This window comes from Desulfosalsimonas sp. (assembly GCF_055149105.1).
Genome location: NZ_JBSRLA010000014.1, coordinates 1 through 57,671 on the forward strand (window position 1 = coordinate 1; position 57,671 = coordinate 57,671).

Genomic DNA, 57,671 nt, shown 5'->3' on the forward strand with positions numbered 1-57,671 from the left:
GGCTTGCGCAATTTCGAAGAATGCAGCGTACTTATCCGTACGTGAAATTCTGAGAAATTGCGCGTAACGCAGATATTGGACTTTTTACGGCGCCATCAGGGGTTTGATTTTCCTTAAAACCCCTTTCAAATCAGGGAAAAGGAGTGACCATGGCTGTCAAATACTGGCCGGATGAATACATCAAAAAACGCCGAAGCGCAAAACAGGCCATGCAGCTTCTCAAATCCGGCCAGCGCGTGTTTGTGGGCTCCTCATGCGGCGAGCCCCAGCATCTGGTCGACACCCTGGTCCATGAGGCCCCCCACCTGACAGACCTTGAAGTGGTCCGGCTCATGAGCCTTCAAAGCTCGCCCCTGACCCGGCTGGCCAACCAGGGCACCTTTGAGCAGTTCAGCATCCGCAGCATTTACCAGGGCTCTGCCGGGGCCCGTCACATGGCGGCCAACAGACCCTATATCACGCCAATGAACCTTTCGGCCGTGCCCGCTCTGTTTAGAAAACGTCATCTGCCCATCAATGCAGCCATGGTCCAGACATCGCCGCCCGATGACTTCGGGTGGATGAGCCTGGGCATTTCAGTGGACGTGGGCCTTGAGGCGCTGCGCGCCGCAGACCTGGTCATTGTCCAGGTAAACGAAAACATGCCCCGGGTGCTGGGCCACAGCTTTATCCATGCAAATGACGTGGACGTGGTGGTGGAACAAGACGAGAAGCTGCTGACCATCGGCCAGCTTCCGGAGTTTGAATCCGCCCACCGCATAGCCCGGCTGGTGGCCAACCTCATCGAGGACGGCTCCACTTTCCAGCTCGGCCTGGGGGCTACGCCCAAAGCGATTCTGCTGGCGCTTTCAAGCAAAAATGATCTGGGCGTGCACACGCAGTTTGTGATCGACGGGATCATGGATCTGGTTTCCATGGGAGTGATTACCAACAAGTACAAGGGATTAAATGACGGAAAAATCGTGGCCACCAACGCGGTGGGCTCCCAAAACCTCTATGAATTTGTCCATGACAATCCCTCCATTGAGTTTTATCCTTCCGATTACGTCAACAACCCCACCATCATCGGCCAGCACAACAAGATGGTGTCGATCAACATGGTCATGGAAATGGATTTAACCGGCCAGGCTGCAGTGGATGCGCTTCCGCATAACTATTTTGCCGGGGTTTCCAGCATACTGGATTTCACCCGGGGGGCGGCGGCCTGCCCGGAAGGCAAATCCATACTGCTGATTCCCTCCACTTCCATGGACGGCAAGACCAGCCGCATCTTACCGGAAATCAAGGCCGGGGGAGTGGTGGTGCCCCGCACGGATGTCTCCTATGTGGTCAGCGAATATGGTGCGGTGAACCTGTTTGGCAAAAACCTCCAGGAGCGGGCCACGGCCATGATCAGCCTGGCGCACCCGGATTTCAGAAACGAACTTTTTGAAAAAGCCAAGGACCTGGGCCTGATGACCAAATACCGCAAGCTCTCGGAGTCGCTTAGAAGCGTCTATCCGGCTGGGCTCGAGGAAATCCGGAAGATCCAGGGACAAGCCGTGACTTTCCGGCCGGCCAAGCCGGTGGATGACCGCAGGATCCAGGAACATTTCTACAACCTGGACAAAAGCGATGTGATCGCCCGGTTTTTTTATGAAAAGACCCAGTTTCTGCGCGATGATGTCAAATCCATCATTGAAACCGATTATGTGCGCAACCTCACCATCGTGGCGTTGACCGGCGAATTCGGGTTCGGCTCGGTTATCGGCATCGGGGCCTACATGCTTGAGCCCAGCCACAACATGGCCGAAGTGGCTTTTTCCGTGAGCAAGAAATGGCAGGGTGCGGGCATTGCCGGCATTCTGCTGTACAAACTCGCAGAAGCCGCACAGGACAATCATATCGACGGACTGGTGGCCTATACAGAACCATCCAACAGCGCAATGATAAAACTTTTTGGAAAACTGCCATATAAAATCCACAAAAACCGGGAGGAGGATATCCTTGTTCTGAGCTGTCGATTCGACGAACCCGCCGAGCAACAGAAAACAGAAACCAAATAATCATCCAAAACCCCAAGGAGGTTTTATGACGGAAAGCAAGGAAGTTTACGGCGACCATCTGGCGGAATTTCAAAAAACAGCCTATGTCAAGGGCATGGACGAATACCAGAAGCTCTACAAGCAATCCATTGAAGATCCCGAGGGTTTCTGGGCGCAGCAGGCGGAAAAATACCTGTCCTGGGAGAAAAAATGGGATCAGGTACTGGATTATGATTTTACCGAAGCCAGAATCAGCTGGTTTTCCGGCGGTGTGCTCAATGCGTCCTACAACTGCCTGGACCGCCATATGGACACCATTGCCGATAAGATCGCCTATTACTGGGAAGGCGATAATCCCGAGGACACAAAAGCAGTCACCTACAAAGATCTTTACACCCGGGTCAACCGGTTTGCCGCAGTGTTGAAAAACAACGGCGTCAAAAAGGGCGACCGGGTGATCATTTATATGCCCATGATCGTGGAACTGCCGGTTTCCCTGCTGGCATGTGCGCGCATCGGGGCCATTCACAGCGTGGTATTCGGGGGTTTTTCCGCAGACGCCATTGCCAACCGGATAAAGGACTGCGGCGCAAAAGTGGTGATCACCGCGGACGGCGGATACCGGGGCGGAAAGCCCGTTTCCCTGAAAGACAACGTGGACAAGGCCATGGAAAAATGTCCGGACGTGGAAAAGATCATCGTGGTCAACCGCACTGATTCGGGCATTTCCTTAAAACCGGGCAAAGAGGTGTGGTGGCACGAGGAAGAGGAAAAAACCGCGGCCGACACATTTGTGCCCCCGGAGCCCATGGACGCCGAAGACCCTCTGTTTATCCTGTATACCAGCGGCAGCACCGGCAAGCCCAAGGGAGTGGTCCACACCCATGCCGGCTATCTGCTCTACACGGCCATAACCACCCGCCTGGTCTTTGACTTAAAAGACGACGAGGTGTTTTGGTGCACGGCGGATATCGGCTGGATCACGGGCCATAGCTACATTGTCTACGGCCCCCTGTGCTGCGGGCTGACCGGGGTGATGTTTGAAGGTGTGCCCAACTATCCGGACTTTGACCGGTTCTGGGCCATTGTGGAGAAATACCGGGTCAACAAGTTTTACACGGCCCCCACGGCCATCCGCGCGCTGGCCCGGGAAGGCGAGGCGCACGTGGAAAAACATGACCTGTCATCGCTGACCCTTCTGGGCACGGTGGGCGAACCCATAAACCCGGAGGCATGGCGCTGGTATTACAAAAACGTGGGCAAAAGCCGGTGCCCGATCATCGACACCTGGTGGCAGACCGAAACCGGCGGCCACATGCTCACCCCCCTTCCCGGGGTGGCCCCGGTCAAGCCGGGCTCCTGCTCGTTTCCCTTCTTTGGCGTGGACCCGGTGATCCTCGATGACACCGGTGAGCCGGTGAAATTCCCGGATGAAGAAGGCCTGCTTTGTATCCGCAAACCGTGGCCGGCAATGGCCAGAACCGTATACGGGGATCACGAGCGGTTCCGGGAAACCTATTTCAGCCAGGTGCCGGGAATGTATTTCACCGGCGATGCCGCCAAAAAGGATGCAGACGGCTACTACTGGATCATCGGCCGCATTGACGACGTGATCAATGTCTCGGGCCATCGCCTGGGCACCGCAGAGCTCGAATCCGCACTGGTGCTGCATCCCAGCGTGGCAGAAGCTGCTGTGGTGGGCTTTCCTCATCCCATCAAGGGACAGGGAATCTACGCCTTTGTTATCCTCAAGGCCAATGCCACGGCCTCTGACCAGCTCAAAAAGGAGCTTGTGGGCCAGGTGAGAAACGAGATCGGCCCCATTGCCACCCTTGACATTGTCCAGTTTACAGACGGGCTGCCCAAAACCCGTTCAGGCAAGATCATGCGGCGCATCCTCAAAAAGATATCCGCAGGAAAGCTCGACGAACTGGGCGACACTTCCACGATTGCCGATGAAAGCGTCATTGACAAACTCGTGGAAAACCGGGTGGACATTGAAAACCTCAAGTGATCACGTGCTGAAAAAAACCGGAGAAAACCGAAAATGGGGTTAAAAGTCGGGGTGACACGGGATGATCGGTTTGTGGAGCACAAAACCGGTCATTTCCACCCCGAACACCCCAGACGGATCCAGGAACTCTACCGGATGCTGGACCGGGATTTTTCAGACCGGGTCATGGAATTCCAGCCGCAGCCCGCAGCCCTGGAGGACGTGGAGCGGGTGCACACCCCGGCCCATGTCCGCCGGATTCTGAAAACCGCTGAACTGCCAATGACCAACCTGGCCCCGGACACTCCGGTGAGCGCCATGTCCCACATGGCCGCATGGCTGGCGGCAGGCGCCTGCATGCAGGGCGTGGATGTACTCCTGGAAAAGCAGTGTCAGGCCTTTTTCGCCCTTATCCGGCCCCCGGGCCACCACGCCCTGCCGGACCGGTCCGGCGGCTTCTGTGTTTTCAACAACATTGCAGTGGCTGCCGAATATGCCCGGGCCCGCCACAATGTCGGCCGGATTCTGGTGGTGGACTGGGACGTGCACCACGGAAACGGCATCAACGATATTTTCTACGAAAACAACCGGATTTATTATTTCTCCACCCATGACCGGATGCTTTATCCCTACACCGGGGCCATGCAGGAGACCGGGGCCGGGCCGGGCCGGGGATACACCATGAACATTGAATTGTCCCGGGATTTTACGGATCAGGACATGGTGTATCTCTATTCCCGCACCCTGGTGCCGGTGATCCGGGGTTTTGCACCGGAGCTGATCATGGTGGCAGCCGGGTTTGACGCCCACAGCGACGATCCTGTGGGAAGATGCTTTTTTTCTGAAAACATCTATGCCCGCATGACCCGGCTGATCCTGGATGCCGCAGACACCGCCAGGGGCAAAACCCCGCTGCTTTTTGCCCTGGAAGGCGGATATGAGCCCGCAGCCCTTGTCAGGTGCGTGGGCAGTGTGCTATCGGAATTAACGGCAGATACGGATCAAAGCCCCCAGATCCCGGATTCGGCCTCGCCGGAAGTCCTTGACCGGGTCGGGCGGATTCTGGAAATCCATCAACCCTTTGGAGTCATGGCATGATCAAAGCCCGCATTCCTGCGGTGGCCCCGGAACTTGCAAACCTTCGGGACTACAGCCGGGCCCGGCAGACGTTTTCCTGGAAAGAGGCGGAAAAACAACTGTGCCGGCAAAACACCGGCCAGGTCAACATTATTGCCGAATCCCTGGACTTTTGGGCCGATGATCCCCAAAAGGCCGATCATCCGGCCCTGATATTTGAGGCCAACGGCTCCCGCACAATCTTTTCCTACCGCCGGATGCGCGATATGTCGGCCAAATGGGCCAACCTGCTGACCCGGTTCGGCTTTGCCGAAGGCGACCGGCTGCTTTTGTTTCTGCCGCCCTGCCCGGAAACCTATTTTGCCATGGCCGGAGCCGCCCGCATGGGCGTGCTGTTCTGCCCGGTGTTTTCCACTTCCGGATTCTATGAACTGGAAGTACGCCTGGACAATATTTCACCCCGGGCCGTGCTGACCCACCCGGATCTGGTGGAACAAATTCCGGTGGACCTGAGTGCCCGGCTCGCCCATATTCTGCTGGTATGCGGCCCGGCGCCGGACCTGTTTGAACAGGAAACTATTATTGAAAACATGGCAGAGACCATGTCCGCTGAATTTTCCACAGCCATGGTGCCGCCTGACACGCCTTTGTACCTGATCTACACCTCGGGTTCCACCCGGCCGCCGAAAGGCATTGTGCACACGCACTCGGATATGACCGGGATGAAGACCACGGCCAGGTGGGTTCTGAATCTCAAGGACGACACGGTGTTGTGGACCGACGCAGATCCGGCCTGGGTCACGGGCACGGTTTACGGCGCCTTTGCCTCCTGGCTCTGCGGGATCACAAGCGTAATCATCCGCCAGCCGTTTACCGCGGCCAACTGGTACAGGGCCCTGGAGGATTTGAAAATCACCACCTGGTACACCACCCCGCGGGTGCTGCGCGATCTCATGGAAGCCGGCGATGATCTGCCCACCCGATACAACCTTTCTGCCTTAACCCACGTCTGCACCGTGGGCGCCCCCCTGACGCCGGAAATGCTCTACTGGACCCGGCAGCATATCGGAGCCACGCCCCATGACACCTGGTGGATGACGGAAACCGGCATGATCTGCATTGCCAACCTGCCTGGCGCAGATATCAAGCCCGGATCCATGGGCCGGCCCCTGCCGGGCATTGAGGCGGCTATCCTGGATGACAACGGCGAACCCCTGCCGGCGCTCTCCCTGGGGGAACTGGCCCTGCGGCCCGGGTGGCCGGGCCAGATGTCGCAGATCTGGAAAGAGCCGGACCGGTTTGCCGGATATTTTAAAAACAGCTGGTTTGTCACCGGAGACATTGCAGTGGAAGACGAAGAGGGTTATTTTTATCATCAGGGCAGAAATGATGATCTGATCAAGGCCGGAGACGACAAGGTCATCGGCCCGTTTGAAATCGAACAGGTGCTGTGCATGCATCCGGCCGTGGCCGAAGCCGCAGTCATCTCCAAGGGCCGGGAGCCGGGCCGGGGCATCTCGCATCTCAAGGCTTACGTCACCCTAAAACAGGGTTATACGCCGTCCAACCGGCTCAACTATGAAATCCGGGCATTTTTAAAAGGCAACCTCTCATCTGAACTGCTGGTGCGCGAGTTGGTCTTTCTTGACAAACTGCCCAAAACCATCAGCGGCAAACTTTTGCGAAGGGTGCTGCGGGCCAGGGAACTGGGCCTTCCCGGGGGCGAGCCGTCGCGGATGCAGGATTAGCGGAAAAACAGCCATGTCATTTAAACAAAACCTAAAGCAGAAAATTGAAATCGACCGGCTGACCCGGCAGGTGCTGACCTCGCTGACACCCACGGAAAGCGGCACGCACATTGACAAGACCGCAATGCGCCAACTGCTTGACAAAGCCGGGTATCAGAAACGGATTGAGCGGGACACGGAAATGCTGAGCCGGGATTTTAATGCGGATTTGCCGGAAATTATTGTGCTCGACGCCGAACTGCCGGTCTACCGCACAAATCCGGCCGACGTGGTGATGCGCAAAAACCCTGTCTTAAAAGAAATGCTTTCCATACGAAACGCCATGCGCATATTAAATGACAAGGATGTGGTGGTATCCAGAAAAACCGATACCCTCATGATGGTCCACGGCCAGTGTGTCCATAAGCTTGACCTGAACTACAGCCGCAACGACATTTCCGCCCTTGGCCGCCAGGGGGCAGCCGGCCGCCTGGAGGCAGCAGCACCCGGCGACGTTGTGGAATCCCTGGAACTTTTTGCGGAACTGCTGGATCTGCACCCGGCCCCTGCATCTGCAAAACTGCCGGAAACCTGGATCTGGGGACAACGGGGCGTGGACAGAAATGACGCCCCGGTTTTCGGCAACCCCCTGATTCTGTTTTTTTCTCCGGAAAACCGGTTGAATCTGTTTCACACAGCTGTGGCCGGCACCGGCCGAACGTCAAAAAAAGCCGTTGAAGATATGCTGGCAAAAGGCGGCAAGGCCGATCTTGAAGACAAGGCTGTTTTTGACTGGCTGGTTGACCAGGTCATGGAACACCCGCCGGCACACAAACCCATTGACTCTTTTTCCCCCTAGTGCCAGATTGCGGCCATGGCCGATTTTGACAAATCACAACATACCGGCGCCGGGGCGCCGTGGGTGCTGGTGGCAGATGACGACCCTGCCACGCGCCTGCTGCTGCGCAGAAAACTGGAAAAAAGCGGCTATCATGTGGTCTGCGCCAAAACCGGCAAAGAGGCGGTGGAACAGCTCTCCGACAACATCGCCTCAGCGGTGCTCGATCTGAAAATGCCCGAGGGCGACGGGCTTTACTGCCTCCGCTACATCCGGCAGCACTATCCGGACATGGCCCCGCTGATGCTCACGGCAAGCGAAAACATTGCCAATGCTGTGGAGGCCATGAAACAGGGAGCGCTTGATTATGTGACCAAGCCCTTTAATCCAGGGCAAGTGGCCGCCCTGGTGGACAAGTCCGTGGAAAACTGCCGCCAGGCCAGGCGTTTGAAAACAGCGGAAAAAAAGCTGGAGCAGGCCCGGCAGCATCAACTTTTCGTGGCCACCCAGATCCAGCACTCCCTGCTTCTGGGCCGCCCCCCCGCGGATCTGCCCGGCATGCAGATTGCCCGCATGACCATTCCCTCCCAGCAGATTGACGGGGATTTCTACGATTTCATCCAGCTGAGCCCGGACAGCCTCGACGTGGTGGTGGCCGATATCATGGGCAAGGGGATCATGGCCGCATTCATGGCCGCTGCCTTGAAAAGCGCGTTTTTACGGGTGATCAACGAGACCCGGTCCCTGCCGGAGCAAAAAGGCCAACCCGATCCGGAACAGATTGTGGCCGGGGTTCACCGCCATATGATCGAACAGATGAAGGAACTGGAAACCTTTGTCACTTTTTGCTACGGCCGGTTTGATCTTGTGCGGCACCGGTTTGTTTTCGTGGATTGCGGCCATGTCCGGACCATTCACTGGAAAAAAGCCGAAAACTGCGCCCACTTGCTCAGCGGGGTGAACATGCCCCTGGGTTTTCCGGAAACCACCCCGTTTCAGCAGATGACCGTTTCCTTTGCCCCGGGTGACATGTTTGTGTTCTATTCCGACGGAGTGACCGAAGCAGCCGATCCGGATGGAAACCTATACGGTGAGGACCGGCTGGCGGCCCTGGTGGAGAATAACGCAGAAATGGACGAAAATGCCATGATTAATGCCATTTACAACGACGTGGTGGGTTTTACGGGAACAGAAGTGTTTTCAGACGATTTTACCTGCGTGTGCACAAAAATCCAACCCCGGAACCGATCGGACCGGGTCTTGGCTTCCAGGTCTTTAAGCATTGACAGCGATCTGGAAAACCTCAAAAAGGTGCGATTCTTTATCCGGGGTTTCTGTCGGGAACACGGGGCCGGCAGCCTGGACGAACTTCGCATCTCCCAGCTGGAAGTGGCGGCAACCGAGTTGGTGGCCAATATCATCAAACATGGCCTGGACCAGGCTGCCGGTCACGAAATCCATATTACTGCAACAATTTATACAGATCGCATTGAAATGGAGTTCCGTGATCCCGGAAAATCATTTGATCCCACATCCGTAGCGCCCCCGGTGCTTGACGGGTCCCGTGAAAACGGCATGGGGTGCTACCTGATTTCCCGGTTTGTGGATCACATCTCTTACCACCGGGATGAAGCTGCTGGCATGAATTCGGCCCGCATCCAAATCCTTCTGTTTGCAAAGGATTGACATGACGTTTCTCCAGGCCATTGCTTTAGGAATCCTCCAGGGGGTGACCGAATTTCTGCCGGTGAGCAGTTCCGGCCACCTTGTATTGTTTCAAAATCTGCTGGGCCTTAAAGACCCGGAACTTGCCTTTGACGTGGCTGTGCACATGGGTACGCTGGCGGCCGTGTGCATCTATTTTCGCAAAGACATTGCCGCCATTGCGACCCAAACCGGAAAATGGTTGTTTAACAGTCAATGGCGCAGCCGGCAGCCCGCACCTTCTGAAGTGCGCATAGCAGGGCTGATCCTTGTCGGTTCGATCCCCACGGCGATCATTGGCATAGGATTTCACGGGATTGGGGATCTGCTTTTTTCCTCGGTGCTGCTTGTGGGATTCATGCTGATTGTCACGGGCTTTTGGATGTGGTTTACCCGGTATAAAAAGGAGCCGGACCTGTCAAATTCCGTGCCCGGTACCGGCAGTGCCCTGCTGATCGGCATTGCCCAGGGTATGGCCATTATTCCGGGTGTTTCGCGCTCCGGGGCCACCATTGCCGCAGCCCTTTACCTGGGCATTGACCGGACCACTGCGGCCCGTTTTTCGTTTCTGCTTTCCATTCCGGCCATAGCCGGGGCCGCATTGCTCAACGCAATAGACGCACCCATTACCGGAACCGCCCGTCTGCCGGTAATCCTGGCAGGAACAGCTGCTGCCGGGACCATGGGATATGCCGCCCTGTCGCTGCTGGTATACCTGGTGAAAAAAGGAAAACTGGCATTTTTTGCTCCCTATTGCTGGATCATAGGAATCTTGATTGTCATCCTGGCATGGTGAACATGAAACCTGCGCTTTTTGAAACCACAGTTCTTCTGGGCGTTCCAATTGACAACCTGGGGCTGGACGAAGCCGTGGACCGGATCTTTTCCATGGCCGAGGCCTGTGCAAGAGACGGCCGGCCCCGCCTTGCTGTGGCTGTGGATGCCGATACCATAATCAGACTGAATGCAAAACCAAATGCCCGCACCGGGCAGAGCCGGGACTGGATCAACGCCATGCGTCACTCGGATCTGATGATGCCCATGGGCCGGGCCACCGCCTGGGCAGCCCGCAGTATGGGCACCCGGCTCAAACCGCCTTTTTCCGGGGATCAATGGTTTGACAAGTTTCTAAGGCTTGCTGAAAAAAAACAAAAAAGCCTGTTTCTGGTGGGCAGCAGCAGCCGGGAGGTAAATGCCGCAGCCGATTTGCTCCGACCGGCCTATCCGGATCTCCGGTTGGCGGGCTGGGTGGCATTTGGCAGCCCCCACAACCCAAAACCGGACAACAGCCCTGACACCGGGCTGGTCGATGAAATCAACAGCTCCTACGCAGACTTTCTTCTCATAGACCTGCAGGACCCACGGGTTGGGTCCTGGCTGGCCCGGCACCGGCATCGGCTAAACATTCCCGTCACTCTTGCATTTACCGGCTCACGGCAAATCACATCAGCCATTGCCAAACACCTGCAAGGCAAACACGGAAATATCCCCCTGTTTTTATACATTATTTGGCGCCAGTTTCTTCACACGCCCGTGGTATTTGGATTTAAAATTCTGCCCATTGTGCTCTACCAGCAGTACCAGTACCTGACCCATAAGCTGTTTCATGTCCGTCTGCCAACAGCCCCGGTAAAAGCCAGCATGTCCCGCTCACCGCAAGGGACCATTTTAAAAATCATTGTCCTGCCCGATCCGCTGGACGCATCTGTTATCGGGGAGATCAAAGATGAGCTCAAAAGCATGATCCGGCAGGCGCCCAAGATTGTCCTTGATCTTTCCGGTGTGTATTTCATGGACTCCTCCGGCCTCGGCCTGCTGCTTGCCCTGTGGCGAACGGCTGCGGCCGAAAACCGGCAGATTTTCCTTGTGGGCGTCCTTCCCCCGGTTTACCGATTTTTCAAAGTCAGCCGCACCCTGGATTTTTTCGAAAAAAGCATTCTGCCGGACCAGGATGCGGCCATTGAACTTTTATCCCGCAATTCCCGGGGCTCCTCATTTTATTATCTTGCCGTAATCCGTGGCAATGCCACGGTCTTTCATCTCTACGGCCAACTCGACGCCCCCAGTGCCGCGGCAATGGACATGGAATCGATCATTGAAACCATAGGGGATCGAAACGCCATATTTAATCTGGCGGGCCTAAAATTTATTGACAGCGCCGGCATGCATCTGTTTATTCAGATCCAGCGCCATGCGGCAAGAAACGGCCGCTCCTGCGTTTTCTGCGGCCTCACGCCCCAGGTGCAACAGCTGTTTGAAATTTTACGGCTTGACAAATTCTTTTTCGTCACTGAAGACATCCCTGCAGCCGAAAAACTGCTGTCTGACAATATTTAAAACAAACCCAAGGAGATGTTTTTCTATGAACACCTGCTCTTTAACCCAGTTTCTCGAAGCCCTGGAACCCTGGCTGTCAACCGATTACATCCGCAAGGGACATATTGATGAAAACGGCGACGTGGTACTCATGTTCACTGACGGGGTCAAAAACGTCTACCGCATCACTGACTGCGACCAGGCCCAGCTCGACAATATCATTGATAAAATCCGCAGCAAGGGTATTGCATTTGAGGACTGACACGCCGAAGAACTTTTGCGAATCAAACCGTCTAATTTTGATCGTCTTTTGATGAAAGCCCGATTAAGGCCCTGGCCAGATTAATCTTTTCCTCCAGCTTGCCCTCGCGCAGGATCATAACCCGCTGAGCCTGGGGCGAACCGGCACCGTGCATGGACTCAACCATGGCCGTCCCACCGGTCATGGCCTCAATGAGCCGACCGATCTTGATTCGGTCCTCTACCGGAACACCGGATACGCCGGTAAAATATTTTTCAACCAGATGGCCGACCTCTTCGCTGTGAAGATCGTGTTCACTGGGAAGGGTTGCAATAAATCCGCCGGCAAGATCCACGGCCAATCGGGCCACCTCAAAATGAAACCGGGTGACATTGTGTTTGCAGACATTGGCAAGCATCGTATCGACCATAAAAGCGCCGGAATCCGTGGGCCTGCCTTCCGCTGAACAGGCAATGGAAGAACTGTAGAGGGTTTCGCTAAGGTGTATCATTTCCGTTATCTTATCGCGGACATGAGATCCTTTGGCGGACCCCTGGATCTGGGACAGATAGCTGACAGCCCCGGTAAGAACATCCATCAACCCGGTTTTGCAGGCTCCGTAATTGGCACGATGGTGAGCGGCAAAGCGATAAACCAAGTCACCGGTGAAATCATACTCCCCGTCCATGAACACATTTTCCCAGGGAACAAAAACATCATCGAAAACAATGGTTGCTTCTCCGCCCACGCTTCCAAAAGAGGGATTGCCCACATCAATACTCTCTTTTAAATCCCGGCGGCTGTCATTTGCCTGGCGGCCGTAAATCATGGTAACACCGGGCGCATCCACGGGCAGTGCGCAAGCCACAGAATAGTCCCTGGAGCCTTCATCCATGGCTGTTGTGGGCATAACCAGGATTTCATGGGAATTTACCGCCCCGGTCATATGAAGCTTGGCACCGCGAATCACAACCCCGTCGCTTCGGCGCTCTGATATGCGAAGGTACTGATCCGGGTCTGTCTGCTCCGAAGGTTTTTTGGAACGATCCCCTTTGGGGTCGGTCATGGCACCAACAACCATCAAATTTTCGTCCTGAATACGCGTCAGCCAGTTTTTGAACCGTTCGAAATATCCGGTACCGTGCTTTTTGTCGATTTCATAGGCAACCGAATAAACCGCGTTGATCCCGTCAAAGCCCACACAACGCTGAAAACAGGTTGCGGTTTTCTGACCCAGTACCCGCAGCAGCTTCACCTTTTTGATCAGGTCTTCAACATTCTGGTGAATATGGGTGAACCGGCTGATTTTATTTCCGGTCAAATTCGATGTGGCCGTGGCCAGGTCCTCATACTCGTCCATATTGGCCAGGGCATAAGTCATGGCAGCGGCCCGGACATGGGGGGCGGTAGCCGGATGTGTGGTTACATCGTCGACTCTGACCCCTTTATAATAAATCACCGGTGAAAGTTTTTTCAAGCTGTCCATATACTGGGAAGCGGTTTGTATTTTCATCTTTATCTCCATTTCCTATATGTGAATAAACGTGATAATTTCAGCGCACAATTACCACGGAAATTTCAAAGTCAATCCGGTTCAAATGTTTTTTTCCGTTATAAAAAATTGTGTTTATATCACCACAAATACCGTTAAACGAACATCCGACCGATCCTGGATATTCGGAAATGCTGCCCGGAGATTCATTCAGCCCCCGGGCAGCATAAAACCATTGATTCGGTATTATCGAACTCATTCTGTTTTCCGGACATAAAAGCTTCATCGCTGAATCTTAAACCTCGCCCGGAAAATTCTCAACTAAATCCTGCCAGCCATTTTCAGCAGATCCTTGAGCATGTCCCCGGCCTTTTTACTGTACTTGGGATCCCGTTTGGAATATTCGTCCACAACTTCAATGGAATATTTTCTCATCTGGGCAACCGAGTCTTCGTCCATATATGTCAATTCGCCCATTTTCTTCTTCTGGAACTCATGGATATAGACGACATCGTTATAGCCGGACCACCTCAGAAAATCCAGTCCAGCGGTTCTGGCACACTGCTCCACGATCACCTTCATGTCATCAGGCAGCTCGTTCCATTTTTTCTGGCTGACCATGACCTCGCCATTGTTGATTTCCGCCAGATATGGCATGACAATATAATCAGTGACCTCCTGGAACTTCATGTCCCAGGCAGTGGAAACCGTACCCCAATGGGCACCGTCACAAACACCGGTCTGCAGGGCTTGGTACAGTTCTTCTCCCGGGAAAAAGACCGGTGTGGCGCCGGCTTTTTCAAAGACCTGAGCGGCAATGCCCGTACTGCGAACCTTAAAGCCTTTGAAATCATCAATTTTTCGAATCGGCTTCTTGGAATACAGTGCAATGCCGGTGCAGGGCACAGGGGCAACGAAATGAACCCCCATTTCCGCATAGGCCTCGCGGAAAACCTCTATGGCCCCCATATCATAAAAATAACCATACATTTCAGCGGCCGATTCCCAGGAATACAGCTGGCCATTGATATGGCCGGCCACAGGAACCTGTCCGATCCAGTAGGCCGGCCAGATCATGGCACAATCCAGCATACCGCGCCCCACGGCCTGAAAGACATCCTTGCTCGGGACAACGGCTCCCGACGGCAGAGGCGTAATGTCAAGATCGCCATCAGTGGCCGCCTTGACATTCTCGCAGAACCGGACATAGACATCCTGGTAATAGCCAACGCCTGTGGGCCAATGCGTCTGCATCCGCCACTTGATCTTTTTGCGGGAGGACTTGGCTTTGGCAACTCCGGGAAAAGTCAGCGCCGCACCTGCGGCCGCGCCTGCGAGTCCCCCTTTAAGCATTTTTCTTCTGGAAATTTTTTCTGACATGTCTTCCCCTCCTTTGTTGTGTTGGTTTTACCCGGCTCTAAGCAATTTGCACACCCGTTGCCGGAATGTATGAAAACACGACATGTTTGCTGTCTACTTGTTTTTCAATTCCCTTCGCAGCATTTTTCCCGTAGCGGTTTTCGGCACTTCCTCGAGAATCTCAATAATTCTTGGATACTTGTATGCCGCCATCCGTTCCTTGCAAAAAGCAATCAGCTCTTCAGAGGTCACGCTGTCCCGGTAATCTTCAACCAGAGATACAAAGGCCTTGACCGTTTCCCCCCGATAACTGTCAATCACTCCCACAACCGCAGCTTCCTTTACACCCGGATGGAGATAAAGCACGTCTTCCACATCCCGGGGCCACACCTTGAAGCCGGATACATTGATCAGATCCTTTTTGCGGTCCACAATGTAGCACCACCCCTGCTCATCGATTTTGGCCACATCTCCGGTGTGAAAGCAGCCATTGACAATTGCCGCATCTGTTTCTTCGGGCTTTTCCCAGTAGCCGGAGATCATACCCGGCCCCCGCAGCACCAGTTCACCGTCTTCTCCAACGGGCATTTCTTTTTCCGAATCCTCAACATCGACAATCCAGGCCTCTGTACCCGGTATGATCAGACCTACGGACAAGGCTCCTGAAGCCTCGTCAACAGGGGCCTGCATGCCCAGCGGTGTTATGGATGCAGGAGATGTGCTTTCGGTCAGCCCGTAGACATTAAACAGTTCAAGTCCGATGGTTTCCCTGAATTTTTTTACGGTGCCGGGTGAAACAGGCGCCCCGCCGCTGTAGGCTTTTGTAAACCCTGAAACATCAAAGGATTTGACATCCGGGCAGTTGAGCAGGGCGATAAAAACGGTAATCGGCGCAACGGTAAAACTGACCCGGTGTTTTTCAATGAGTTTGAGACAATCAACGGCGTCAAACCGGTTATGAAGCACAACCGGAATGCCCAGGTGGAAAGCCACGGCCTGATAAGCCACGATGCCGGTAATATGAAACAAAGGGGCAATCCCCCAGACTACATCCGCTTGGTCCAGCCGGGCCCCGGCCTCATAGACATGGCAGTTATGATCAATATTGCTGTGGCGGATCATGGCGCCTTTCGGCGGCCCGGTGGTTCCGGATGTATAGACCAGATAAGCCAGGTCCTCGGGCAATGGGACATCTTTTTCAACCTTTACCCCATTATAATTTTTAATTAATTCCAAAAAATTATCTGTATTTTTAAAAGCCTGCGGGACGACATCCTTTAACTGATCCGGACATGGCTGGCTGTCATCCAGAAAATCAACCGCTGAAGTGGTCACCACCCGGCAATCGCCGGCTATGGGAGCAATGTTTTTCTCATACAAGGTGTCTTCGCAGATGATGATCTTGGCCCCGCTGTCGGAAACCAGATGCTCCAGCTCCCTGGAGGTATACATCGGATTGACAGGTGCCACAATGCCGCCGCGCATCCACACCGCCACAGAGGCGATGATCACCTGCGGCACATTTTGAAGAACAAAAAGAACGCGATCACCACGGCCTACCCCCATATCGGCCAGACCGGCTGCCAGGGCTTCGGCCAAAGCAGCTGTTTCGGAAAAACCAAAGGGTTTTTCAAAAAAATACATGCAAGTCTGCCGGGGATAATTGTCAACATTGCGATTGAACTTATCGAGCACGGTTTCAGATGGTCCGGAAAAATTTTCCGGCATCCATTCCGGATAAGTGCTTAGCCATGGTTGATCTTTATATGAAACTGGCATTTTCTCCTCCTTGATTCAATTACCAGGCGGTCCATCCGCCGTCTATAACCAGGCTCTGGCCGGTTATAAAATCCGAACCGGCACTGGCCAGAAAAATCACAACCCCCTCTATCTCTTCAATTTGACCCCATCGGCCCATTGGCGTGCGTTCATTGATAAAATTAAAACGCTCCGCGTCCTGACGAATCTGGCTGACCATTTCGGTTTCAAAATATGTGGGTGCAATGGCGTTGACCCGCACCCCCTGCTTTGCCCATTCCAGCGCCATTACCTTGGTCATCTGCTCCACACCACCTTTTGAGGAGGCATAGGCCAGCTGGTTGGGAAGGCCCACATGGCCAAGAATGGAACTCATATTAATGACTTTTCCGTAATTGCGTTGAATCATCTGGGGGACCACCTGCTGTGCCACAAGGTAGTAGGCTTTCAAGTTGGTCTGAAGAATTTTGTCCCATTGCTCTTCCGGATATTCGAGCACAGGAACCCTGTGATTTGTGCCGGCGTTGTTTAAAAGAATATCAATACGGCCAAAATGAGAAACAATCTGCTCCACACCCTGCTGCACACTCTGCTTTTGGGTCACGTCAAACAGAAAACCTGCGGCTTTGCTGCCAAGCTCCCGGATTTCTTCAACGACCCTGTCCACATCAGCTTGGTTGCGGCCGCATACAGCGACATCCGAGCCTGCCTTTGCAAGCGCCAGAGCTGCAGACCGCCCCAGGCCCTTTGAACTTCCAGTCACCATGGAAACTTTGTTTGCCAATGAAAATATTTCCATACCCATGAGTCTTACCCTCCTTACCCGTAAACAATTCAAACAAAATGACAACTAACCAAAAATGATTGTTTTTTACCCTTTCTACTTGTATCAGCGGTGTTTTTTCGGCAGCGGCGGGGCCACCACCACCAGCCGGCTGGAACGCTTTAAAACCCCGTTGACAACACTCCCAAGCCTTCCCTGGGAAAGCAGCCCATGCCGGGTCGAACCCATGGCAATGGTGTCGCAATCATAGTCCTCGGCTGTCAGCAGAATCTGATCCACCACATTTCCTTCCGTTACAACCACCTCATTGGCGGTAAATCTCCGGGCACCGTTTTCAGTGCTGTTTTGTACATTTTCGCAGAACCGGCTGAGTTCTGACTGAATCATGGAAATATCCTGCCGCTTCTCCGAAAGGGAAGTTTTGGCACTGTCACGGGCCCGGCTCCGGATTCGCTCCAGGGTTTCCTGGTCCAGAAAGCCTTTTGCACTGTGGGGCACATCTTCCATGACATAGAGGAACACCACCTCGGCGCAATAGTGACTGGCAAGGCTAACAGCATATGAAAAAGCAAATTTGGATGTCTCAGTGAGATCCGAAGTAAACAAAATTCTCTTGATTTCCGGAAACATATCTATTTCTCCATCGGTTGCAGGTTAATCATATAATAAAAATCATATTCTGTTGGGCAGCCAAAGGATGACCTCCGGAAAAAGCATGAACAAGGCCAGGGCAACAACCATAATGGCAATAAACGGCATCACGCTCATATAAATCATCCGCATATCCGAATCCGGGCTCAGTGATTTGAGATAAAACAGGTTGTAGCCAAAGGGCGGGGTGATATATCCGATGCAAAGGGCAATATTAAAAACCACGCCATACCACACCGGATCAAATCCCAGGGTGGATACAACCGGATAAAAAAGCGGCATGCACAAAAGAATAATACCCATGGGATCCAGGAACATGCCGAGGATGAGGATGAAAACCTGCAGAATAAAGATCAAAACCCAGGGACTGACATCAATTCCGGTCAGCGTGCTCTGCACAAACCATATCCCTCCGCTGCCGCTGTAAATGGCCACGAATCCGGCTGCGCCAAACATGATCCACAACACCATTCCGGTGATGCTGGCGGTCTGGTATGCCGACTCTTTTAAAAATTTCCAGCTTAGTTCCCCCCGGATGGCGACGCACAGAATCACAGCAAGCGCTCCAACAGAGGCGGCTTCCGTGGGTGTTGCGATACCGAAAAACAGTGACCCCAGAATCGATATAATAATCAGCGTGGGAAGCGCCACGGATTTTATCGCGAGCAGTTTTTCCCGCATGGGCGGATTTTCATCCAATGACGGGCAAAGCTTCGGAAAAAACCACGCCATGATAAGAATATAGAAGATAAATGCCGCAAGAATTCCCAGACCGGCGACAAGGCCGCCGGCAAATAGTTTTCCGATGGACTGGCCGGTCATCATTCCGATGACAATCAGCGTAATGCTCGGCGGAATAAGAATTCCCAGAGTTCCGGCCGAGCAGATGGATCCAAATATAATTTTTTCCTCGTATTTTTTTTGCCGCATGGGCGGAATTGCCACCAGGCCTGTGGTTACTGTGGAAGCGGAACAATTTCCGGTCATGGCCGAAAGGGCGGCTGCAAACCCGCAGGTTCCAACCGCAAGCCCGCCTCTGAGCCGGCCGGACCAGAGATAAAAAGCATGAAACATATCTTCAGCAATATTTGATTTGGAAAGGGCCACTCCGATATAGACAAACATGGGAACAGCTGCCAGCAGCAGCATCCACATATAATTGAAAACACCCGTTACAATCGGCATAAACCCGTCGGCGCCATACATGATCAGGGTTGCTGCCACGCCGATGGCCCCGAGGGCGAAAGCCAGCGACACGCCCAGTATGATGCACAGCACCAGGGAGCCGAACATTCCGATGGTTAATATCAATTCAGGACTCATACTGCACCCCCTTGATCAGCGAAATAAAAGACATTGCAAGCTTGGACAGCCCTTGGAGACAAATTAGCGAAACGCCCACCACAAGCAGGAATTTTACCGGGTACACCGGATGGCGCAGCGCGCTTTGGTCCGTTTCCTTAATGGCCCACGAGTAGAGAAAAAAATCGATACCTTCCCAGACCAGAACCGTTGACCACAACATCAAAAGAGAGTAATTCAGGATATCGAACAAGGCACGGACACGGACGGAAAATTGCTGATAAATGATATCCACCCGTACATGGGCGTCTTTCAGGAGTGTAAAGGCACCGATGAGTACAAAATAACTTCCGAAAATTCGCTGGGAATATCCATGCGCCCACACTGTCGGGGAGTCAAAAAAATACCGGGCAATAACTTCAAAAACGAGCATGATCATACCCACATAAATCAGAAAGGAGACCAATTTCCCCGACCAGTCGCTGATGCCGTCGATGATGTGAAATATTTTCTTCATTTCTGCCTGCCCCACCTTTTTGGTTCGGTGTCGTGAGAAAAGAAGGCTCAATTGCCTTCTGTGTTGTCCATTTCCCGGTCATTGATAAAATCCGGTTCCAAATTCCGCATCCGGGAATCATCAAGGGTCGGATCAATACCGGCCAGATACCGGGCCACCCGCTTTTTATCCTCGAAATCATATCCGATGCCGAGAGCGATGGTTTCCATAATCGGCGAGCCGCCGCCGTGCACGCCGGCAATCTTGTACCAGGAGGCCATGGCCGAAGCACCGATATTTTCGACAAACTGCCATATCTTCAAAGATGTTTCGGCTGAAAGGGCGGGATTTCTCACAATGAACCGCTCCAGCACATCTTTGTTGTCGCCCTTTTCAAAATCACCATCAAATGGCATGGTTACAGCAATGCCACCGGCAATTTCTGTTAACAGATTGTATTCATGGTAAATGGTCTCGCCGGTGAGCCTGCGGCCCACATTGGCATAGATTTCATTGGGAAAAAAAACGCCGCTGTCGGTTTTCTTTCCGTATACAGCCGCGGCCACCCCTGCTGAATATGCAAGTTCCGCGGCTCCGGCAAATTCGGTGAGTTTTTCTCTGACATGGGAGGCTTTTTCAATATTGTTGGCCTCTGCCGCCAATGCCGAGGCTCCGCAAAGTATATCCGAAATAGCCGGTTTGCATCCACTGTAGCTGTGCCGATGGGAATCGGCAAAAAGAAGTGCCAAACGCCTGCCAAATTGCCACTCCCCGCACATGAAAACCCGATGCCAGGGCACAAACACTTGATCCAATATCACCACGCAATCCGAGACCCCGTATCTGCAGAAAGGCGGCGCTCCCGGCTTGTCCTTTTCCCTTAGCCAGACCGGCCGCGTGATCAGACTGAGGCCCTCTGCATCGGCCGGCACAGCAAAAGCCACCGCATAGTCGGAGTCCTCTTCGGTCAGCGCGCGTGTGGGCAGTACAATAATTTCATCTGCATAAGGCGCCTGGGTGATTGACATTTTAAAACCGGATACCACAATTCCGTCTTCACGTTTTTCAACCACATGAACATAGGAATCCGGATCCTGCTGCTGCCCCGGCCTTTTCATCCGGTCGCCCTTGCTGTCGGTCTGTGCGCAGCAACCCACCAGACCTTGATCATGGTATATTTTCAGATATTCGAGAAACCGCTGATGGTAGATGGTGCCGCCGGCCATGTCGATTTCCTTTGTTCCCACCGCCAGTGCGCTTAGTGCGTCATGGCCCATGCATCTTTGGATGCAGCCGCCGGCCCTCCTGGAGGCCAGACGGATCAATTTCTGTTTCTGCATCAGGTCGCGGGGTGTCTGGGGAAGATGAGCCCAACGGCTGATTTCTTCTCCCGTCACCGTGGACCGCGCAGTGGCCAACCCTTTCCATTCCGGGTCAGCGGCCAGATCAAAAGTGATATCCAAAACATTGATTCCCGGCCTGAGCCTGGGATCATCTCTGGACACTGCCTCGCCGCCGATATAAACATTGGACCGCATGGAAAACAGTGATTCGTGATAAGCACTTTTCGTTCGCATTTAAAACATCCTTGTTTTTAGAAATTATTGACCGCCGGTCACGTGCAGTACCTGACCGGTGAGGTATTTTGACCCATCCTGAAGAAGAAAAAGCACGGTTTCGGTCACATCAAAAACCTCTCCAAGCCTGCCTGACGGAATGGCCTGGAGAAGCCCGCGGCCCATGGTCTTTTCAATCTTAAACGGCCGAACTCCCCGGATATAACCCGGCACAATGCAGTTGACATTGACATTTGAAGCGGCAAGCTGTTTGGAAAGCGACTTTGTCAATGCAATGGAACCGGCTTTGGCAATATCGTAGCCAATGGCATCGGCATGAACATCCCAGGCCCAGGGGGCCAGGTAAATGATCCTGCCTGTGGCCCGGCTGCCCATCCGCTGTTTTAAATAATAGGCCAGATTATGGGCTTCGTGGAGATTGCGCTCCAGCGTTTTCCCGCAACTGGCCCTGGCTGTATCTTCTGCGGGTTCTTCAGTGGTCCCGATACCCAGATCATGCAGATAAAAATCAATCGGCCCGTATAAACCCTCCAGCTCGTTGATCTGCTCTGATGTTGGTGCTTCGCGCTGATCCAGGATCTGCAGTGGCTTGCAAAATGCTTCAGAGCCGCCTCCCACAGGAGGTTTCCAGATTCCAATGCTGCTGTCCACATGCACAATCACCTGAACCCCCCTGGCCGATAAGGCCTGGCATACCGCCTGGCCCACGACGGTGCCGCCATTGACCACCAGTGCCGTTTTGCCTGAAAACGTATTTGTTTCCGTGGTAACCGTTTCCCGGGAAGCATCGCTTATCAGCAGTCCGTTGGACACCATTTCCAGAATGGTTTTTTCAGCCTCAAGCTGACTGGCATGCCCCCGCAGATCCCATCGTTTGATCGTCCAGGCATCAATCATGGATTTGATCAGGTTTGAAACCAGGCGTACATTGCAAGGTTTTAATTGTCCCCTGGAAATGCATTCATCCAGCACCGTTTCAAACTTTTCAAGATGCGCCCTTTCTCCCTGAAGCAATTTGCGTAAAAACTCACCTTCCAGGATATGAATTTCCTGGTAAAGCAGCAAAACCGCATCCGCCCACTGGTCCATGAGATTGAACTCGCCCTTGACCATCCTCCGCAATTTTTCCAGCGGATCATGAACTTCTTCAATGCTACGGTTGAGTATTTCCATGGCTGAGCCGGCAAGAAAATCATGGATCAAAAAGAAGATATCCTCTTTGCTTCCCACATAATCATAAATATTGCCGTAGCTCAGGCCGGCTTCTTCGGCGAGATCCTTGAGCGTGGTTTTGTGGAAGCCCTTGCGGGAAAAAAGCTTTATGGCGGCAAAAACAATCTGCCGGCGCCGCTTGGCAACCAGATCCTTGTTTTTCACTGTGGTGGGTATGTGAACCAAAGCGTCTCCTTAAAACCCGATCGTCAAAAAAATTCTGATTGATTAATCAGAATCCTATTGGTCAATCACTAAAAAGTCAAGGAAAAATCTTTCTTTTTATGGTAAATGCAAAAAAAGCCTTGCCTCGTTTTCGTTCGCATCCATTGCGAACAAAGCACTCTGGCCGCTTTTACAGTGACTCAAAAAACAAGCGGTGCGTTTTCCATAAAAAATAGGAGGAGACTATGGATTTATTGGCAAAGACTGACTTTGATTCACTATTTGCGGAATGCAAGGACCATCTTGTCAACCTTATCCGCATAAACACGGTCAATCCTCCGGGGAACGAAAAAGCTGCCGCCGAATACATTGCAGATTCGCTTTTTGCCGAAGGCCTGGAGCCGGAGGTGCTTGAAAGCACCCCCGGGCGGGCCAATATGGTGGTAAAAATTAAGGGCAACGGCTCTGCAAAACCTTTGCTGATCTGCAGCCACCTTGATGTGGTGGGGGTTGAACCCCGGCACTGGAGACATGATCCATTTGGCGGCACAAGTGCAGAGGGGTGCATCTGGGGCAGGGGAGCCCTTGACATGAAAAACATGGTCGCAATGGAAATGTCGGCCATGCTGGCACTGGCCCGTTCGGGCCTCACCCCCGGGCGGGATCTGATTTTCTGCGCCGTGGCAGACGAGGAAGCCGGCTGCAAATACGGTTCCAAATGGATGCTCGACAACCACCCGGACCGAATATCTGCCGAGTATGCCATCGGGGAGATTGGGGGATTTTCAGTACCCATTGGAAAAAAAACTATCTACCCCATACAGATTGCGGAAAAAGGCACCTGCTGGATCCGGGTCACTGCATACGGGGATCCCGGACACGGGTCCATGCCGCACCAAAACAATGCAGTGGCAAAAATCGGAAAGGCCGCGGCTCGCATAACCGGCGCAAGCCTCCCTCAGCACAACACCCCTGCCATGAAAACAAATATCGAGCAAATCTCTGCAGCTCTGGGCCGGCCGTATTCCATTATACTGCCCGGGCTTTTGAACAAATGGCTTTCCGGTTTTATATTGAACAAATTATTCTCAGACAAGGCTCTGGCCAAAACCTACAGGGCCAATTTGCATAATACCGCAAACCCCACATGCCTGCGGGCAGGGGAAAAAATAAACGTCATCCCGTCTTCGGCTTCCATGGAAATCGACGGACGGATTTTGCCCGGTCAAACAAATGAAAGTTTCATCCGGGAAATCGAAAAAAGACTCGGTCCGGGCTACCACTATGAAATCCTTAAAAGCGAGCCGCCGGTTGAAGGGTCGGCTGATGACCCGGTTTTTGAAATCATACGGAAGGTCATAGCCGATCACGATCATAACGGTGTTGCCGTTGCCAGTCAGGTACCTGCATTTACAGATGCCAAGTTTTTTACTAAAACAGGCGCCAAGTATCTGGGTTTTTCCCCGGTTCAGCTCACAAAAGAAACAAAATTCGTTGATTTGCTCCATGGACATAACGAGCGGATTCCCATAGAAGGTCTGCGCTGGGGTCTCAAGATTTTTCTTGATTTCATCGGCCGGGCAATTCAATAAAAAAGGAACTCCATTTATATGGCATTGATCAGCATACAGGAGGTCAGCTGGGGGGTTGGCCGGCCATACCTGCTCGACAGTGTAAGCGGCAATATTGAAAAAGGAGAGCGGGTCGGGCTTTTGGGCCGCAACGGGGCGGGAAAATCCACTCTGCTGCGGTTGATCAACGGCCAAATCCTGCCTGACGCCGGAAAAATTGCCCGTCAGCAGGGAATCCGGATGGCCGCCCTGGAACAGGAGGTGCCTTGGGGCTTTGATGGTACCATTTTTGAGGTTGTTGCCCGGGGGCAGGGAAAAACCGGTGAAGCACTGGCCGAATTTCACCGGACAGGCCGGGGCCTGCAGGCTGCCGGGGATCTCACACAGGCTCAAAAACGTGAAGAACTCCAGCACCTGCTGGATACCACAGAGGGCTGGTCCCTGCAGCAGCAGGTCCAGAGCATTTTATCGCGCACGGGGATAGACGGGGATACGGATTTCAATGAATTGTCCGCGGGCATGAAGCGGCGGGTTTTATTTGCCCGGGCCCTGGCCCGGGACCCGGATCTGCTGTTGCTTGACGAACCCACCAATCACCTGGACATCGACAGTATCGTGTGGATGGAAGAGTTTCTGCTCCGCCATGTCAAAACACTGCTTTTTGTCACCCATGACCGGGCTTTTCTGGAACGAATCGCAACCCGGATCATGGAGATTGACCGGGGCCGGCTGATCTCCCATGCCTGCGACTACCCGAAGTTTCTCCAGCGCCGCCAGGCCGAGCTTGATGCAGAAGAGCAGCAGGAACGCAATTTTGATAAAAAACTGTCCCGGGAGGAGGCCTGGATCCGGCAGGGGGTGAAAGCCAGACGCGCGCGCAACCAGGGCCGGGTGCGCGCCCTGCAGCAAATGCGTGAAAGGGTCCGCCGGCGCCGGGCCGGCACGGGTGAGGCGCGCATGGAACTTCAGGAAGCCCAAAGAACCGGAAAAATCGTCATCCAGGCCAGGGGCCTGACCCATAGCTACGGCAACACCCCGATTGTGGACAACTTTTCCACCATGATCGTGCGGGGGGACAAAATCGGCATTATCGGTCCCAACGGGGCGGGAAAAACCACCCTGATCCGGCTGCTTTTGGGCGAAATCAGCCCTGATTCCGGCAATGTGGGCCACGGCACCCGCCTGCAGCCCGCCTATTTTGACCAACTCCGGACCCGCCTGGATGAGCAGAAAACAGTCGTGGAAAATATTTCCGCAGACAATGATTTTATCGTGTTCAACGGACGCAGGCGGCACGTGATGGGCTACCTGCAGGACTTTCTTTTTTCTCCCGAACGCAGCCGAACCCCGGTCCACGTGCTTTCCGGCGGGGAGAGAAACCGCCTGATGCTGGCAAAGCTCTTTACCCGTCCCGCCAACCTGCTCGTGCTCGACGAACCCACCAATGACCTGGATGCCGAAACCCTGGAACTCCTTGAAGAACTTTTGGTTTCCTTTGAGGGCACCCTGCTGATGGTCAGTCATGACCGGCGATTTTTAAACAATGTGGTCACCAGCACCATGGTTTTTGAAGGCAGCGGAAAGGTGACCGAATATGCCGGGGGCTATGACGACTGGCTGGCCCAGCGGCCGGCGGCCGGGGAAAATGAGCACAAGGACCGATCCCAAAAGCCGAAGTCCCGGAAAACACCTGCTGCAGCCAGATCCAAAGGATTGAACTTTCATCAGAAGCGGGAATTAGACACCCTGCCCGAAACCATTGAAACATTGGAAGCCGAACAAGACAGCCTTCAGGCCGCCATGGCCGGGCCGGATTTCTACAAGCAGGACCGGCAAACCATTGTGGCCCATCAAAACCGACTCGAAACAGTGGAAGAACAAATCGCCGAAGCCTACCGCCGGTGGGAGCGATTAGAGGCATTTGTGAGATAAAAACAAAACCACAAAGGAAGTTTTCCATGTCCACTCATACGGAAGACAACTGCGGCATCAGCGGCCCGCAAAACGGGTGCCGGGCGACTCTGGCCCAGATTGAGGCCCTGCCCCGGCATCACGGGGAAATCATCCCGGAAACCTATCTCGATGCCATGGGGCACATGAATGTTCGCTGGTACATGGCCCTTTATGACCAGGCCACCTGGCATTTTTTCGAAACCATCGGCATGACCCCGGACTATTTCCAGACCTGTAACGCAGGGGCTTTTGCCTTGCGTCAGTTTATCCAGTATTTCAGCGAAATCCGCGCAGGCCAGACAATCGGCGTGCGCACCCGCGTTTTGGGCCGCACGGACAAGCGCTTTCATTTCATGCATTTCATGATCAACGAAACCACGGCGCAGGTAGCCTCAAGCTTTGAGTCCCTGGGCACCCATGCGGATCTCAAACTGCGCCGCTCCGCACCGTTTCCCGGCTTTATAACGGAAAAAATCGACGCCCTGATCGGCCGCGACAGCCGGCTGGATTGGGAAGCGCCTGTGTGCGGGGTTTTAAACCTTTGATCGGCCTGAAAGGTTTAACCTGGATGGAAATTTGTGCTTAACCGGATCCGAAAACCCGCTTTAACAAGTCAGTGGTCTGCTTGGCGGGATTTTGGCGAATGGCGGATTCTTCTTCTGCCAATTACCTTTGAAAAGCCCCGAAAAATGGGGCTTTTTCTTTTGGCAAAACCTCAGTGCTACCATCCGAAGTATCAATAAAAAAATGGTTGATAATAAAAGAGACCGGATTCCCATATCAGGAACCGGCCTCATCTGCTGTTCATATATCCTGCTGCTGTCACCTCTGGCCCACGGAGAGGGCGCACAAGAGGCGATCTCCCTTATAGGTAGCCTACCCCCCTATGGGATAAAAAAGTCGTGTCTGTGTGGCTGTGTGGCGTCCACCAAGGGCATACATGCCGGAATTGCGGAACCAACCTTCGGTGAAGTCAACACTTGTTGATTTTTTGTCAACACGGCCTGATTGGTTCTTTTTTGCCAGTGCCAAAACCTTTGTTGACAAGTTATCGTTGATGCTGGAGAAATAACTTACATACTGCTTCGTCCACCCCACCCGCTCCCCAATCTTAGCCTGCGTCAGCCCCTCCTCCCGCACTTACTGGTCGAAAAATCCCGGCTCTGTGCTGTAAAGCCTTTATTTCAGGCATACCATAGCATTGCCCACTATGAAATCGTCCAATATACGGCTAATCACGGCTTCATTTTTTCCCGGATCTGCACGAAAAAGCCGGCCCCCATCAGGAACCGGCTTTTGTTTTCGGCCCGGATCTCCCAGGCCGGTTGTGATCAATCCCATGCCATCAATTCGTCCAGGTTTTCCGGCACCCTGTCAGCCTCCAACCTTGCCCGGATCATGGCTGCAACATCAATGCCGGCCCGTTTCGCCTCGAAAAGCAGCTCCAAATCTTCCGGTGTCGGCTTTTCGATCCACTTCCCGCCGCACTCGCAGTGGTAGCCATGCATTGCCGGGTTAAAGCCTGCGTCCAATGCGGTGGTCGTGCGTCCGCATTTGCTGCAAATGATAACTGTATTCATGATTGACCCCTTTCAAATAAAAACGCCCTGGCAGTCCTACGGCTCGAAAACGGGCCGTCCGGTCCTTACGGATACCGGCTACCAGGGCGCGTGTTTTTTTAATCGCATAAAAATAGACCATTACGGTGGTCCTTCCGGTTTTCGATTTTAGGATAAATTTACCGTATCAGATCCGCCGGCCATGTCAAGAAAAACCGTTCAACTTTGTAAGTGTCTGACTTTTCAGGTGGGTTTGATTGTTGTTCCCCGCCTTGGGGAATTTCTTTTTTACCTCTCGCTATACGATGCTCAACCGCCTTAACGGTTTCCCCGGTTTGATCGGCAATTTTTTTCGCTGCATCATACGGGCTTTTCGCAATCCCCTTTTCCACCATGATGGCAGCCTGCTTGAAATACTCCGGCTCTGCGCTGTAAAGCCCCTATTTCAGGCATACCATAGCATAGCTAAAAGATAGATCGTCCAAATTTCGGCCTCTGACAGCTTCATTTTCCCCCGGATTCAATAAAAATGCCGCCCCCCGCACCGAAGCAGGGACCGGCAGAGCCCCGAAAGCTGGCAACTACTTCCGGGGATTTATTTATTCAGGCTGTTATTGAAAGCAAGCCGCGCTCGATCGTGCTCTGCCGCCTGCTTTTTAAACTCGTTTTGAACCCCGAGATCCCCTGCAGCCGTTGGCATGAGTTCCATCGTCCTTTCCAGGATATTTACGTTCAAGCTCTCCACCTTGTCGAGCTGCTCTTTCCTGGCGTGCAAGTCGCCGGCAAGCTTCTTTTCGGCGTAATTACGGAGTCCGGCAAGCTTGTCTTTTGGTATACCGCTGGTGATGCTGTTTCCCGTAAAGGCTGCGTGCAAGGTATCCGTATCTCCCTCATCGGCGGCCTGCTGAATCGCTTTATACCGTTCGCTTTCCGGCAGATTCCGAAGGACGGCCCGGATCTCTGCCGGGTCCACGCCGGCCCGAGGAACCATGATACGGTCCCGGATCTGTTTGTCGAGTTCTGCTTTGTGATCCCGGATTCGGGTCCGCATTGTGTCGTACCGTCTATGTACGTTTGCCTCAAGGGCCTTTGCCTGCTTTGCGATATTTTCAAGATGAGCTGCAGGAGTAACCTTGGGATCTCTTGTGGCCCGCAGTTTGTTGAAGTTTTCAAATGCTTCCGCGATAGCCCGCTGATTCTTTGCCATTTCCCATACGGTGGAGCCTGGTTGCGCTTTGTCCGCGCCAAGGCTTTTCTCCCAGCCATCGGCTGCTGTCAACGCTGCCGGCAATTGCATCTCAGGCAGTCCTTTTGCCACGTCCGGTCTTTTGCTTGTCATAATTGTCATTTTTTCACCTCATCTTTGTTTGTTGTTATTGAAATCAATAGCGGGCTTCCGGTGATTCGGATTGCCCGCCGTTTGAGTGCTTCATCCGTTTCGTTCGGCATCCGTAAAACAGCCACGGCGCCACCACGCCATCCGTCAAGCGTACCGCGCCTCTTTATGAAAAGCGGCTCTCGGAACATTGCATGTGGCATGGATTCAAGCCGTTCGATTCTGCTTAATAATTTCATTTTTCCACCTCATTCATCATTGGTTTCATGCCATTCGATAAAACCGGGTTTTTCGGAACTCCCGGCATGAACAGTCGCAAAGTGCCTGTCCGGCAAAGGATTAGAAGGGCTCAACCTGGCATCTTCAGCGACAAGATGAAGTTTCACCTCCGGCCATTGCGGTGGCCGGGATCTGTCCTCAAGTCGTATCAATCGGCTTTTCAAAGTCATTGTGGCATCTCCTTTATCAATAAAAATATAACCTGTGATCTGGTTAAATCCCCAGGCACAGGCTCCGGGTTTCCATTGCGCTGCCGTGCCTGCCGCAGCAGCTCAATGGCCTGCCGAGTTTTCCAATCCGGGCGCCGGGCGGCCTCAATTTTTTGGAGCCTGCTTTTTAGTGTCATTGCTCACCTCGCTGTTTCTTTGTTTTCGCCGACGACGACGTGCCTGTGCTTCGAGTATAACTTTTATGCGTTCGGTGAATGTCATTGATTTTCCCTCCGCTGATTTTCCTCAAGAGCCGAAATTCTGGCCTCCAAGTCACTATCGCGGATAACCTGTGACAAGATCGACCCGATGTAGGTCAGAGTTCGTGCCTTGCCCGCCTCGATTTCATCTTTATCAAGATCATTTGCTACCCGAGCCAAAAAACGCCGAATATCAGCCAATGATTTCAACCGGACACTATATTTTTTCATCTTTACCCCCACGGGTTTCATATAACTATTTGTAGTGCTTGCCATCATGGCCTTTAATGTTTATAAAAAGTCCATCTATTTTTCGGTTTATGGTATCGCTTTTGGTAGTACTTTGCAAACAAAACTTGTAAAGCCCCGTTATACATTACCCTGTAGCAGACTCTACCTCTGCCATACTGTGCTTTCGGGCCATGTCATAGCGTTTTCGGATCTCGTATAAATATTTCGATAGCAGGCTGTATGTCATGTATTCGGCCCCGGCCCGGCTGCCGCAGAAGAGGAAAGGCACCTGGTATCTGATATAAAAAGCCGTTATGGATTGCAGAGCTGCCTCCGGTTTCATTTTTGATTGATACCGGCGACAGGCGATGTCTTGTAAATCTGCCTCCACTACCACGGAGAAAAGATCATAAGCTCGGCCCCTGGAAAGCTCTCGTTCAAACCTGTGTCGATTTTCACCCATCAGGCAACCCACCAGGTCATCAAGAGACTTGCGCTCCACGGCGGCCTTGTCCTCGAATCCAGGGATGCTATAATCCCCAGTCGGCAACCCGGCCCGGTGGACTGTAACCGGCCACCTGGAAAACTGGTATGGTGCCTGCTCCCTGGTGTCGATTATGATTGTGAGATTATCCATCATTGCATCCCCATCAATAGATCAGTGCTTTTTCACGCTCCACCCGGCCATCCGGGTAAATATGAATTTTGTTTGTGTGGTCCGATTGCATTTTTTCCAGATGATAAATGTACGAATTGTCCGGCCCCTGGACTATGCGCCCGATTCTTTCGAGTTGAAAAAAAGTTCTCGGTTTCAAGTCAAGCAGACTCCAAGGGCGCTTGTCAGCCCAGGCTTGTTTGAACTTTGCCTCGGCGTCTGTGGTGGGTAAGCGTTCTTCCCGGAGTCTATACAGAACATCCTGCCGTGCCTGCTCCAAGTCTTTGGCAAAGCAGGTATCAACAAGGGCCTGTGCATAGGCGTCCACCAGTTCGGCTATTGTTTCCATACTTTCCATTTCGTCTGTTAAAAGGCCATTATTTCCGATGTATTGTCTTACTTGGTCTGCCGGGGTTGAATGGTCGGAGCCGTACATCTCTTCAATGGTCTTTTCGTCAACGGTTAAAGGTTTCCGGCCTTTGCCTTGCCGCCGCAGCTCATCCAGGCCGGATATATCAAGCAGGCCGTCTTGTGCTTTTTTTATCAAGCCATGCCGATATGCAGACTTAGTGCTTCGGATCTGTCCCGCCTGGTGTACCCGGTTGGTTTCCAAGTTGATGTATTCGAGCTGATCTTCTGACAGTCCATAACGTTCGGCTTCAGTGGCAAGGTTGCTATCCACGGCAGAGGTGTTTTCATGCTCACTGGCAAGCGGGGTTTTTTCTTCAAAAGAATTTTCACAACTACAACTACAACCGGGGTGTTCTGTTGTTGTTGTAGTAGTTTCTTTTGTAATAGGTTCTTTTGTGGGTGCCTTTTTTGGCAACGATGGGTTGCCTTTTTTGGCAACGCCTTTTGCCTTTTTTGGCAATGATTCTGCCCCTGGATTGCTTGCGCTATCATTCATATCAACTGGAATTTCGGCAGGTTGCTTTTTATTCGTTACCTTTTTTGGTAACAATTTCCATTGATTAAATTTTTTGTTAATTCGGTAGGATGGATGCTTTTTATTGCCTTTTTCGGCAACGATAATATTTCTATCCACCAGAGCGTTTAATGCTCGTTTGACGTGTGGTTTGTTGATCCCGGTCATCTCGGCAAATTGATTTAGAGCTATCCAATCAGAGCGTTTATGCCATCCGTATGTTTTGCGGATGATAACGGCCAGACATTGCATTTGTTCGCCGGGGATGCGGCATGCGGCCAGCGCCCCAAGTAACTGGTTGGGAACGGCTGTATAGTCCGCTTTTTGATTTGACATCTCGGGGTTTTTCTGGCAGGATTCATTCAAATCGTCATCCTGTCCATGCCCCGGACCTGGCCCGCCCGCCGCCGGGGTTTCTTTTTTATCTTCCATTTTTTGACACCTCTTTTGGTAGCACTGTCTCACCTATGAGCTGAAAAGCCTGTAAACCCTGACTTGATGGTTGATTATACGTCTGCCATAGCATCATGCTGCTGATCTTCCCATTGCTCAACCTCAGGTAGGAACCATCTTGTACATCCCGGAGATAACTTTCGCGGTCTCGGGAATTTGCCCTGCTTAACCCATGCCCAGATGGTTTGTCTGGCTACGCCGTAACGCTCGGAAAGGCGGGTGTCGGATAGATAGACTTGATTCTGTGATTGTTTTTGCATTGCCCTGATCCTTTTTTCCCGGTCCGGGCAGTGTGCCAATAAAAAAAGGGCAGCACTCGGCCTCAGACCTAAATTTTTAGTTTAGGTTCCAAGGCCGGGCACTGCCCCTTTATGGATTCTCCAGCCGACCGCCCTGGGCCTCTACTGGCAAGCCACCCTGTGGTTTACCGTAGAAGATGCAACACCGTCACGGACGTGTTACATAGTCGGATCGATTACTCCCTGCCATGTAGAAAAAGCCGCCATGTCAAATACCGGCCCCGCCGGTAAGGACATAAGTGATGGGCACGGCCCGCAAGAGCCTGAGTCACGGACTCAGACACCTGCACTATACGGTCATATTTCTACAATAACTAATGCATACAAAAAAAGACATGCTTTGTCAATAAAAAAAACAACATCTTGATAAAAAGTCTAAACAACCTACATATTGCTGTGTTTCTGCCGTATCGGCGTCACTACTACGGCCCACTTATCTGTCTGGACCGTATTGCAGAAATCAGCCCATGACTCCATGAGCTTCCGGCGTTTCTGAAAAAGATCCCCGCGCCTATATGCTGCCTCCACTTTGCTTTCGATGCTATGAGCAAGTGCCATCTCGCAGACCTCACGCGGAAAGTTTGTATTTTCTGCGGCCCAGTCCCGGAAAGTGGACCGGAAGCCATGCGGTACAGCCTCAACCTTCATCCTGCGGCAAACCATACTGACAGCCATATCCGATAACGAACCGCCCCGTGCTGCCGGGAAAACATACGGCGAACCCTCGAACCTCGGCAGGGCTTTCAAGAGATTGACAACCTCATCCGTCAATGGAACCGTATGCTCTTTTTCTGCTTTCATCCGCTCTGCTGGAATGGTCCAGACCTTGTTTTCCAGGTCAATCTCGTTCCAGGTGGCAAGTCGGGCCTCCCCGGATCTGCATGCAGTCAAGATGATCATCTCAAGGCAGCGGGCGGCCATGCCATCGCGTTTTCGCAGCTCCTTCATGAATGAGCCTATTTCCTGCCAGGGCAGGGCGGCATAATGCTTGACTTTTTTTAGCTTCCCCGGTTTCGGCAGGACCGTATCCAAATAGCCTTTCCATCTTGCCGGATTCTCCCCGGACCTGTGGCCAGAGACAGCGGCCCAGGACAGGATGTGCTCAAGACGTTGGCGCAGACGTGTGGCTGTCTCGGTCTTTGTCGTCCAGATGGGTTCAAGTACTTTCAAGATGTGTTGTAGCTCGAGCTCATGCACGGGCAGATCCCCTATGACAGGTACGGCATAATTATTGATGGATGAGATCCAATCGCGGCTGTGTTTTTCGCTCCTAAACTCCGGCTTTTTCTTCTCATGGCATAACCGGGCGGCCTCGGCAAAGGTCATTTTCTCCATCTGTGATTTGATGAGGGCTTGTCTGCGGGCCTGCCGCTCGGCGACCGGATCAATGCCTTGTTCAATGGTTTCTTTTATATTTCTGGCCTTCTCCCTGGCCCGAGCAAGTGATACCGCCGGAAAACCACCCAAGCCAACAGACCGCCGCTTGTTTCCTATCATAACGCGCAGTATCCATGACTTTGAACCGGATTCTTTTACATGAAGCAGTAAACCCGGAACTCCACCCACTGCGTGCCGCCCTGGTTCCTTGATATTCCTGACATCAAGAGCAGATAATTCTTCAATCTTTTTTGGCATATTGTACCTCCATCTGTGTTACCAAAAAGCTACCATTTTGATCTTTACACGTCAAGACAAAAGATTACAATTTGATTTTCAGGTAGGTATAATAATCAAGGATTACGGCAGGTTAAACGGACATAAAATTACAGTTACAGACGGGAGAAAAGCGGATTCTTCTTCTGCCATATAATGAAAAATCCCCTCCATGCCTTTTTCAGTGACATAATCGGTGAGGTTGGCCTGGACATCCGGCACAAAGGGCATGGACTGATACTTGCTCATCAGCTTATCATAGGCCCGGACAGCGCCAGCCTCGGAGAGCTTGTCCCGGATCACCGGCCGCATTTTATCGGCCAGGGGATCGGCCATTTTGCTCTTGAAATAACGGGTGGCGGAATCTTCGGGTCCCTGGTAGATCTGTTTGACATCGTCGAAGGTAATGGCTGCGATGGCATCGAGAAAAAGCGCTTTTGCTTCAGGTGCGGCTTTTTCCGCAGCCCGGTTGAGCTTTAATTCCAGATCATCGGCCAGATAGGACATCCCGATTGTATCCAGAGCGGTTTTCACCTTACCGAATTGTTCCGGCAGGGGGATATGCACATCCGGATCCGCGTTAAACCCGCCTTCCTGTCCCAGCTGTGCCACAACCTTTTTGGAGCCCATGGCCAGGGCCTGCTTAAACGCCCGGCTGATTTCATCGGTGCTCAGATCTCCGGCAGCAGATCCGGCATCATCTCCGGAACCGGAAAAAACTTTAAGACCCTTTTCAAAGAGGTTTCCCGCATTGGCCGGATTCACCGCCCAGGCCGAAAGGACGACTGCGCATATCAGAACAAAACCCCGGCATTTTATTTTTTTCCATGGAAACAACAGCATACTTCTCCCCCCGGATCAAATTGATGCGTTCCTGTTTAAAAAAATCAATTTCTGCTTGTTTAATCATAGCCCTTGTATGAATAAAATCAAACAGCCACCCAAACTTTGATGGCACCGTAAAAAACTGTTTACCGCGTCTGCTGTTTGTCAGGAAGGAAGCCCTGCGGCCGGGGTCAGTTTTTTCGCTCCTGACCGTTTTTGCGGATTCATCAAATGCCTTTGCTTAAAATTTACAAACTCGCCCTGCCTTCCTCAAACAGTTTGAATTTTTCACGCAAAAACGCTCAATGTCGCTTTAAAAACCGACCCCGCCCTTGAACTTCCTTGGAAACGTCCTTCCAGGGTCGCAGCCCAGGACCGAACACTGAAAATAACTTTTTGCCGCATGCTTAAAAGCTTTGATTTTATTTTTTTGAACCTTGAACCTTGAACCTTGAACTTTGAACGAAGTTTCTTGGATGTGTTGCTTCCGACTCCCTTGGTGTGAAACTTTGCATACAGGCGGCCATGATGCCGGCCGGGGGTGGTTTGCGAGTCGCATTGAGCGCGCAAGCGGTCAGCAGGGAGCAAACCGCCACCGGGCCGGCATCATGCGAAAATTATAAAACCAGGCACGAACAGCAACTTTTTGAAGTTTCACGGAAACCAACGGAAACCATCGGATTTGAAGACAACAGAAGGAGGATTAAAAAAAAAAGCGCCTGAAAGGGTGAATGGTCCCTTTCAGGCGATATATGAAACAAGAGGCCAAAAGCAAAACCGTGTCCGAAGCAGTTCCATCCATGAGCGCAGGTTTACGGTTTTTGCAGGCCTCTTGAAATTGTTGGCGTCCCCAAGGGGATTTGAACCCCTGTCGCCGGCGTGAAAGGCCGGTGTCCTGGACCGGGCTAGACGATGGGGACGCAAGCATATGCAATATGTATCTGGTGGGCCGTGTTGGACTCGAACCAACGACTCTCTGCTTAAAAGGCAGATACTCTACCAACTGAGTTAACGGCCCCAGTCCAGCGGCTAATAAAGTATTTCTTGTATCGATTCCAACAGGGCCTGTCAATAATAAAATTTAGCCCGGACGGGTTTTTTTGCAAATCCTTTTTGGCCGGTTTCGGTGCAACGCTCTATTTGCGCCAGAATTCCGGCACCAGAAAAATAATCACCGTATAAATTTCCAGGCGTCCCAGAAGCATGCACCAGGACAGCAGCCATTTGCCGAAATAGGGAATTTCTGAATAATTGCCCACCGGTCCCACCAGGGCCAGGCCCGGGCCGATATTGCCGATGGATGCGGCCACGGCTGAAAACGAGGTGACAAAATCCACACCCATGGACGCCAGCACAATGGAGCAGAGCACAAAAATGCCCATGTACAGGGCCAGAAAACCCAGGACACTGCTGATGACCGCGCCGGATACCGGTTTTCCGCCGATTTTCACGTAAGAAACCGAATGGGGATGCACCAGGTTGAAAAGCTCCTTGTAGCAAAACTTCACGCACAGCATGATGCGCATTATTTTCATGCCGCCGCCGGTGGAGCCCGCAGAGCCCCCGAAAAACATGCAGGTCAAAATGATGAGTTGGGCCACTGCCGACCACTGGTTATAATCGGCCGTGGCATAGCCGGTGGTGGTCAGAATGGAAATCACCTGAAAGGCCCCATACCGGAAACTTTCCCCAAGGCTTTCATAGACCTGCCCGTTAATAAAAAAGCTCACCACAAGGATCAGCACAACCAGGGTCAACAGATAAAACCGGCATTCCGGATCACGCCAGTAGGCCAGGGGCCGTGCCCGGAGCATCTGGTAATGCAGAAAAAAATTGATCCCTGCAATCACCATAAAGCCCATAATCACGATATCGATGTAAAGGCTGTCATAATGGGCGATAGACAGGCCTTTTGTGGAAAATCCGCCGGTGGGCATGGTGGTAAACGTATGGCAGACCGCGTCATAGACCGTCATGCCGCCGGCCAGCAGCAAAATCACTTCAAGTACGGAAAAAAGGACATAGACTTTCCACAGCAGCTTGGCGGTATCACTGATCCTGGGCTTTAACTTGTCTGGCATGGGCGTGGGCACCTCTGCCTTGTAGAGCTGAAATCCGCCTACTCCCAGAAAGGGCAGAATGGCAATGGTCAAAACGATAATTCCCATGCCCCCGAGCCACTGGATCAGGCTTCGCCAGAACAAAAGTCCCCTTGGCACAGCCTCGATATCGGTTAACACTGACGCGCCGGTGGTGGTGAACCCGGATACGGACTCAAAAAAGGCATCGGCAAATACCGGGAAAAACCCGGAGAAATAAAAGGGAAGCGCCCCGAAAAACCCGATGGCGGTCCATCCCAGGGCCACGATGGCCATGCCCTCGCGCTGGCTGATGTATTCGGTCCTGGGCTGCCGGAAGATTAAAAACAAAGCCGTGCCGAAAAACACTGCGATTGCCGCAGACATCAGCAGGCTCCGAGTGCTGCCGTCCGCGTAAAACGCCCCCACACCCGCGGGCACAACCAGGGCCAGCCCCAGACAAAAAACCAGGATTGCCGTGTATTGAAACACGAAAGCCCAGCGCATCTAGAAAAACTCCAGTTTTACCATGAGAATTTTTTCGATTTTGGCGATAACCTGGCGCTTGGCAAAAATGATGACCCGGTCGCCGGGCTCAATCACGCTGTCGCCCGAAGGGATGATCACCTGGCCGTTTCGGATAATCCCGATGACCAGCGAGCCCTTGGGAAGAGAGGATTTACGAAGCGGTTTTCCCACGATATCGGACGTTTCCAGGGCCTCGGCCTCCAGCACTTCGGCCTGCTCATCTGTAAGGGTGCGCACTGACAGCACCTTACCCCTGCGGATATGCTGGAGGATGGTATTGATGGCCGAAAGCCTCGGACTGACCACCTGTTCGATGCCGATTGCCGGCATAAGCGGAAAATAGGAAAATTTGTTTAGTTTGGTGATGGTTTTGCCCGCCCCCATGCGTTTGGCCAGAAGCGAGACCAGAATATTGGTTTCCTCATCGTTGGTCAGGGTCACCACCGCATCCATTTCCCGGATGTTTTCCTCGATTAAAAGCCGCTGGTCCGAGCCGTCGCCCTGGATGATCACCGCCTTTTTCATTTCCGCGGCCAGCTCGCTGCACCGTTGCGCCGAACGCTCGATGATCTTTGTCTGGATGCCGCCTTTTTCAAGCACAGCAGCCAGCCGGGTGCCGATACGGCCGCCGCCGACGATCAGGGTCCGGCGCACCGGGCGGGCCTGTTTGTCAAAGGCCTTTATAATTGGCACCAGGCCCTTTTCCTCGCTGATAAAATAAACCAGATCCCCTGCGCTTAAGCGGAAATCCCCGCCCGGGATGACCAGTTCCTCTTCTCTTACCACGGCTGCCACCAGGATCCGGGGCTCGATTTTTTCCGGAATTTCTTTTAACCGGATACCGGCCAGCCGGCTGCCGGGGTCCAGGTACAAGCCCACAAACTTCAGCTTTCCGTCGGCAAAATCACTGACATCCACGGCCCCGGGGATGCGCAGAAACTGTTCAATGCTTTTGACCACCTCGATTTCCGGGTTGATCACCGTGTCAATATGGGGGGCCTGATCATGGAACACCTGGTGATAGGCGTCAAAATCGCCTTCCCGGATCCTGGCCAGCTTTTTTGTGGTCGGCGAGATCACATCTGCCATCATGCAGGCCACAAGGTTGGTTTCATCACTGTCTGTGACTGCAAGCAGGATTTCCGCGTCTTTTATCCCCGCGGCCTTCAGCACCCGGGGGCTGCTGCCCGAACCATTGACCGCCTCCACGTCCAGGTTGTCAGAAAGACGCTTGATCGCCTCGGCATTACGGTCAATGACCACCACTTCCTTGTTTTCAAACGCCATTCGGCTGGCAATGTGGTATCCCACTTCGCCGGCGCCCACTATGATGATTTTCACAGCAGCTGCTCCTTGTAGAGATTGTTTTCCTGGTATCCGCCGCAGGCCGCAGCCAGCCGCGAAGCCAGCCGGGTATGCCGCCTGGCCGGAGTGTTGTTTTTCACGGCAATGGCCATGGCCTTTTTGGCCCCCACCATGACCACCAGAGCCCGTCCCCTGGTAACCGCCGTGTAGACGAGGTTGCGCTGGAGCATCATGTAATGCTGAGTCAGAAGCGGCATGACCACCGCCGGAAACTCCGAACCCTGGGCCTTGTGCACGGAAACCGCATATGCGGGCACCACCTCGTCAAGCTCGGTGAACGCATAACTGATCCGTCGGTCGTCAAAGTCAATCTGCACCTGCCGGGTATCCTCGTCCAGGCCGGCAATGCGCCCCATATCCCCGTTAAACACCTGTTTGTCATAATTGTTCCGGGTCTGCATGACTTTGTCATAAAGCCGGAACACCGTGCTCCCGCTGGTGACCTGGGGATTGCCCGGATTTAAGGTTTCCTGGAGCACGCGGTTTAACGCCGCCGTGCCGGCCGTGCCCCGGTGCATGGGGCTGAGCACCTGGATTTCGGTGACCGGGTCAAACCCGAATCGCCGGGGTATGCGTTTTGACACCAACTCCACAATGGTGTCAACAACTTTTTCCGGATCCGTCTGCCCGATAAAATAAAAATCAGTGTCATCGTGGCTTGCATCCATCTGCGGCATCCGGCCGCTGTTGATCTGATGGGCATTGACAATGATGCGGCTTTTTCGGGCCTGGCGGAAAATTTCGCTCAACCGCACAACCGGCACGGCCTTGGAGGCAATAATATCTGCCAGGACGTTTCCAGGACCCACAGACGGCAGCTGGTGCACATCTCCCACCATCACCAGGGTGGCGGCAGGGGGCACGGCTTTTATCAGGTGATACATGAGCACCGTGTCGATCATGGAGGCTTCGTCAATGATGAGCAGGTCACATTTTATCGGATTGTCCTGATTTTTCTGAAATCCGCCGGCCTGATAATTAAAGGAAAGCATCCGGTGAATGGTCACCGCGCTATAGCCGGTGGCCTCGCTCATTTTCTTTGCTGCCCGGCCCGTGGGGGCGGCCAGCATGATCCTGGCTGAAAGCCGGCTGAAAATCTCGAGCATGGCCCGGATAATAGTGGTCTTTCCCGTGCCCGGCCCGCCGGTGAGCACCATGACCTTGTTTTGTGCCGCGCACTTCACCGCCTGCTGCTGTTTTTCCGCCAGTGCAAAATCAAGCCGATCCTGGACCCATTGCAGGGCCCGGGGGGCGTCAATGGAACGAACCGCCTTGGGCGCGCCAAGCAGACGGGCAAAATGGCGGGCAATGCCGGTTTCACACACAAAAAACCGCTTTAAGTAGACCGCCGGGTCGGCTGCCGGATCTTTTTGCGCTTCATCGTCTATGACCAGTTCCTGGTTTTTGGCTGCTTGGGCAATGGCATCGGAAATGCGCTCCGGTGCCGCCTCCAGAATTTCCATGCTTTTTTCCAATAACTGACCCCTGGGATAAAACACATGCCCGTCTTCTGCCAGCTGGTTGAGCACATACAAAATCCCGGCTTTGATGCGCCGGGGATCTTGCTTTTCAAAACCCAGGCGGGAGGCGATCCGGTCGGCTGTCAAAAACCCGATGCCGGAAATATCGGTTGCCAGCTGATAAGGGTTGGCAGTGACCACATCAATGGCATCCCGGCCGTAGTGCCTGAAAATGCGCACTGCCCAGGCCGCGCTGACCTCATGGGACTGGAGAAAAACCATGACATTGCGGACCTCGCGCTGCTCGGCCCAGGCGGCCTGGATCATCTCAATGCGTTTTTCGCCAATGCCTTCAACTTCCCTGAGTTTGTCAGGATGGTTTTCAATCACATCCAGTGCGGATTTGCCGAACCGGTCCACAATCCGCTCCGCCATTACCGGACCGATTCCGCGGATCATGCCGGAACCCAGGTATTTGCGAATGCCGTTGATTGTCGAGGGGGTAATGCTGCGATGGGAGCGAACCTCAAATTGTTCGCCGTAAGTGGGATGAAGTTTCCAGAAGCCGGTGAGTTCCAGGGCCTCTCCGGGCGCGGGATCCGTGAATCGCCCCACCACGGTCACCGGCTCCCTCCGGCCCCGGACCCGCATCCGGGCTACGGTATATCCGTTTTCCGGATTTGTGTAGGTCACCCGCTCAATCTGGCCGGAAAGTGTCTGATTCTCTGATTCGGCCTGGAAGGTCATGGTACGGCATTTTCCGCGAAAAATGGTTGAAAATGCCCAACGCCGGTATGGCCTGTGTCAGCCGGATATCCTGGCCCGGGCCGCATCGGCAAACATGGAATCCGAATACTCGGAAACAAGCTGCTCAAAGGCCTGCCGGCTTTTTTCCGGCGCTCCCATTTCCTCGTAAAGCAGCCCGAGATTAAACAGGGCATGATCATCAATGACCGTGCTCTGGTTTTCCAGCACCTGCTGAAAATAAGAAACCGCCTTCTCATAGTTTTCCATGGCCGAATGGGAGTGAGCCATGCCGATCAGCACCAGAAAATTGAACTGGTCATTGTTTTTCAGCTTTTTCCAGGCGGCCTCATACAATGACAGGGCGCGATCGGGTTCTCCGGTCTCCAGGCACAATGCCGCATACCGGAGCAGGGCCATTTCGCCGGCGTCCGTATATCCGTAATCTTCAATCAGGGCCGCGTAACGCTCCTTTATACCCTCGTAGGCTTCCGGGCTTTGCTCCGGATCAATGGCCCCGGCCTGCCGGCTGATTTCCAGAAGGCGTGCCGAAGCCTTGTTCTGCGCTTGTCCCAGGAAATAGAACACTCCGGAAACCACCAAAATCAGGCATAACAGTGCGGCTCCGGCAATGATGAGTTGCTTCTGGTAGGTGAGGGCAACACCTGCAATCTTTTTTAAAAACTGCTGCAGCGGATCATCAGGCAGCTCTGAATGCCCGTTATCTGCCGGCCCGGTGTTTTTTTCAGCCATATTGCATCACTCTTTGTCAAATATTTTCGGCATTTTCCGGCAGCAGCTTCTTGATACGCTGCCAGCCTGCTTCCTCGACCTTGGCACCCACCAGCTGACAAACTTCGTACCCGCAGGCCGAACCAAGGTTTCCGCTTTTTGTAAAGGAATAGCCGTTAACCAGGCCGAAAAGGAAACCGGCCGCCCAGAGGTCTCCGGCCCCTGTTGTGTCCACGGCGCATCCGTCGCCCAGGGCTTCAACCCGGGTGGTCTCTGCCTTGTGCAGGATCATGCTTCCCCTGGGCCCGGTCTTTAACACCGCGATTTCCGTATTTCTGCCCAGCTCCTGAAGCGAAGCCTGCTCGTCTTTTATGCCGGTATAAGCAAAGGCCTCATCTTCGTTTGCAATCAGGATATCAATGTAGTCGGCCACGATATCGTTTAACAACTCCCTGGATTCCTCCACAACGTTGAAACTGGCCAGATCCAGGCTGATGCGCGCCCCCGAGGCCTTGCCGGCTTTTAAAACCGCCATCATCAAATCCGGATTAAACAGCAGATAGCCTTCCACGTGCACGATGGCCGCTCCGTCAAAACATTTCCGGGTGATTTCCCCGGGCTGCATCTCCGCAGACGCCCCCAGACAGGTAAACATGGTGCGCTGGGCGTCCGGGGTGATCACCGAGAGCACCCGGCCGGTGGGTGATGCGGACCGGAACAGATACGGCTCCACCCGCTGGGCCACCAGGTCGGACTCAAACACGTCGCCCAGTTCATCTTCTCCCCGTTTGCCCACGAAACGGGCTGCTCCGCCCAGGCATCCGACGCCTACGGCGGTGTTGCAGGCAGATCCGCCGCTGACCACAGTGGGAGGGTTGGCGGTTTTGGATACAAGATCATCAATAAAGGTCTGCTCCACCAAAGTCATGCCGCCCTTGGCAGCACCAACGGCTTCAAGGAAACTGTCGTCTTCTCCGGCCAGCATATCCACGAGTGCCGACCCCACGCACACAATGGCGCTGCGGTCCGGCTCAAATGAGATGGTCATATTAAAATCCTTTCCTTTAACTTAACAATGCGTGACAATTCAAAATTTTACCACACCAGGCCGCTATAGATCCAGCCCTTTTCCCCGTCAGCATGCTGGATATGGATCCAATCCCCCTTTTTTTCCAGAATCTTGAAGGGAACGCCTTTTTCAGCCTGAAAAGCCACGTCATTACTGGTACCCGGACCGGTTCGGATGTTGATCACACCCTTTTTTGTGATCACGGTTTTGATGTCTGCCACCAGGTCCTTGTGAATCCAGGCCCGGGTGCCTTCGAAATCCTCGAAAAAATACCAGTCACCCTGGGTCTCAAGAACATCCAGGGGAGTATAGAGCTCCATCTGCCAAAGTTTTTCATGCTCGATGCCGGGTCCGGAGCGGGTGTTGGCCACATCCACGGATACGGCCATGCGCCGGGCCTCTGCCGCGGCTGAAGCCGCGGCCAGCATTGTGAAAACCATCAGGCAGATGATCATTGCAGTAAATCTGCGCGAAGTTGTTGCCGGATACATGATTGAAAAATCCTCCTGTTTTAGGCTGCCATCAATTGATTTACAGCCTGTTCAAGCCCGTCAATGCTTAGTTCATACATGGGAAAAATCTGGGCAATGGCGTTGATGGTCCGGGTGTAGGGCCACATTCGGGCGGGCACTGGATTTAACCAGGCATTGTGCGGGAAAGTTTCGGCCAGAAACCGCAACTGTTCAATGCTGGCCTTGCCGCTGCGCTCGTGGACGTAAATGGAGCCGTCCCTGGCCATCAATTCATAAGGGGCCATGCTGGCATCACCCACCAGAATCAGGCGCGTGTCCGGATCATTTTTCACAAATTCGGCCACCGGCTTGGGCTTGCGATACCGGGCCGGATCCTCCCACACCGTGTCATAGATGGTGTTGTGGAAGAAATAAGTTTTCAGTTCCTTGAACTGGGAGCGGGCGTAATTAAACAAAGTCCGGACCACGTGCACGTATGGATCCATGGAGTAGCCACCGTTATCAATGGCCAGGATCACCTTGAGCCGGTCTTTTAAACCCCGGTCAAATACGATCTGGATATCGCCGGCGTTTTTCATGGTCTGGTAGATGCTTTCGTCTATATTGAGCTGGTCTTTGGGTCCGGCGGGCACCAGGTTGCGCAGGCGCTTTAAGGCCTCGCCCATGGATGACTGGGTCAGGGGGCCCATGCGGGAATAATCCTTGTACCGTCTTTCATTGGCCACCTTGATAGCCGACTGGTTGCGGGATTCGCCGCCCACGCGCAAGCCGCCCGGATGATATCCGGAATGACCCACCGGAGAGGTCCCGCCGGTGCCGATCCATCGGTTGCCCCCGTCATGCCGCTCGGTCTGCTCTTTTAAGCGTTCCTTGAAATATTCAATCAGCTCCTCAGGTGACAGATTCTGCAGATCCGCGGCATTGACCCCCAGGGCATCGGCCACGGACTGCGGGTCGGTCAGCCACTGGTCCAGCATGGCCTTTGCGATCTCGTCAAGCTCAAAGCCCTCCACGTCCGGCAATTCCGCACCCTCGAAATAATGGGCAAAAATCTGGTCAAACAGGTCAAAATACCGCTCACTTTTGACCAGAATCGCCCGGGATGCGGTGTAGAAATCCGAAAGGGAAGAAATCAGCCCGTTTGCCAGGGCTTTGTGCAGGGTCAAAAAGGCCGTGGGCGTAACCGGCACCCCCGCATCCTTGAGCTTGTAAAAAAACTCCACAAACATGGCATTCCGCCTCTAGAACCGTTTTTTTCGCTGTACCTGATTGGCTGCATACTGATAATCCTGGCTCTTTTTAAACAACACCCCCAGGTAAGGCAGCTCGCCCTTGACCAGCTGTTTGGGCTTGAAGTCCGGATCCGCTGAAAGGGCCCTTATCCAGTTGATCAATTCCCGGGTTGCTGGCTTTTTTTCCACCATGTCGATTTCCCGGAGTTGATAGAAAGTGTTGATGGCATGGTCCATCAAGTCGGAATCAATCTCAGGAAAATGCACCTGGATGATTTTGCGCATCATTTTGGGATCCGGAAAGGCAATATGATGAAAATTGCACCGGCCCAGGAAAGGATCGGAAAGATCCTTCTTGGCGTTGGAGGTGATGATGATCACAGGTCTGTGGCGGGCCCGGATGGTTTTGTCGATTTCAATGATGTCAAACTCCATCTGATCGAGCACATCGAGCATGTCATCCTGGAAATCGGTATCAGCCTTGTCAATTTCATCAATTAACAAAACAGTGCGCTCTTCGGCTGTAAACGCCTGGCCGATCTTGCCCATCTTGATATAATCCTCAATCCGGCTCACATCCCTGGTGGAGTCGCCAAACCGGCTGTCATTGAGCCGGGTGAGGGTATCATACTGGTAAAGACCCTCTATGAGCTTCATATTGGATTTGACATTTAACACGATCAGCGGCATGTGCAGACTTTCGGCAATGGCATAGGCCAGCATGGTCTTTCCTGTTCCGGGCTCGCCCTTTAACAGCAGGGGCATTTCCAGAGACCTGGAAATATTAACAATCTTTGCCAGTTCCGGGTCCAGGACATAGCGTTTTGCACCGCTGAACTGATCTTTTTCCTGTAATTGTTTCGTCATAATTATTCAATCCTGCCTTGTCTGGATATTTGCAGCCGATTGTTAACGGCTGCCGCGTATTTTCTCTGAGACCTGCCGGTTCATATCAATTACCCGCATGGCATGCTCCAGGGAAAGCGAGCCGGTGCCGCAGCTCGGAGTAATCAGAGACTGTGCGATCACCTGTTCCCTTTCAAAACCCAATGCTTCAATGCGTTTGGCCTGGTCCTGCCACAGGGTATAGAGAGACTCCGGGGTTTCGGACTCAATGGCTTCGGTATCCCCGGTGGGCACAATTCCCCAGGCCAGAATCCGGCCGTCATTTAAAAACGACCGGATAGCGTCGGCATACAAAATAAACTTGTCAAAATAAGAGTATGCGTCAAAACTGACGATATCCGCATCCGATTCCAGAATCACGGGCCACTCGGCGTTGGCGCACACATGCACCCCGGCAAGACCGCCTTCGGCATGCACCGCTTCGATGACCTCGGCAAAGCAAACATCGATTTCCCCGCGCGACACACTGATAAATGCAGAGGAGCCAAAGCCGGCAAGGGCGGGTTCATCGAGAAACAGAATCACCGGCAGTCCGTATTTTTTCAACTGGTTGACCTGCCACCGGGCTTTCATGGCAATGAGCTTGACCGCTGCATCCCGGATGTGCTCGTTGTAAAAGGCGGCCCGTCCCTCCTTGTCAACCAGGCCGGTGCCGAATGTAAAGGGTCCGGTTACCTGGCCCTTGACAGCCACGGGCGAATAACGGCCGCGGTCGAGTTCCCGCATGAACACATAAAACCCGGGGGCATCGTCTTCGTGGATGGCGAACCGCGATTCAGCGATGTCGCCGCCGCCTTCGGTCACTTCCATGTAGGCCTCGTAGAAACCCAGCAGGGCGTCGTCGAAACGCTCATCAGCCGAATCCACAAAAATCTTGTCATTCTGACGCGTCAGGCCCGGCATTCCCTTGGAAAACTGGGCCACCATGCCTTCGGCGGCAAATTTGGGCAATTGCACCCACAGCGGAATATCCGGGGTATATTCAAACATCAGCTCCGCTGCTTTTTCATGGTCATCCATGGGCAGGCTTCCGATCCAGGCCGGAAAGCCCGCGGGGCGAAAATCGTTTTTCATTGCAGATTCCTACCCTTTGGTTAATATTTAAAATTTATTTATATACCGCATTTCAAAATCATTGACAAGGGCTATTGCATCCCTGAAATCAGAGCAAACCCGTTAAACCCATTGTTGCAAACGCATTAAGCAATTGACAGGACAGGCGGGATTGCCTATTATCAAAAATCAATCCATCCACCGCGGACAAATTCCCTGCGGAAATCGCAAAAAGGAGGCCATATTCCATGTTTGGCATCGGAATGCCGGAACTCATTGTTGTTCTGGTGATCATTATGATTGTGTTCGGAGCGGGCAAACTCCCGGAAATCGGTTCGGGCATCGGAAAAGGAATCCGCAATTTCAAAAAATCGGTTTCCGGCGATGAGCCTCCGGCCGAACAAATTGAAGAGCCCCGGCAAGACAACAAAAACGAAAAAAAATAAAAAAACCGTTTTTTCCCTGTTTCAAATCAAAAAGCCGGCCTGCAGGCGGTTTTTCCCAAATCCGCCTGCGGACCGGCTTTTATGACAAAAACCCTCTGTTGTCAGAACGGGATATCATCCTCCGCATCTCCGGCGCCTCCGCCCCGGGGCGATGACGGCTGATCATCATAAGCGGGCCCGGAATTGTATCCCCCTCTGCCGCCGCTATCGCCTTTGGAGCCCAGCATCTGCATGTCATTGGCCACCACTTCGGTAATGTACTTGGTGACTCCGTCCTGCTCCCATGAGCGTGTCTGCAGGCGGCCTTCAATATAAACCTGCTTGCCCTTGGACAGATATTCACCGCAGATTTCCGCCAGTTTCCGGAAAGCCACGATTCTGTGCCATTCTGTTTTGTCCCGTTTTTCCCCCGTGGCCTTGTCCCGCCATTCCATGGAAGTGGCCAGGGTAAAATTCACCACTGCCTGGCCGTCCTGGGTATACCGGATTTCGGGATCACGCCCCAGGTTGCCGACGAGAATGACTTTGTTGACGCCGCGTGCCATGTGATTTACTCCCTTATGCGCTCATGATCATGGTTGTTTGGATTGAAGCCGTTTTTGCTCCGCATCTTCTGCTGATTTCTGCTCCCCGGCCTCCTTGTCTGTGCCCGCCACCTGGCAGGCATCGCGCATTCACGTGGAAACGCCCATTTTCGGCAGAATCCAGACTTGCAGCGCCACCCAGACACCGATAAAAATGGCCACAAAAAGAAATGTTTTCATCAATGATTCCATCGCTCGTGGATTGTTGGATCGGGAAAAGGGGACACGGCAAAACCGTGTCCCCTTTTTTAATTTTTCAAATGTGGTTTGACGTATCAAAACTATAATATAATGATAATCATATAATCCGGTTTTTCAATGCCTGTATTTGGCAGCACCCCTGGTCCGAGGGTTTACCGCTGCCGGGAAAGCACCCTTGCAATGTCTGTTTGCTGCATGCTTAGTTATCGTCTGAAGCCGTTGCCGTCATCTTGCGCTGCTCAAGCTGCACAATCCTGGGGGTCATGAAAATAAGCAGCTCGCTTTTCTCGCTTTCCTGAATATCGCGTTTAAACATCCAGCCCAGGATGGGAATGTCTTTAAGGATGGGAAAACCGGTATTCCTTTTGGTTGTGGTATCTTTTTTGATGCCGCCGATCACGATGGTATCCCCGTCTTCCACCAGCAGTTCGGTGACCGCCTCGTTGGTGGAAAGCGCCGGCGCCTCCTGGGTGAGCTCTGCAATTTCGTTTTTGGTTACAAAAATCTGGAGGGAAACGCGTTGGTCCGGTGTCACGTGCGGGGTAACATCCAGGCGCAGGTCCACTTCCTTGAATTCAATGTTGACCTCATCGTCCTCCACTGTCTGATAGGGAATTTCAAAGCCCTGCTTGATGGTGGCCTTTTTGTTGTCCAGGGTGACGATCTTGGGTGCGGAGACGATTTTTACGTTGTTTTCTTCTTCCAGGGCGTTTAACTGGGCGTCCAGGGTCAGGCCGGAAAGCCGCGAAAGGCTGAATCCGATTCCCGAGGTGGTATTTGTGCTGGGGTGATTCATGGAAATGATGTGCGAGTAACTGCCCCCAAAACCGGCATCATTTGATTCCTTGGTCACACTGAATGCAGTGCCCACGTCTCTTATGAAGTCCTCGTTGATTTCCACGATCCGGGCCTCGATTTCCACCTGGGGCGTGACCTTGTCGATTTTTGAAATCACCTCCTGGGCCTTGTCAATGCGCTCCATGGTATCGGTGACAATCAGCTGATTGTTGCGGTTGTCCACATTGGCCTTACCCCTGTCCGACAGAACATCCTCAATATGGGGCAGCACTTCGCCCTGGGCACTGGCGTAACTGATGGGAATATATTCCGTGACCAGCGGCTCCATGGCTTTTTCCTGCTCAATGCGGTTTTTATACGCCTCGACTCTTTGCCGCCGGGCCTCCTCCTCCTGACGGAGGGTCTCCAGGGTGGCAATCCGGATAATTTCATCCTGTTCCACCTTGCCGAGCCGGTTTTGCTTTAATATCAGAGCCAGAACCTGGTCCCAGGGGACGGGTTTTTCCATATTGATGGTGACCTTGCCCTGCACATCCGGGTCAATGGCGTAATTTTTCCCGCTGACCTGCTGAAGAATCCGGAATACATTTTTGATATCGGTTTCATAAAAATCCAGGGCGATTTTTTCACCTGTGTATTCGTCCTTTTCAAACAGCCAATCAACCTGTTTTTCAGCCTTTCTGGCAGCTTCGGCAGTGGATGACAGCCCGGCTTCGGCAATGGCTTCTTCCGTAAGGACCTCTTCGAGCACCTGCTGCCATTCAGGCAAATCCGCCACAGGATAAGGCCTTGGCCCCACCGAGGAGGCTTCAAAGTGAATCATCAACTCGCGGCCTTCCTGCGCCACCCGGTAGGGAACAGCTTCCCGGAGTTCAATAAGCATCTCCACCAGGTCCTTTTTGTCCGGTACCGCATAAGGGATGACACGATCAACGGCACTGTCAAACCGGGTTGTGATAAGCGGGCGCCGGTCCACATGATCCGGCAGGACCGAACGGGTCAGGCGCAGCTTCAGAAGTTGATCCCGCGCCCTGTCCAGGTCATAATTGACTGGCCGGGACGTGCGTATGGTAATAACAGAAGCCCCGGATTCACCGCTGGCAAAATGAATGTCTTTTACCGTGGCAATGTCCTTATAAACTTCTGTGGTTTTCTTTGAGCTGTCTGAATTTGTTTTGCGCTCAGACTCAGGCCTCTTGTCGTAGCGGGTTTCCGGAAGCCTGGATTGCTCCCTGGACTGGTCCGAAAACTTCGTAGCGGCTTCCGGGTCATCCGGGTTGTCGGGTAGATTCTTTTTATCAAACTTAATGGTCAAGCCCGCAGCCTGCTTGTCCACCGTATAATTCATATCCCGGGCCAGCTGCACCTCAACCCGCACGTTTCTGCGGTCTTGGGAACTTGAAAGCAAAACCGCATCTATGGCTTTGTCTTCAGGCTGATATTGCCTGTCAATGTCTCCGAGCTGCGCCTGAGGGAAATAAAAGATAACACCCAGGGGCTCTAACTGCTTGACAGAAGTGTAATCGACCTCCCCGGAGGTCTGAATCTGAATTTCAGCTGATTCCGGCCGGCTTACCGTTGCTAACTGTTCGATGGTGCTCAGGCCCGACTTCTCCTCCGCCTCCTGGTCCTGCTGAGGCGACGGACCGGTTGCACAGCCGGCAAGCAATAATAAAAGGCCCATCATCAGAGAAACCCGCCGGATGATCCTTGACTTTGTGCGACAACTATCCATGTTTTTTCTCCGGGTTATTGCTGAAGTTTCTTTTCAATCTCGCGCTCGGCGATTTTACCGAAAACATCTTTATACTGTTCCTGGACAATGATCCGATCAGACCGGATCTCCGCAACCCGTCCGCCCTGATCGCCGATCCAGGTACCTTTTTTCACCACATAACCCTTACCTGAGGGATCCTCCACCATGGCAATGGCATCATTGTCCGATGCCAGTTTGAGGATGGCTGTAAGCTTTAACTGGCTCAAAGCAATTTTTTCAAGGGGCGTCTGAGGCCTTCGGCGCTGGAGCTCAGCACCATCGGCTTCTTCTCCGGATTCCTGCCCGGATGCGCCCCGCATAAACGGTTCAAAGGGGTCCACACGGCCTTTACGGGTATAGAGCCTTTCCTCGTCGCGAAAGAGCCCTTCCTGGTCGTCGATCATCAAATCCCCGAGCTCTTTTTCATCGGCTTGCGCCCCGGCACCGTCAGTATCTGCGGCGGAATCTTCGCCGTCACTGCCATCCCCGGCTTCACCCGCTTCGGGCAGCAATGAAACCGGTTTTTCAGCTTCGGCCTCACCTCCATCGGATCCGGCTTTTTCAGATTCAGCCGGCCGGGCCGAATCCTTGTCTGTTGCCTCTGTTGCCTTGTCCTGGCGCTCGATCTTCACGGACCGGCTCCGGGACACATCCTCATCCGGGGTTTCCGGTTTCCCGCCCAGTGCCATCAATCCGGGCACCAGGAAAAACATCATCGCTGCGATCCATATGTTCGGCTTTGACATCATTTTATCTTTTCTTCTTTTTCTGGTTTGCATCCTTTTTTGCCGGCTGATCAATAAATTTGTAGGTCACCGCCGTGCAGGATATCCGCAGCGGCCCCCCCGGACTGCCGGAATCACTGCTCACGGAAAAATCACTGACATTGACAATCCGTGATATCCGGGCAAGCCTGTCATAAAAGCCTCCCAGATCATGATACCCCCCTGACAATTCCATCTTTACGGGAATTTCAGCGTAAAAGTCTTTCACATTTTCTTTTTGGGGAGCGAAAAGCAGAAACTTCAGCCCTGAAGCCTTGCCCGCCTGGGAAATTCCGGTCAGCAGAGAAGGAATCTCCTCCTTGTCCGGAAGCGCCCGGGCAGCCAGTTCAAAGGAAGCCTGGGCCGCTTCATGCTCCTTTTTTACAGCCGGATACCGGGCGGCCTTGGTTTTGGTTATCTCCAGTTCCTGCTCAGCTCTTTTGATCTCTTCCCGGAGATCAGTGATGCGCTGATATTTTGGCAGAAACAGAAAATAACCGCATAGTCCCACCAGCACAACGACAACGCCCACGCAGGTTGCTATCCGCTGCATTCTGGTTAGCTCGCTGATTTTCCGAAATAACGGCTCCATGCCTTCCCGGGATATGGACTTTTTCTTCATTTTTTCGCCTTTTCATTGGCAATGACACTGGCATCGGCCATCTTGCATTTTATTCCAAAGCTCTTCATTTCCACGTCATACTGGGTTGTCTGCTTTGCGTTTTCCAGTGTCACATCCCTGATTTTATCGGATCGCTCCAACCGGCTCATGAAAACGGCAATGGTTTCATTGTCCATGGCGATTCCGTTTAACATCAGCTCAGATCCGTTATAATTCATTTTCTGGAGCTGCATGCGATCCGGAACCACCCGTTCGGTAAGATCGGCCAGCAGCAGGGGCGGTTTGGTACGGTGGCTTTTGAGTTGTTCAATAATTAAAATTTTCTGCTCCAACTCCGCCAGTTCCTTTTTCAGCACATCCACCTGTTGGGCTTTCCGCGAATAATTATCAATGTCTTCATTGAGATTGGCCAGTCTTGTTTCCAGGGCTTCCACCCGGTTGCCCATGAACATGTTGACGGCAAATAAAACCAACAGCAAAAAAACCACGGATAGCAGAAAAATCGAAACCTGGCGGCGGATATTTTCCTTGGTCCGGGCTGCACGAAACGGTAATAGATTGATTCGTATCATTTGTCATCCACTCTTCTGATGGCAAGCCCCATGGAAATGGCGGCCTGGGGTGCAATCTGTTGCAGGTAACCGGCATCAAGCTGATCGCTTTTGATCTCAATCTGTTCAAATGGATTGATGGCCTGGACGTCGGCTGAAGCCTGAACCGCCAGCAGGTCCCGAAACTGCTTGATGTTGGCCCCGCCTCCGCTTAGCATAATCTGACGAATCTGGTCCTCCGGGTTGGTGGAATAAAAGAAATCCAGCGCCCGGCGAATCTCGTTGCACCAGTCAGATACCACCGAGGAAATGATTTCCTGGAGATCTGATGACGAAATCCGGTCCGGATTTTCCGACAGCTTCAATGCCTCGGCCTCGGCCAGGGAGCAGCCGGCCAGGGAGGCAATTTTCTGATTGATCTGGTTGCAGCCCAGGGACACATCGCGCAAGAAAACCGAGTTGTTTTCCTTTAAAATATTCAACGAGGTCTTGCTGGCCCCGATGTCGATCAGGGCAATACTTTCAGTACTCTGGGGATAATTGAGGCTATAGATGTTCTGCAGGCAAAAGGCATCAATGTCGATGATACACAGGTTCAAGCCGGCCAAATCCATCAGATTGACATAGTCATCGATCATCTCTTTTTTGGCCGCCACCAGCAGTACATTGATCTGGTTGGGATTGTTTTCATTTTCGCCAAGAACCTGAAAATCAAGATTCACATCGTTAATGTCAAAGGGGATATACTGCTCGGCCTCGAAATTCAAGGATTCATACAACTGGTCTTCGGGCATGTTCTGGATTGTAATGTTTTTCACAATCACCGAATAGCCCCCGATGGAAATGGCCACATTGTTCTGCCCGATGTTGTATAACTGGAAAAGTTCCCGGATGGCTTCGGCAACGGTTTCGGGATCCTTGATCATTCCATCCTCAATGGCACCGGGCGCCACCTCAATGGCACCGAATTTTTTCAGCAGCCATCCCTTTTTGGACTCCACGGCCTCGGCAACCTTAACGGAGCGGGAACCGATATCCAATCCCACAAGTTGATTTTTCTTCCCTAAAATCATATGCGTCTCGTCTGTAGTTGACTTGGGTTCAGGAATGCCCGATATGCGGCATCCGCCGAAAAATCCGCTGCCCCGGCAACGGCCGAAAACAAAAAATCTCTTTTGGAATAAATAAATGGAGAAAAGAAAGAACTCGGATGAAAATAACACTGTGCTGAAACAGCCGGCAGGTTAGGCGATTTGTGGATGAAATAACCGGGTAACCGATCTTTGTTCATGCCTTTCACCTATATCTGTTCACATGATTTTAATTAAATATAGACTTTTTTCGAATAACAGATTGTGTCTACATTCCATTTAAATTGTTGTTATGTCAAGCAAATTATTTACCTTTTACGTATGCCACACCATATGGAGAGACATATCTTAGAAAAAACACAATATAATGTATCCTTTACTGGAAATACCTGATTAAAACCTGAAAAGCGGATTCCCGGAATACGGTTGCCGGCTCTTGAAAAACCCCCCAAAGACCTGTATGGTGGCAGTCGTTTCATCAAACCGATTTTTTCTTACGTAAAGTCTGACAGCAACAGGAGACGGTACCATGCCCATGTCACAGGAATTTCAAAATCGCCTTTTTCCGGGCTTGCCGAAAATCGCCCGGCATTTCGGCACCCCTTTTCATATATACGATGAAACCGGAATCCGGCAAACCGCTCAGGAATTAAAAACCCGGTTCTCGCCTCTGCCAGCCACGTTTCAGGAATTTTTCGCAGTCAAGGCCCTGCCCAATCCAAGCATTCTGGCGATCATGGCGGATATGGGCTTTGGATTTGACTGCAGCTCGGTTCCGGAACTGGTGTTAAGCCGGCAGGCGGGTGCCCGGGGCGGGTTGATCATGTTTACTTCCAACAATACCACCCGCAGCGATTTTCAGGCCGCTGCGGACCACGGCGGCAGCATCTTAAACCTTGATGACATCACCTTGATCGACAAGCTTGCCGATATCCCGGAATTGATCAGCTTTCGCTACAACCCCGGCCCCGGACGCACCGGAAACGAAATCATCGGCAATCCCGTGGAGGCCAAGTACGGGGTGAGCACGGACCAGATCGAGGATGCCTACAGGATCATGCGCGACAAAGGAACAAGGCGTTTCGGCCTGCATACCATGCTGGTATCCAATGAGCGCAATCACGCATACATGGTGGAAACCGTTCAAATGCTGCTGGAAATGATCGACGACCTGTCTGCGGCCCTGGATATCGAGTTTGAGTTCATCAACATGGGCGGCGGCCTGGGCATCCCCTATCACCCTGATGATCCGCCCCTGGACCTGGCGACCATGGCCGATCAGATCATCGGGGTTTACCGGCAATACAAGGACCGAAAGGGCCGGGCGCCGGCCCTTTATATGGAAAGCGGGCGATACATGACCGGACCCCACGGGGTGCTGGTCACCCGGGCCATTAACCGCAAGGACATCTACCGAAAATACATCGGGGTGGATTCCTGCATGTCCGCCCTGATGCGGCCGGGCATGTACGGTGCCTATCATCACATTGACGTTTTGGGCAAATCCGAAGACACCCATCCGGTGGAGGTGGTGGACGTGGTGGGATCACTTTGCGAAAACATCGATAAGTTCGCAGTCCAGCGCCCCCTGCCCAAAATTGACATGGATGACCTGATCATCATCCACGACACCGGAGCCCACGGCCATGCCATGGGATTTAACTACAATGCCCAGCTCCGGCCCCAGGAACTGCTGCTCAAAAGCGACGGCTCAGTCGAGCGCATCCGCCGGGCAGAAACCATGGCCGACTATTTTGCCACCCTTGACACCGAGGCCGCGCGCCTGGAGGTATAAAAGGATTTTGCTCCAATGAAAGATGACAACGGTCTTTACTACTATCCGTTTCCTCAAAACAAGCGGGTTCGCATGTATGTGCGGCAAAACGGCCACAGCGTGCAGTTCCGGATGTGGCACGCAGATGATCCCTCGTTGTGGGATCAGCACGGGTGGGTGGATTACGAGGCTATCTGCCAGGCGGCTTCCATGTTTTCCAAAGACAGTTTTGATCCCCGCCGGGCCTATGATCTGCAGATCGCCCGGACCCTGATCCGTGAAGATGCCGAAAAGACCGGGAAGTCCGAAGCGTTATAAGGATTGATACGCTCATAAAAAGTCTGATTTCAGATGGGGCCGTAAAAAGTTCAAGATCAAGGCTTGCGCAATTTTTAAGAATGCAGCGTACTTATCCGTACGTGAAATTATGAAAAATTGCGCGTAACGCAGATATTGGACTTTTACGGTTCCATCAAGGATTGGGCATATTTTTTCCGAAGCCCGGGCTTTTCAATCTTTCCGGTGGGATTTCGGGGCACCTTGTCAAAAAAGATTTGGCGGGGCCGCTTGTAGCGGGGCATGGCAGCGCAGAAGTCCCTGATCTCCTCTTCGGAAACCTGCCTGCCCGGCTTTACGGAAATCACAGCGGCTGCCACTTCTCCGAGCCGATGATCGGGCACCCCGATAACGCCTGCATCCAGAATCGCTTCATGGCTCATGAGAAAATTTTCAATCTCCACCGGAAAAATATTCTCCCCGCCCGTGATGATCACGTCTTTTTTCCGGTCCACTAGCCATAAAAACCCCTCGGAATCCTGACGGACAATGTCTCCGGTGTGCAGCCACCCGTCTTTCAATGTATTTTGCGTGGCTTCATGGTTTCCATAATAGCACTCCATCACGCCCGGGCCCTTGACAAGCAATTCCCCGGCATTCCCGGATTCCAGCAGATTGCCCTGGTCATCGACCACCCGGCATTCCCAGTCAAAACCGGCCCGGCCGATGGCGCCGACCTTGTGGGTTTTCTCCAGGCCCAGGTGTACGCATCCCGGGCCCGTGGCCTCTGTGAGGCCGTAGTTGGTGTCATAGTCCTGGGCCGGGAAAAACCGCTGCCATTTTTCAATCAGGCTCGGCGGCACCGGCTGGGCGCCGATATGCATCAGGCGCCACTGGTCCAGTTTGTAATCGGATAGCTGCAAATCCCCGTTTTCAAGGGCCACAAGGATATCATGGGCCCAGGGGACAAGCAGCCAGACAATGGTGATATGCTCTTCAGACACCGCCTCCAGAATGGCCCTTGGACTGACGCCTTTTAAAATAACGGCCCGGGCGCCCACGATAAAATTGCCAAACCAGTGCATTTTGGCACCTGTATGGTAAAGGGGCGGAATACAAAGAAAATTGTCTCTGTGAGTCTGGTTGTGATGCCGGTTTTCCACATAGCAGGCAAACTCCAGCTGCCGGTGGCGCAGATACACCCCCTTGGGCTCGCCCGTGGTGCCGGAAGTGAAATAAATTCCCGCTCCGTCGCAGGAAGTTATGGAAACCCCGGGTTCGGAAACATCCACCCCCCGTAGAATCTCGCTGTAGGGGGTTGCAAACTCCGGACACAATTCCGGTGGGCCGGCATAAATATAGTGGGAGACATGGCGGTCGAGTTCTGATTTCACCGCACGAATCCGGTCGATGAATTCCGGGCCCAGCACCATTGCCTTTGCCCCGCTCAATGCCGTGCATCCGGCAATATTTGCGGCCTCGAACCGGAAATTGAGGGGAACGGCAACCGCCCCGGCCCTCAGGATGCCGAAATAAACCGGCAGCCAATCGATACAATTCATCATCAGATGAATCACCCGATCGCCTTTTTCAATGCCGAACCGGTCCCGCAGCACACGGGAAAAGGCGTTGGCCTGGTGGTAAAATTGCTTCCAGGTCATTTCAAAACGACGTTTTTTTTCAGGCTCCCGCTCGACCAAGGCGATTTCATCGCCATACAGGCGGGCATTTCTGGCCAGTATCTCGGTGAGCTGCATAAATTTTTCTTATGTGTATGATAACAATCCGTGAAGGCTTCGTAAAAAGTCTGATCTCAGATGGTGCCGTAAATGGTATAAAAAAGACCGGAGGTTACGGTATTTTTTCAAATATTGCAAGCCGTGTTATTAGCAGAAACAACGCAAAAGTCAACCTGATTCATGGTCCGCTGCATATGGCGGGCCCCTCCGGCAACGGGCACAAAAAAACCCGGTCCCTGCCGCAGCGGGCAAAGACCGGGTGATTATGATTATCGCGCGGATTTTTATTTTTTAAAAACCCGTCACGTTATTTTTTGTCCTCATTGACCTCTTCATAGTCAGCGTCTACCACGTCTTCATCTGCTGCACCCTGCTGCTGACCCTGGCCGGCTTCACCAGCACCGCCGGCCTGCTCACCGCCGCCTGCCTGGGAAGCCTGCTGATACATGGTTTCAGCCAGTTTATGAGAGGCCTGCTGCAGCTCTTCTGCGATCTTGTTGATCTCGTCCTTGTCTTCGCCTTCCATGGCCTTGCGCAGCCGGCCCGAGATCTCCTCGACCCGCTG

Annotated in this window: 53 protein-coding genes and 2 tRNA genes (1 of these 55 running past the window's edge); 15 read left to right on the plus strand and 40 right to left on the minus strand. The window is 52.9% G+C overall.

Annotated elements, in window-relative coordinates; all coding sequences use genetic code 11:
* Window positions 1-149: 149 nt before the first annotated feature.
* The 9 genes from ACTCIA_RS05080 to ACTCIA_RS05120 are packed head-to-tail and all read left to right on the plus strand — an operon-like array spanning window position 150 to window position 11,941.
* Entirely contained in the window at window positions 150-2,045 is a 1,896-nt protein-coding gene (locus ACTCIA_RS05080; protein WP_463000715.1) for a GNAT family N-acetyltransferase, read from the plus strand.
* A 25-nt stretch (window positions 2,046-2,070) separates the two neighbouring features.
* On the plus strand, window positions 2,071-4,038 hold the full coding sequence (gene acs, locus ACTCIA_RS05085; protein WP_463000716.1) for an acetate--CoA ligase: 1,968 nt from the start codon (window positions 2,071-2,073) through the stop codon (window positions 4,036-4,038).
* 33 nt (window positions 4,039-4,071) lie between these two features.
* The gene (locus ACTCIA_RS05090; protein WP_463000717.1) at window positions 4,072-5,115 is read left to right on the plus strand and encodes a histone deacetylase family protein; all 1,044 of its coding nucleotides are present in this window, start codon (window positions 4,072-4,074) and stop codon (window positions 5,113-5,115) included.
* Entirely contained in the window at window positions 5,112-6,842 is a 1,731-nt protein-coding gene (locus ACTCIA_RS05095) for an AMP-binding protein (protein ID WP_463000718.1), read from the plus strand. Before ACTCIA_RS05090 ends, ACTCIA_RS05095 begins: the two co-directional genes overlap by 4 nt.
* A 13-nt stretch (window positions 6,843-6,855) precedes the next feature.
* A complete protein-coding gene (locus ACTCIA_RS05100) occupies window positions 6,856-7,680 on the plus strand; it encodes a hypothetical protein (protein ID WP_463000719.1) in 825 nt (274 codons plus the stop codon).
* A 15-nt stretch (window positions 7,681-7,695) separates the two neighbouring features.
* A complete protein-coding gene (locus ACTCIA_RS05105; RefSeq protein WP_463000720.1) occupies window positions 7,696-9,345 on the plus strand; it encodes an ATP-binding SpoIIE family protein phosphatase in 1,650 nt (549 codons plus the stop codon).
* 1 nt (window position 9,346) lies between these two features.
* Window positions 9,347-10,159 (plus strand): undecaprenyl-diphosphate phosphatase, encoded by an 813-nt coding sequence (locus ACTCIA_RS05110; protein WP_463000721.1) that lies wholly within the window; start codon window positions 9,347-9,349, stop codon window positions 10,157-10,159.
* Window positions 10,160-10,161: 2 nt separating this feature from the next.
* On the plus strand, window positions 10,162-11,700 hold the full coding sequence (locus ACTCIA_RS05115) for an STAS domain-containing protein (RefSeq protein WP_463000722.1): 1,539 nt from the start codon (window positions 10,162-10,164) through the stop codon (window positions 11,698-11,700).
* Between the two features lie 25 nt (window positions 11,701-11,725).
* Window positions 11,726-11,941 (plus strand): hypothetical protein, encoded by a 216-nt coding sequence (locus ACTCIA_RS05120; RefSeq protein ID WP_463000723.1) that lies wholly within the window; start codon window positions 11,726-11,728, stop codon window positions 11,939-11,941.
* Window positions 11,942-11,972: 31 nt separating this feature from the next.
* On the opposite strand, the gene ACTCIA_RS05125 is transcribed toward ACTCIA_RS05120, so the two are convergent.
* The 9 genes from ACTCIA_RS05125 to ACTCIA_RS05165 form a co-directional block, all read right to left on the minus strand.
* Window positions 11,973-13,433, minus strand: a complete 1,461-nt coding sequence (locus ACTCIA_RS05125; protein ID WP_463000724.1) for a 4-hydroxyphenylacetate 3-hydroxylase family protein — start codon at window positions 13,431-13,433, stop codon at window positions 11,973-11,975.
* 300 nt (window positions 13,434-13,733) lie between these two features.
* Window positions 13,734-14,792 (minus strand): TRAP transporter substrate-binding protein, encoded by a 1,059-nt coding sequence (locus ACTCIA_RS05130; RefSeq protein ID WP_463000725.1) that lies wholly within the window; start codon window positions 14,790-14,792, stop codon window positions 13,734-13,736.
* Window positions 14,793-14,885: 93 nt separating this feature from the next.
* The gene (locus tag ACTCIA_RS05135; RefSeq protein WP_463000726.1) at window positions 14,886-16,550 is read right to left on the minus strand and encodes an AMP-binding protein; all 1,665 of its coding nucleotides are present in this window, start codon (window positions 16,548-16,550) and stop codon (window positions 14,886-14,888) included.
* A gap of 19 nt (window positions 16,551-16,569) precedes the next feature.
* Complete coding sequence (locus tag ACTCIA_RS05140; protein WP_463000727.1) at window positions 16,570-17,313, minus strand: SDR family NAD(P)-dependent oxidoreductase; 744 nt, start codon at window positions 17,311-17,313, stop codon at window positions 16,570-16,572.
* Between the two features lie 105 nt (window positions 17,314-17,418).
* Window positions 17,419-17,943, minus strand: a complete 525-nt coding sequence (locus ACTCIA_RS05145) for a universal stress protein (RefSeq protein WP_463000728.1) — start codon at window positions 17,941-17,943, stop codon at window positions 17,419-17,421.
* 42 nt (window positions 17,944-17,985) lie between these two features.
* Window positions 17,986-19,287 (minus strand): TRAP transporter large permease, encoded by a 1,302-nt coding sequence (locus tag ACTCIA_RS05150; protein WP_463000729.1) that lies wholly within the window; start codon window positions 19,285-19,287, stop codon window positions 17,986-17,988.
* On the minus strand, window positions 19,277-19,783 hold the full coding sequence (locus ACTCIA_RS05155) for a TRAP transporter small permease subunit (protein ID WP_463000730.1): 507 nt from the start codon (window positions 19,781-19,783) through the stop codon (window positions 19,277-19,279). The genes ACTCIA_RS05150 and ACTCIA_RS05155 overlap by 11 nt, the downstream gene beginning before the upstream one ends.
* Window positions 19,784-19,830: 47 nt before the next feature.
* Window positions 19,831-21,339: a 4-hydroxyphenylacetate 3-hydroxylase N-terminal domain-containing protein gene (locus tag ACTCIA_RS05160; protein WP_463000731.1), complete on the minus strand. Its 1,509-nt coding sequence runs from the start codon at window positions 21,337-21,339 to the stop codon at window positions 19,831-19,833.
* 24 nt (window positions 21,340-21,363) lie between these two features.
* Window positions 21,364-22,737 carry an SDR family oxidoreductase gene (locus ACTCIA_RS05165; RefSeq protein ID WP_463000732.1) on the minus strand — a complete coding sequence of 458 codons (1,374 nt, stop codon included), beginning with the start codon at window positions 22,735-22,737 and terminating at the stop codon, window positions 21,364-21,366.
* 224 nt (window positions 22,738-22,961) lie between these two features.
* On the opposite strand from ACTCIA_RS05165, the gene ACTCIA_RS05170 reads away from it, so the two are divergent.
* Genes ACTCIA_RS05170 through ACTCIA_RS05180 form a run of 3 tightly spaced genes read left to right on the plus strand, consistent with a single transcriptional unit; the run spans window position 22,962 to window position 26,785 of the window.
* Entirely contained in the window at window positions 22,962-24,308 is a 1,347-nt protein-coding gene (locus ACTCIA_RS05170; protein ID WP_463000733.1) for a M20/M25/M40 family metallo-hydrolase, read from the plus strand.
* Between the two features lie 18 nt (window positions 24,309-24,326).
* Window positions 24,327-26,219 carry a ribosomal protection-like ABC-F family protein gene (gene abc-f / locus ACTCIA_RS05175; protein ID WP_463000734.1) on the plus strand — a complete coding sequence of 631 codons (1,893 nt, stop codon included), beginning with the start codon at window positions 24,327-24,329 and terminating at the stop codon, window positions 26,217-26,219.
* Between the two features lie 26 nt (window positions 26,220-26,245).
* The gene (locus tag ACTCIA_RS05180) at window positions 26,246-26,785 is read left to right on the plus strand and encodes an acyl-CoA thioesterase (RefSeq protein WP_463000735.1); all 540 of its coding nucleotides are present in this window, start codon (window positions 26,246-26,248) and stop codon (window positions 26,783-26,785) included.
* A gap of 37 nt (window positions 26,786-26,822) precedes the next feature.
* Here the strand turns inward: ACTCIA_RS05180 and ACTCIA_RS05185 are convergent, their stop codons facing one another.
* From ACTCIA_RS05185 to ACTCIA_RS05290, 22 genes are all read right to left on the minus strand, one after another.
* Window positions 26,823-26,906 (minus strand): DUF4197 family protein, encoded by an 84-nt coding sequence (locus tag ACTCIA_RS05185; protein WP_463000774.1) that lies wholly within the window; start codon window positions 26,904-26,906, stop codon window positions 26,823-26,825.
* 665 nt (window positions 26,907-27,571) lie between these two features.
* On the minus strand, window positions 27,572-27,820 hold the full coding sequence (locus ACTCIA_RS05190) for a hypothetical protein (RefSeq protein ID WP_463000736.1): 249 nt from the start codon (window positions 27,818-27,820) through the stop codon (window positions 27,572-27,574).
* Window positions 27,821-27,978: 158 nt separating this feature from the next.
* Entirely contained in the window at window positions 27,979-28,194 is a 216-nt protein-coding gene (locus ACTCIA_RS05195) for a hypothetical protein (RefSeq protein WP_463000737.1), read from the minus strand.
* Window positions 28,195-28,394: 200 nt separating this feature from the next.
* Window positions 28,395-29,138 carry a hypothetical protein gene (locus ACTCIA_RS05200; protein WP_463000738.1) on the minus strand — a complete coding sequence of 248 codons (744 nt, stop codon included), beginning with the start codon at window positions 29,136-29,138 and terminating at the stop codon, window positions 28,395-28,397.
* A gap of 5 nt (window positions 29,139-29,143) precedes the next feature.
* Window positions 29,144-29,374, minus strand: coding sequence for a hypothetical protein (locus tag ACTCIA_RS05205; RefSeq protein ID WP_463000739.1), 231 nt, complete (start codon window positions 29,372-29,374; stop codon window positions 29,144-29,146).
* Between the two features lie 467 nt (window positions 29,375-29,841).
* Window positions 29,842-30,054, minus strand: coding sequence for a hypothetical protein (locus ACTCIA_RS05210; RefSeq protein WP_463000740.1), 213 nt, complete (start codon window positions 30,052-30,054; stop codon window positions 29,842-29,844).
* A gap of 145 nt (window positions 30,055-30,199) precedes the next feature.
* Window positions 30,200-30,691, minus strand: a complete 492-nt coding sequence (locus ACTCIA_RS05215; protein WP_463000741.1) for an ERCC4 domain-containing protein — start codon at window positions 30,689-30,691, stop codon at window positions 30,200-30,202.
* Window positions 30,692-30,704: 13 nt separating this feature from the next.
* Window positions 30,705-32,066 (minus strand): replication protein, encoded by a 1,362-nt coding sequence (locus ACTCIA_RS05220; protein ID WP_463000742.1) that lies wholly within the window; start codon window positions 32,064-32,066, stop codon window positions 30,705-30,707.
* A 74-nt stretch (window positions 32,067-32,140) separates the two neighbouring features.
* Window positions 32,141-32,347 carry a helix-turn-helix transcriptional regulator gene (locus tag ACTCIA_RS05225; RefSeq protein WP_463000743.1) on the minus strand — a complete coding sequence of 69 codons (207 nt, stop codon included), beginning with the start codon at window positions 32,345-32,347 and terminating at the stop codon, window positions 32,141-32,143.
* Window positions 32,348-32,770: 423 nt separating this feature from the next.
* Window positions 32,771-34,021 carry a tyrosine-type recombinase/integrase gene (locus ACTCIA_RS05230; RefSeq protein ID WP_463000744.1) on the minus strand — a complete coding sequence of 417 codons (1,251 nt, stop codon included), beginning with the start codon at window positions 34,019-34,021 and terminating at the stop codon, window positions 32,771-32,773.
* 102 nt (window positions 34,022-34,123) lie between these two features.
* Window positions 34,124-34,882 carry a DUF4197 domain-containing protein gene (locus ACTCIA_RS05235; RefSeq protein ID WP_463000745.1) on the minus strand — a complete coding sequence of 253 codons (759 nt, stop codon included), beginning with the start codon at window positions 34,880-34,882 and terminating at the stop codon, window positions 34,124-34,126.
* Window positions 34,883-35,706: 824 nt separating this feature from the next.
* Window positions 35,707-35,784 (minus strand) — tRNA-Glu (locus tag ACTCIA_RS05240).
* A gap of 22 nt (window positions 35,785-35,806) precedes the next feature.
* A tRNA-Lys gene (locus tag ACTCIA_RS05245) sits at window positions 35,807-35,882 on the minus strand.
* Between the two features lie 118 nt (window positions 35,883-36,000).
* Window positions 36,001-37,449, minus strand: coding sequence for a TrkH family potassium uptake protein (locus ACTCIA_RS05250; protein WP_463000746.1), 1,449 nt, complete (start codon window positions 37,447-37,449; stop codon window positions 36,001-36,003).
* Window positions 37,450-38,811: a Trk system potassium transporter TrkA gene (trkA, locus tag ACTCIA_RS05255; RefSeq protein ID WP_463000747.1), complete on the minus strand. Its 1,362-nt coding sequence runs from the start codon at window positions 38,809-38,811 to the stop codon at window positions 37,450-37,452.
* Complete coding sequence (gene recD2, locus ACTCIA_RS05260; RefSeq protein WP_463000748.1) at window positions 38,808-41,042, minus strand: SF1B family DNA helicase RecD2; 2,235 nt, start codon at window positions 41,040-41,042, stop codon at window positions 38,808-38,810. Before recD2 ends, trkA begins: the two co-directional genes overlap by 4 nt.
* 57 nt (window positions 41,043-41,099) lie before the next feature.
* Entirely contained in the window at window positions 41,100-41,792 is a 693-nt protein-coding gene (locus tag ACTCIA_RS05265) for a tetratricopeptide repeat protein (RefSeq protein WP_463000749.1), read from the minus strand.
* A gap of 16 nt (window positions 41,793-41,808) precedes the next feature.
* The gene (locus ACTCIA_RS05270) at window positions 41,809-42,819 is read right to left on the minus strand and encodes an adenosine kinase (protein ID WP_463000750.1); all 1,011 of its coding nucleotides are present in this window, start codon (window positions 42,817-42,819) and stop codon (window positions 41,809-41,811) included.
* A 47-nt stretch (window positions 42,820-42,866) separates the two neighbouring features.
* Window positions 42,867-43,331 (minus strand): SH3 domain-containing protein, encoded by a 465-nt coding sequence (locus ACTCIA_RS05275; protein ID WP_463000751.1) that lies wholly within the window; start codon window positions 43,329-43,331, stop codon window positions 42,867-42,869.
* 20 nt (window positions 43,332-43,351) lie between these two features.
* On the minus strand, window positions 43,352-44,542 hold the full coding sequence (locus ACTCIA_RS05280; RefSeq protein WP_463000752.1) for a vWA domain-containing protein: 1,191 nt from the start codon (window positions 44,540-44,542) through the stop codon (window positions 43,352-43,354).
* 12 nt (window positions 44,543-44,554) lie between these two features.
* Window positions 44,555-45,412 carry an AAA family ATPase gene (locus ACTCIA_RS05285; protein WP_463000753.1) on the minus strand — a complete coding sequence of 286 codons (858 nt, stop codon included), beginning with the start codon at window positions 45,410-45,412 and terminating at the stop codon, window positions 44,555-44,557.
* Window positions 45,413-45,454: 42 nt separating this feature from the next.
* Complete coding sequence (locus tag ACTCIA_RS05290; RefSeq protein ID WP_463000754.1) at window positions 45,455-46,525, minus strand: uroporphyrinogen decarboxylase/cobalamine-independent methonine synthase family protein; 1,071 nt, start codon at window positions 46,523-46,525, stop codon at window positions 45,455-45,457.
* Between the two features lie 227 nt (window positions 46,526-46,752).
* On the opposite strand from ACTCIA_RS05290, the gene tatA reads away from it, so the two are divergent.
* Entirely contained in the window at window positions 46,753-46,950 is a 198-nt protein-coding gene (gene tatA, locus ACTCIA_RS05295; protein WP_463000755.1) for a twin-arginine translocase TatA/TatE family subunit, read from the plus strand.
* A gap of 101 nt (window positions 46,951-47,051) precedes the next feature.
* Here the strand turns inward: tatA and ssb are convergent, their stop codons facing one another.
* The 7 genes from ssb to ACTCIA_RS05330 form a co-directional block, all read right to left on the minus strand.
* Window positions 47,052-47,495, minus strand: a complete 444-nt coding sequence (gene ssb, locus ACTCIA_RS05300; RefSeq protein ID WP_463000756.1) for a single-stranded DNA-binding protein — start codon at window positions 47,493-47,495, stop codon at window positions 47,052-47,054.
* Window positions 47,496-47,934: 439 nt separating this feature from the next.
* The gene (locus ACTCIA_RS05305) at window positions 47,935-50,268 is read right to left on the minus strand and encodes a type IV pilus secretin PilQ (RefSeq protein ID WP_463000757.1); all 2,334 of its coding nucleotides are present in this window, start codon (window positions 50,266-50,268) and stop codon (window positions 47,935-47,937) included.
* Window positions 50,269-50,282: 14 nt separating this feature from the next.
* Window positions 50,283-51,038 (minus strand): pilus assembly protein PilP, encoded by a 756-nt coding sequence (locus ACTCIA_RS05310; protein ID WP_463000758.1) that lies wholly within the window; start codon window positions 51,036-51,038, stop codon window positions 50,283-50,285.
* Between the two features lies 1 nt (window position 51,039).
* The gene (locus tag ACTCIA_RS05315) at window positions 51,040-51,675 is read right to left on the minus strand and encodes a type IV pilus inner membrane component PilO (protein ID WP_463000759.1); all 636 of its coding nucleotides are present in this window, start codon (window positions 51,673-51,675) and stop codon (window positions 51,040-51,042) included.
* On the minus strand, window positions 51,672-52,247 hold the full coding sequence (locus ACTCIA_RS05320) for a PilN domain-containing protein (protein ID WP_463000760.1): 576 nt from the start codon (window positions 52,245-52,247) through the stop codon (window positions 51,672-51,674). The genes ACTCIA_RS05315 and ACTCIA_RS05320 overlap by 4 nt, the downstream gene beginning before the upstream one ends.
* Window positions 52,244-53,299, minus strand: coding sequence for a type IV pilus assembly protein PilM (gene pilM / locus ACTCIA_RS05325; RefSeq protein ID WP_463000761.1), 1,056 nt, complete (start codon window positions 53,297-53,299; stop codon window positions 52,244-52,246). The genes ACTCIA_RS05320 and pilM overlap by 4 nt, the downstream gene beginning before the upstream one ends.
* Window positions 53,296-53,517 (minus strand): hypothetical protein, encoded by a 222-nt coding sequence (locus ACTCIA_RS05330; RefSeq protein WP_463000762.1) that lies wholly within the window; start codon window positions 53,515-53,517, stop codon window positions 53,296-53,298. Before ACTCIA_RS05330 ends, pilM begins: the two co-directional genes overlap by 4 nt.
* Window positions 53,518-53,846: 329 nt before the next feature.
* Here ACTCIA_RS05330 and ACTCIA_RS05335 point away from each other — a divergent pair, with 329 nt between their 5' ends.
* Both ACTCIA_RS05335 and ACTCIA_RS05340 read left to right on the plus strand, forming a co-directional pair.
* Entirely contained in the window at window positions 53,847-55,112 is a 1,266-nt protein-coding gene (locus ACTCIA_RS05335) for a diaminopimelate decarboxylase (RefSeq protein WP_463000763.1), read from the plus strand.
* 15 nt (window positions 55,113-55,127) lie between these two features.
* Window positions 55,128-55,409, plus strand: coding sequence for a hypothetical protein (locus ACTCIA_RS05340; protein ID WP_463000764.1), 282 nt, complete (start codon window positions 55,128-55,130; stop codon window positions 55,407-55,409).
* A gap of 143 nt (window positions 55,410-55,552) precedes the next feature.
* On the opposite strand, the gene ACTCIA_RS05345 is transcribed toward ACTCIA_RS05340, so the two are convergent.
* Together ACTCIA_RS05345 and dnaK are read right to left on the minus strand one after the other, a co-directional pair.
* Window positions 55,553-57,124 carry a class I adenylate-forming enzyme family protein gene (locus ACTCIA_RS05345; RefSeq protein ID WP_463000765.1) on the minus strand — a complete coding sequence of 524 codons (1,572 nt, stop codon included), beginning with the start codon at window positions 57,122-57,124 and terminating at the stop codon, window positions 55,553-55,555.
* A 289-nt stretch (window positions 57,125-57,413) separates the two neighbouring features.
* Window positions 57,414-57,671: the end of a molecular chaperone DnaK gene (gene dnaK, locus ACTCIA_RS05350; protein WP_463000766.1), read on the minus strand. 1,671 nt of this gene lie beyond the right edge of the window; the window shows 258 of its 1,929 coding nt (coding positions 1,672-1,929); its start codon lies beyond the right edge, outside the window — the gene reads right to left on this strand; it ends in the stop codon at window positions 57,414-57,416.

What these genes read in the sequence shown, in the direction of transcription:
- ACTCIA_RS05095 (WP_463000718.1), top strand. Translation starts at nt 5,112, where the DNA reads ATGATCAAAGCCCGCATTCCTGCGGTGGCCCCGGAACTTGCAAACCTT.
- ACTCIA_RS05230 (WP_463000744.1), bottom strand. Translation starts at nt 34,021, where the DNA reads ATGCCAAAAAAGATTGAAGAATTATCTGCTCTTGATGTCAGGAATATC.
- ssb (WP_463000756.1), bottom strand. Translation starts at nt 47,495, where the DNA reads ATGGCACGCGGCGTCAACAAAGTCATTCTCGTCGGCAACCTGGGGCGT.
- ACTCIA_RS05080 (WP_463000715.1), top strand. Translation starts at nt 150, where the DNA reads ATGGCTGTCAAATACTGGCCGGATGAATACATCAAAAAACGCCGAAGC.
- ACTCIA_RS05340 (WP_463000764.1), top strand. Translation starts at nt 55,128, where the DNA reads ATGAAAGATGACAACGGTCTTTACTACTATCCGTTTCCTCAAAACAAG.
- acs (WP_463000716.1), top strand. Translation starts at nt 2,071, where the DNA reads ATGACGGAAAGCAAGGAAGTTTACGGCGACCATCTGGCGGAATTTCAA.
- ACTCIA_RS05225 (WP_463000743.1), bottom strand. Translation starts at nt 32,347, where the DNA reads ATGCAAAAACAATCACAGAATCAAGTCTATCTATCCGACACCCGCCTT.
- ACTCIA_RS05305 (WP_463000757.1), bottom strand. Translation starts at nt 50,268, where the DNA reads ATGGATAGTTGTCGCACAAAGTCAAGGATCATCCGGCGGGTTTCTCTG.
- ACTCIA_RS05195 (WP_463000737.1), bottom strand. Translation starts at nt 28,194, where the DNA reads ATGGTGGAAAAGGGGATTGCGAAAAGCCCGTATGATGCAGCGAAAAAA.
- ACTCIA_RS05265 (WP_463000749.1), bottom strand. Translation starts at nt 41,792, where the DNA reads ATGGCTGAAAAAAACACCGGGCCGGCAGATAACGGGCATTCAGAGCTG.
- ACTCIA_RS05190 (WP_463000736.1), bottom strand. Translation starts at nt 27,820, where the DNA reads ATGAATACAGTTATCATTTGCAGCAAATGCGGACGCACGACCACCGCA.
- ACTCIA_RS05115 (WP_463000722.1), top strand. Translation starts at nt 10,162, where the DNA reads ATGAAACCTGCGCTTTTTGAAACCACAGTTCTTCTGGGCGTTCCAATT.
- ACTCIA_RS05170 (WP_463000733.1), top strand. Translation starts at nt 22,962, where the DNA reads ATGGATTTATTGGCAAAGACTGACTTTGATTCACTATTTGCGGAATGC.
- ACTCIA_RS05120 (WP_463000723.1), top strand. Translation starts at nt 11,726, where the DNA reads ATGAACACCTGCTCTTTAACCCAGTTTCTCGAAGCCCTGGAACCCTGG.
- ACTCIA_RS05135 (WP_463000726.1), bottom strand. Translation starts at nt 16,550, where the DNA reads ATGCCAGTTTCATATAAAGATCAACCATGGCTAAGCACTTATCCGGAA.
- ACTCIA_RS05145 (WP_463000728.1), bottom strand. Translation starts at nt 17,943, where the DNA reads ATGTTTCCGGAAATCAAGAGAATTTTGTTTACTTCGGATCTCACTGAG.
- ACTCIA_RS05275 (WP_463000751.1), bottom strand. Translation starts at nt 43,331, where the DNA reads ATGTATCCGGCAACAACTTCGCGCAGATTTACTGCAATGATCATCTGC.
- recD2 (WP_463000748.1), bottom strand. Translation starts at nt 41,042, where the DNA reads ATGACCTTCCAGGCCGAATCAGAGAATCAGACACTTTCCGGCCAGATT.
- ACTCIA_RS05220 (WP_463000742.1), bottom strand. Translation starts at nt 32,066, where the DNA reads ATGGAAGATAAAAAAGAAACCCCGGCGGCGGGCGGGCCAGGTCCGGGG.
- ACTCIA_RS05090 (WP_463000717.1), top strand. Translation starts at nt 4,072, where the DNA reads ATGGGGTTAAAAGTCGGGGTGACACGGGATGATCGGTTTGTGGAGCAC.
- ACTCIA_RS05200 (WP_463000738.1), bottom strand. Translation starts at nt 29,138, where the DNA reads ATGACAAGCAAAAGACCGGACGTGGCAAAAGGACTGCCTGAGATGCAA.
- pilM (WP_463000761.1), bottom strand. Translation starts at nt 53,299, where the DNA reads ATGATTTTAGGGAAGAAAAATCAACTTGTGGGATTGGATATCGGTTCC.
- ACTCIA_RS05205 (WP_463000739.1), bottom strand. Translation starts at nt 29,374, where the DNA reads ATGAAATTATTAAGCAGAATCGAACGGCTTGAATCCATGCCACATGCA.
- ACTCIA_RS05210 (WP_463000740.1), bottom strand. Translation starts at nt 30,054, where the DNA reads ATGAAAAAATATAGTGTCCGGTTGAAATCATTGGCTGATATTCGGCGT.
- tatA (WP_463000755.1), top strand. Translation starts at nt 46,753, where the DNA reads ATGTTTGGCATCGGAATGCCGGAACTCATTGTTGTTCTGGTGATCATT.
- ACTCIA_RS05330 (WP_463000762.1), bottom strand. Translation starts at nt 53,517, where the DNA reads ATGAACAAAGATCGGTTACCCGGTTATTTCATCCACAAATCGCCTAAC.
- ACTCIA_RS05100 (WP_463000719.1), top strand. Translation starts at nt 6,856, where the DNA reads ATGTCATTTAAACAAAACCTAAAGCAGAAAATTGAAATCGACCGGCTG.
- ACTCIA_RS05335 (WP_463000763.1), top strand. Translation starts at nt 53,847, where the DNA reads ATGCCCATGTCACAGGAATTTCAAAATCGCCTTTTTCCGGGCTTGCCG.
- ACTCIA_RS05105 (WP_463000720.1), top strand. Translation starts at nt 7,696, where the DNA reads ATGGCCGATTTTGACAAATCACAACATACCGGCGCCGGGGCGCCGTGG.
- ACTCIA_RS05345 (WP_463000765.1), bottom strand. Translation starts at nt 57,124, where the DNA reads ATGCAGCTCACCGAGATACTGGCCAGAAATGCCCGCCTGTATGGCGAT.
- ACTCIA_RS05250 (WP_463000746.1), bottom strand. Translation starts at nt 37,449, where the DNA reads ATGCGCTGGGCTTTCGTGTTTCAATACACGGCAATCCTGGTTTTTTGT.
- ACTCIA_RS05155 (WP_463000730.1), bottom strand. Translation starts at nt 19,783, where the DNA reads ATGAAGAAAATATTTCACATCATCGACGGCATCAGCGACTGGTCGGGG.
- ACTCIA_RS05280 (WP_463000752.1), bottom strand. Translation starts at nt 44,542, where the DNA reads ATGTTTGTGGAGTTTTTTTACAAGCTCAAGGATGCGGGGGTGCCGGTT.
- ACTCIA_RS05130 (WP_463000725.1), bottom strand. Translation starts at nt 14,792, where the DNA reads ATGTCAGAAAAAATTTCCAGAAGAAAAATGCTTAAAGGGGGACTCGCA.
- ACTCIA_RS05215 (WP_463000741.1), bottom strand. Translation starts at nt 30,691, where the DNA reads ATGGATAATCTCACAATCATAATCGACACCAGGGAGCAGGCACCATAC.
- ACTCIA_RS05235 (WP_463000745.1), bottom strand. Translation starts at nt 34,882, where the DNA reads ATGCTGTTGTTTCCATGGAAAAAAATAAAATGCCGGGGTTTTGTTCTG.
- ACTCIA_RS05285 (WP_463000753.1), bottom strand. Translation starts at nt 45,412, where the DNA reads ATGACGAAACAATTACAGGAAAAAGATCAGTTCAGCGGTGCAAAACGC.
- ACTCIA_RS05270 (WP_463000750.1), bottom strand. Translation starts at nt 42,819, where the DNA reads ATGACCATCTCATTTGAGCCGGACCGCAGCGCCATTGTGTGCGTGGGG.
- ACTCIA_RS05310 (WP_463000758.1), bottom strand. Translation starts at nt 51,038, where the DNA reads ATGATGTCAAAGCCGAACATATGGATCGCAGCGATGATGTTTTTCCTG.
- ACTCIA_RS05290 (WP_463000754.1), bottom strand. Translation starts at nt 46,525, where the DNA reads ATGAAAAACGATTTTCGCCCCGCGGGCTTTCCGGCCTGGATCGGAAGC.
- ACTCIA_RS05160 (WP_463000731.1), bottom strand. Translation starts at nt 21,339, where the DNA reads ATGCGAACGAAAAGTGCTTATCACGAATCACTGTTTTCCATGCGGTCC.
- ACTCIA_RS05150 (WP_463000729.1), bottom strand. Translation starts at nt 19,287, where the DNA reads ATGAGTCCTGAATTGATATTAACCATCGGAATGTTCGGCTCCCTGGTG.
- ACTCIA_RS05320 (WP_463000760.1), bottom strand. Translation starts at nt 52,247, where the DNA reads ATGATACGAATCAATCTATTACCGTTTCGTGCAGCCCGGACCAAGGAA.
- ACTCIA_RS05180 (WP_463000735.1), top strand. Translation starts at nt 26,246, where the DNA reads ATGTCCACTCATACGGAAGACAACTGCGGCATCAGCGGCCCGCAAAAC.
- ACTCIA_RS05110 (WP_463000721.1), top strand. Translation starts at nt 9,347, where the DNA reads ATGACGTTTCTCCAGGCCATTGCTTTAGGAATCCTCCAGGGGGTGACC.
- ACTCIA_RS05125 (WP_463000724.1), bottom strand. Translation starts at nt 13,433, where the DNA reads ATGAAAATACAAACCGCTTCCCAGTATATGGACAGCTTGAAAAAACTT.
- ACTCIA_RS05315 (WP_463000759.1), bottom strand. Translation starts at nt 51,675, where the DNA reads ATGAAGAAAAAGTCCATATCCCGGGAAGGCATGGAGCCGTTATTTCGG.
- abc-f (WP_463000734.1), top strand. Translation starts at nt 24,327, where the DNA reads ATGGCATTGATCAGCATACAGGAGGTCAGCTGGGGGGTTGGCCGGCCA.